Origin of the sequence: Pseudoalteromonas ostreae, from assembly GCF_018069805.1 — a bacterium.
Taxonomy (GTDB): Bacteria; Pseudomonadota; Gammaproteobacteria; order Enterobacterales; family Alteromonadaceae; genus Pseudoalteromonas; species Pseudoalteromonas ostreae.
The window spans coordinates 1-43,414 of the sequence record NZ_JAGPYN010000032.1; the positions used below are offsets into that span (position 1 = coordinate 1).

The window sequence follows — 43,414 nt, forward strand, 5'->3', positions numbered from 1 at the left end:
TAGCAAGCACCTCTCTGTTACCGCTCGACTTGCATGTGTTAGGCCTGCCGCCAGCGTTCAATCTGAGCCATGATCAAACTCTTCAATTAAAAGTTTTTTCTGTCTTCTCGACACGCTCAATGAATTCTGAATTTATTTAATATCTTTCGATATTGAATTGACTGTGCCGAAGCAACTTATAAATAAGTTACTTCTGTTGGTCACTCAGTTTCAATTGAGACTCTAAATTTTTTGCCTTGCTTAGCGAACTAAGCTCGGCTGTTAGAACTCAACCTGTACGAGTGCCCACACAGATGATTGCTTTATATTGTTAAAGAACGTTGCGGTTAAAGTTAAACTTTATCTCGCTAGGGCTGCGCATATTACGCTTTCCTATTTTTTTGTCAACACTTAATTTTAAACTTTATTAAAAATCTAAACTTAAGTTTTACTCGACTAACTGATTAACTCTTGCCTCGCTAAGCGTTGCTGTCTGCCGTCTCAGTGGGGTCGCATTATAGGGCGCGGCGAATTTTACGCAAGCGTTTTTTAAAGAAAACTATAAAAAACATGCCTTACGCTTGCTTTTTAGCCAAGATGCTTAAAAACACATCTAAAAAATAGATAATCGCTATTGTTTAATCCTTCTAAAATAGGGTTTCACATTCATATACGTTGATATTAATAACACTAGTATTGTATATATGAAATTTCATATATACACTTAATGGATATTGTCAGTCAGAATATTTAATTTACATGTCCCAAAGTAATAGTTCAAAGCAAAGTGTGCTCTTTCTGTGCACTGAGAATTCAGCCCGTTCACAAATGGCAGAAGTATTACTGAGAAATAAAGCGGGAGAGATTTTTGATGTTTATAGTGCTGGGATCGCTCCTAAAGATATTGATCCTAGAACAATTAATTGTTTGCAAAAGTTTAACTTGCCGATAACTGAGCTCAGCGCAAAACATATAGCTGAGTTTACAGATAAGACTTTTGATTATGTTATTACGCTATGTGAAAGAGCAAACAATGAATGCAGAGCTTATAAAGGCGCACTGTTGCAACTTGCGTGGGATATTGCAGATCCAAAAGTAATGGTAGGTTTAGAGCCCTTTGTCGCAACCCTCTATGAACTTGATAAACGACTGGATATGTTTATTGACGTACACGGTAATATTAATAACCTGCAATCACATCAGTATGTGCCACTATGTAATAGTACCATCTCAGATCAAGATAACGAGTTATCGATAGATCCAAGCATATTTTATAAATGCTTAACTGATCAGATCCGATTAAAAACTTTAATGTTAACCAACTACTATGGCGAGTTATGTGTTTGCGAATTAATGGTAGCACTGCAAGAGCAAAGCCAACCAAAGGTATCGCGTAACTTAGCCGTATTAAAGAAAGCCGGCATCATTACAGATAGAAAGCACGGACAATGGGTGTTTTACCAAATTAATCCAAGATTGCCACAATGGAGCAAGACGATTATTAGTACAACCACTGAAAGTAATCTCCATCTGATCATCAACAGCCTTAATCGATTAGCGACTATGCATAAACGACCTAATAAAGTGAGCTTTTGCAGTTAACGATAACTTTAATAAACACAGCACAATTTAACATTGGCTAACGTAATGAAGCGCTAGCTTTACCGCACTTACAACCCAACAATTAATCAGGATGTAATTATGACAGTAAAAGTAGGTATAAATGGTTTTGGCCGTATGGGTCGATTATCAATGCGCGCAGCATTTGATTGGCATGATATAGAAATTGTCCATATTAACGATCCAGGCGGTAATGCTGAAACATTCGCTCATTTAATGACGTTTGATTCAGTACACGGTAAATGGCATCACGAAGCAAGTCATACTGAAGATACTATTATAATTAATGGTAAAACAATTGCTTTTACGCAAAACACTAAAACAGAACAGACTGATTGGTCTAACTGTGATGTCGTTATTGAAGCGTCGGGTAAAATTAAAACCAAGGCACTACTGCAAGCTTACCTAGATCAAGGTGTAAAACGCGTTGTTGTTACAGCACCAGTAAAAGAAGAGGGTATTTTAAATGTAGTAATAGGTGTAAACGACCACCTTTATAATAAAGAGATTTACCCAATCATTACCGCTGCATCATGCACAACTAACTGCTTAGCACCAGTAGTAAAAGTTATTCATGAAAAGATTGGCATCAAGCATGGCTCAATCACCACCATTCATGACATAACCAACACCCAAACAATTATTGATGCGCCGCATAAAGACTTACGCCGTGCACGTTCATGCGGCACAAGTTTGATCCCCACTACAACTGGTTCAGCTACTGCAATAACGCATATATTTCCAGAGTTAAAAGGTAAACTAAATGGCCATGCTATTCGCGTACCGCTAACTAACGCATCAATTACTGACTGTGTATTTGAACTTGAGCGCGGTACCACCGTTGCTGAAGTAAATAAATTACTTAAGGATGCTGCTGAAAATGAACTAAAAGGCATTATGGGCTACGAAGAACGCCCACTGGTATCTATTGACTACAAAACTGATCCTCGTTCCAGCATCATTGATGCGCTATCGACCATGGTGATCAACGACACTCAAGTAAAACTTTATGTGTGGTACGACAATGAATGGGGCTACGCGAACCGAACTGCGGAATTGGTACGTAAAGTTGGTCTAGCTGACAAGGAATAAATAACAGTGGATCGATTCACAGCACTCTCCCCACAAATAAAACAATATTTGATCATTACCGGTAATTACTGGGCATTTACTTTAACTGATGGCGCACTGCGGATGCTCGTGGTGCTGTATTTTTATCAATTAGGTTACAGCCCACTTAGTATTGCTATGTTGTTTTTGTTTTATGAAATTTTTGGTGTGATCACCAATTTAGTGGGCGGATGGCTGGGAGCTCGATTCGGCCTGAATAAAACCATGAACATTGGCTTAGCATTACAAATTGTGTCTTTGGCAATGCTTATGGCACCTGTAGATACACTCACCGTAATTTATGTAATGGCTGCGCAGGCGCTTTCAGGGATCGCAAAAGATCTGAATAAAATGAGCGCCAAAAGCGCTATTAAATTACTAGTACCAAAAGACGCGCAAGGCCAGCTTTTCAAATGGGTGGCTATTTTAACGGGTTCTAAAAATGCGTTAAAAGGTGTTGGCTTCTTTTTAGGTGGTGTACTGCTAACTTTGCTAGAGTTTCATGGCGCAATGCTAATCATGATCTGCATGCTCACAGCAGTATGGCTATTTAGCTTATTCGCGTTAAAAGCAGACTTAGGCAAAGCTAAAAACAAAGCTAAATTTAGTGAGTTATTCTCAAAGAGCAAAGCCATTAATGTACTTTCTGCGGCACGACTATTTTTATTTGCCGCCAGAGATGTTTGGTTTGTTGTGGCGCTACCGGTATTTTTGGCGGCTACATTTGCTTGGGATCACTGGTGGGTTGGCGGCTTTATGGCATGCTGGATTATTGGTTATGGCATAGTGCAGTCTTTTGCGCCTTATATTACAAACATAATGAGTACAGAAAAAAAATCAGTTCAGGTGCCCTGTGGCCGTAGCGCTTTTTTATGGGCCAGTTACTTAACAGCTATACCGGCCATGATTGCCCTAGCCCTGCATTTTGACTTTTATATACAAGCATCCGTTATTATCGGTTTACTGATATTTGGGGCAGTGTTTGCGATTAACTCATCATTGCATAGCTATTTAATTGTCAGCCTTGCTGATAGTGATGGCGTGTCACTTGATGTGGGCTTTTACTATATGGCCAATGCCATGGGCAGATTATTAGGCACAGTGCTTTCGGGCTGGGTATATCAACAACAAGGGCTAGAAGCTTGCCTGTGGATCTCAAGCTGCTTTATTGCCCTAGCAGCATTGTTATCGCTCGCGTTACCAAAGAGTAATCAATAGTCATTAAAATCAATAGTTGGTAAACTCTCAAAACCTGGTTTAGCAAATAAATACCCTTGCATTAATTCTATGCCCGCTGCTTTTAGCCAAGTATATTCCTGAAGAGTCTCTATCCCTTCAGCTAGCGGAGTGATATTTAGATCACGAAACATGTTTAAGCTATGGGTCACAATTGCTTGGCGTACTTTGTCTGAATCTATATTGCGAATAAGCTCCATATCTAATTTAATAATATCAGTTTGAAAGTCGGCTAATAAATTGAGACCGGAGTAACCAGATCCAAAATCATCAGTGGCCGTTGTAAAACCTAACGACTGGTAATACTCAACCACTCGCTTTATATGAGCGCTGTCTGTAATTTTTTCAACTTCGGTAAACTCAAACATAATTCGCTGCGTTGGAAAATTATATTTTTTAGCAGCATCTAGCGTAGTACGAATGCAACGTTCTGGCTTATAAATAGCATTAGGTAAAAAGTTGATACTTAGCATAGAGTCAACTCCCAACTCAGCTGCTAAAGCAATCGCTTTTATCCGACAAAGCTGATCAAAAGTATAGCGGTTATCCTCATTAACTTTTGAAATAACCGAATAAGCTGATTCATTATTTAAGCCACGCACAAGCGCTTCATAACCAAAAATAGAGTGCGTTTTACAATTTATAATTGGTTGAAATGCCATTGTAAAATCAAAGCCAAGACTCTCTTCATCTTTACAGATGTTGCAAAATACCTTTTTACACTCTGTTAGTTCTTCATTCATAAGCACAGCTCGTTTTAATCTATTTTGTTATGGTAGTTGAGTTAAAAGTGAAAGCCAACCTTACTTTGCTTTAACTATTACATATACAATCAAGTGTTAGCATTTTATTAAATCTACGTTATAGTTAATTGCACTACTTAATTTTATTTAAAATAGCACCTATGTTCCTTACACGAATAATTTACGCCAGCACAATAACCGAGCACTTTAATCCATCGTCACTTGAAGAGATTATTGAAAAAGCCGTTTTAAATAATAAAAAAAATAACGTAACGGGTATGCTTTGCTTCAATCGTAACTATTTTTTGCAGTGCATTGAAGGCTCTCGCACTAACGTAAATAAAACTTACAACAAGATTTTAAATGATAAAAGGCACACAGAAATTATTTTACTCGACTATAGCGAAATTAATGCCCGCGAGTTTTCTAACTGGTCTATGGGTTATGTGCCAACATCACGATTAAGTGCTCAAATCAACTTGAAATTTTCAGGTTCAAGCGAGTTTAGCCCATATAAAATATCAGCAGAGAGTGCCTATATGATGATGCTGGAGCTGAAAAATTCATTACCCACTGTTTAGCTATTACCTAGATGTACGGCATTAGCAAAGACATTGCAAAGTCGTTATGAAATTACGCAATGTGCTTACTCCGCTATAGTAAAAGTAACATAGAATTGATGAAGTCGTGTTTGTTTTTAGTACTAGCGCAAACAACTGAACTGTCCACACAAATTTACATTATCTCTGCATAGCTTTTTCGCTATGTAACACTCCCGTAGCGCCTCTCTTTGAAAAATAAAACGACGTTCCAAGCCCCCAAATGTGGAACACTTAATGCATAAATTTTTAAATCAAAGAACTTGTCAACTTTTTGCCGCACGGGATGCACAATGAATCTAACAAATATACCTTCATCACTTCTTACAGATCCAAACTATTTAAAGCAAACACAAGCAGGCACACAGCAAACAAATGACAAAGAAAAACTAACTTCTTCCACTGAAGTGGAGAATAGCGATGAAAACACTGCTGAAAATAAAACTGACAACGATGAGACTGTAGCAAGTACACAGCAACAAATGATTAAAAACATTAAAGAACTACAAGAAAAAATACGCGCGCTTGAAGCTGACAGCAGCCTTACCAAAGCAGAGCAACAAACACAAAAAGCTGAATTACAAAAAGAGTTAGATCAAGAACTTGTTTCAATCCAACTTAGCGTAAAAAAGAACGTATCAACTTTGATGGGAAGTTTATTTTCGTCAGCAGGCAACACCAGCTCAGGTTTATTGTTTAATCATAGTGCTTAAAACTGTTTTTAATAGAATAACGAAACATAATAAACTAGTAATGAGTGTCACTAGCTTTAGTCACACTCATTACTAAAATAAAGCCCAGTACATCTAACGACTGATTTATTTACTTTGTTTGTCAGATACTAGTTTTTGTAACCAATAACCATCATGCTTTTCAAAAATATTAAGCCCTTCTTTGGTATTGACTAAAACATTATTTCCAACAGTAGTATAGTAAAGTGGGTTTGGATCAATCGATATTAATGCATGTACAATTCCTATCAAATCATCTGAAAGAAGATGCTGTTCTAAAACGCTAACGTCTTTGATAGCAAGAGTGATGTAGTCATATAGCTGTTTAGCCGTTATGTCAGACTTTAACTTATGCACAGAGGCATCAGCGACACCCACACAATTTGTATAAAAATCCAACCCAAGCATCGTTTGTTTGTTTTCACATAACGATAAGTCTGAAAACTGTGCAAAACATGTACTTGGGAGTAATAAAATTAATAACTTTTTCATCGGGCGATCATAATTTTATTTGACATAACATTCCCTCGCTAATAAAAATAAAAGGGTACATCAATTTTTAATTACTTTCCACGTTTGAATTATTTTGCCGACTAGAAACTGGAAATCGTTAGTCATTTTTTGCTATTTTAAAAAAGTAGTACAGGGTAATTTTTGTTAGTAGGTATTTACTTGGGAAGCTTGTAAAAGTGGTGGCCCCTCCCAGACTCGAACTGGGGACCTAACGATTATGAGTCGTGTGCTCTAACCAACTGAGCTAAGGGGCCATTTTTTATTAGCATGTGTTTTTAAAACAGAGGCTAAATTTTGAAGCGTTTAATCACCTAAGCGACTAAAGCGGGTGCAGTATAAAAAGTTTTTACTGGCTTGTCACTAGCAAAAACCTTTATTTTAACAATCAATAAGCTAACTGCTCAAATAGTAGCCGCAAAGTGGCTTTTTTTGATCGAAATAGGGTTAAGGTAAAAGGGCTTTGCTGATAAAATCGTTTGAAGTTAAGTGTTGCTAAAGCCATTGCATACTAAGCTGAAGTAGAAAATTTTGCGATTAACTCAGGTACTATGTTGAGGTAAGGGTATAAGTTCTTCTTTGAGCTGAATTGGTTAACCCCATTTTTGTCAAAATAGCTGTTTTAACAAAATTTTCGCCTCCCCTTTTTATTCCTACTAACTTCCGCACAGTAGTCACTTTTTATCTAACCATTTGTTCATTACTTGCTCGTAGGCGTCGGTTACTTTTGTTTTAGCACAACTGGTGCCCATTAAATAACTATCTGGTAGGTCACTTTTTGTCATTACACCGGCTCCAATCGATACCTTTTTAAAGCAGTTATCCCCGAGGCGATAAATAGTTAATTGCATGCTTTGCTTTTCAACTTTTAATGGGTCTATGCTAGTTTGCTGGTGCTCCTTTGGCACTGTAATACGCTGTGGTTGTGCTAAAGCTTGTGACGTTGGAGGTGTTGAGGGGAGTGTATTTTGCTGTTGCTTTAGTATGCTCTTTAAACCTAATTTAAGGTCTATTTTTTTATAGCTGTTAGAGTCTGTTTGTGCCTTGGGCGTTACAGGCTTTATTGTTTTTTTAATTTTTACAATCGTGTTTGCAGCAGGAATAATTGGTTTTTCAAGCTTTTTCAACAGCGTGGCTTGCTCGTGCTGGTTGCTCTTTTTTTCTATTGTAGGCAATGACTTAGGCAACGCCACACTAACCATGTATGCTTTAATTGGGGGAGTATCTATCGCTACAAATTTTGGGGTTTTAACACTCATTAATATTGAAAAAATTATCCCGTGGAGCAGTAATGAAATAATAAAAGGCCAGCGCCACGTTGTCACAATATTTGTTCCCTAAACAATAAGTGTTCCCTATAACACTAATTTAATATGACCACATAGGCGCTACAAAGTTCCTAATATTAACACTATGTTATTATTTTTCTTAGCATTGACCAAATATTCAAACTCTTGTTTGAAAATGGATGTAATAAGAATTATGCAACTGCTCATTATCAATAACCTTAAATCAGCTAGAGAAAATGAGCATGTTGTAGCATATCTCACTACGGGCAAACTTTATTGTCTCTACACAGCTAACAATACTGCCCTGCTGCGAAGCCGCAGCTCCACGCGTATTGAAAATTATAGCCGCCTAGCCAACCGGTTACGTCGGTTACTTCACCAATAAAGTACAGCCCTTGGGCTTTTTTCGCTTCAAAGGTTTTTGAGCTAAGTTCGTCGGTGTCTATACCGCCTAGAGTTACTTCCGCTGTGCGGTAACCTTCGGTGCCGTTGGGTTTAATTTGCCAGTTATGAATGTAATTAGCTAGCTCGTCAATTTGGCTATGGGTGAGCTGATTTACATTGCAATCTGGAATAGCTTTACTCTCATGCAGTATTTCAATAAAGCGTTTTGGCAAAATAGTCGCTAGGCTATTTTTTAATGATTTTTGTGCTTGGGTTTCTCGCCATGTTGCTAATTGCTCTGTTAAATCAAGCTCTGGTAACAGGTTTATAGTCACTGCTTGCCCTGCTCGCCAAAATGAGCTGATTTGTAATATAGCGGGGCCTGATAAACCACGGTGAGTAAATAGGATGTTTTCTTTAAAACTTGTGCCGTCTTCACTGCTGACGATACATGGCACGCTAATACCCGATAACCCTTCAAAGCGGTCCTTATCATGTTGGTGCAAGGTAAATGGTACAAGTGCTGCCATGGTCGGTAATACTTTTAAGCCAAATTGCTCAGCAATTTTATACCCTATTGGTGTTGCGCCTAGTTTTGGCATGGTTAAGCCACCAGCGGCAACAACGAGTGACTCACAGCTGTATGACTGTTGTTCTGTGATCACGAGATAGCCAGTAGCGGTTTTTTCAACGCTAAGCACTTCGTTACGCAGCGCAACATTAACACCCGCCCATTCGCACTCAGTTAGCAAAATATCAACGATATCTTGTGCGCTATTGTCGCAAAATAACTGCCCAAGGGTTTTATGGTGATATGCCAAACCGTGTCTGTCCACCAGCTCAATAAAATCATGTTGGGTATAACGGCTCAAACACGATTTTACAAAGTGTGGGTTACCACATAAATAGTTTTCAGGGCTGGCGTTTTCGTTAGTAAAGTTACAACGTCCGCCGCCGCTGATGAGAATTTTACGACCAGGCTTTTTGCCCATATCAAGCACTGCAACACTGCGGCCACGGTATCCTGCTTGTGCTGCACACATTAAACCTGCGGCGCCGGCACCGATCACTATTACATCTACTTGGGTCATTTGTTCGTCTTATGAGGAAATTTTTGCAATTGTAGCAAATTTTAAAGTACAAACTGAGCGGTATTTCACTATTTTATTATTAACAATAAAGCGTGAAAAACAAACACTCCCCCTACCGGTCTACAAATTAGTTAATACTTTATAACCACTATAAAAGCATAATAAAGGTCATAAAATTATATTTAGCCATATAAACATCCCGATATAACTAAAATAGATACACCAATAATAAAACGTTATTTTAACTAATTTAACATATAATTTACCTTCATTCCTCTTCGCGACAATTCTTCGTGAAGCTTAATAACAATCTAGGGATAATTATGACAACAAAAACAATATTTAAAAAATGCGCTGTAGCGCTTACTGTGAGCGCGGTATTTGCAGCCTCATCAAGTATGGCAAATCCTAGCGAAGCAATGACACCATCTATTGCTGACATAACAACAAAACTACAAAGCCAAGCTCCTCTCGGTACGCGCTTTATCATCAAGTATAAAAATAATAGTAATGATATGGCAACATTTTCGATTGCTGATACTAGCCCACTAATGATGAATAAAAAGGCCCAAGGCTTTGTTAAAAACTTTACCAGCAAAAAAGGTAACATTAAGGCGCAGTATGTTCGTGCAATGGCATTGAGTAACCATCATGTAATGCGTGCAAATAAAAAATTAAGCGCTAACGAAGCGCAACAATATATGCAAGAAGTGATTGCATCTGGCAATGTTGAATACATTGAAATAGATCAAATGTTAAAACCATTTGCAACGCCTAATGATCCCCGCTATGACGATCAATGGCATTACTATGAACAAGCTGGCGGATTAAACTTACCTACAGCATGGGATACTGCAACAGGTAGCGGTGTAACCGTTGCAGTACTTGATACAGGTTATCGCCCACATATTGATCTTAACGCCAATATTTTACCTGGCTACGATATGATCTCTGATACCTTTGTTGCTAATGATGGTGGCGCTCGTGATAGTGATGCACGCGATCCTGGTGATGCAGTTTCTGCCGGTGAGTGTGGTAATAATAACAGTGCACAAGGTTCAAGCTGGCACGGAACCCATGTTGCAGGTACTGTTGCGGCAGTAACAAATAATGGCGAAGGTGTTGCCGGCGTTGCTTATGATGCGAAAGTTGTTCCGGTGCGTGTGCTTGGTAAATGTGGTGGTTTAACATCAGATATTGCTGACGGCATTATTTGGGCTTCTGGCGGTTCGGTTTCTGGCGCACCAGCTAATGCTAACCCTGCAGATGTCATCAACATGAGTTTAGGTGGCAACGGCTCTTGTAGCTCAACAACACAAAACGCGATTAACCAAGCACGTAATAACGGCTCTGTAATTGTCATTGCCGCAGGTAATGATAACGACAATGCTAACAACTATAATCCAGGTAACTGTAATGGCGTAGTTAACGTTGCATCGGTTGGTCGCAATGGTGGTCGAGCTTACTACTCAAACTATGGTACATCTATTGATGTTGCTGCACCTGGTGGCGCGCAAAGCTTTGCCAATGATTCTGAAGGTGTACTTTCAACGCATAACTCAGGTTCATCAAGCCCTTCTAGTGATAGCTACCACTACTCACAAGGTACATCAATGGCTGCGCCTCATGTTGCCGGTGTTGCAGCACTTATTAAACAAGCAAAACCAAATGCAACGCCTGATGAAATTGAAAGCATATTAAAATCAAGCTCTCGCTCATTCCCAGCTACATGCAATAACTGTGGTACTGGTATTGTTGACGCAGCAGCAGCTGTTGCCGCTGCAGGTGGCACAACACCGCCACCACCAACAGTTAATGAATTACTTGATAATCAAGCACTAACAAGCCTGAGCGGCGCTGCGAGTAGTGATACTTTTTACACAATGACAGTGCCAAGTGATGCAACTAATGTGACTTTCACAATGAGTGGCGGAACGGGTGATGCTGATTTATATGTACGCTCAGGTAGTAAACCAACTACATCAACTTATGATTGTCGTCCGTATAAAGGGGGTAATAGCGAAGAGTGTTCCATTGATAACCCTACCACTGGTACATATCATGTAATGGTACGTGGTTACTCAGCTTACTCAGGTGTTAGTTTAGTAGGTAGTTTAACAACTTCAGGGGGGAGCGGTAACCCGCAAGCTGGCGGTGACACAATAGCAGATATTACGGCAAACGCTGGGCAATGGAAACATTACACTTTAGATGTTCCAGCAGGAATGGCAAGCTTTACCGTAACGACCTCTGGTGGCTCAGGTGATGCTGATTTATTTGTTAAATTTGGCAGCCAAGCGACAAGCTCTAACTATGATTGCCGCCCATATAAAAACGGTAACGCGGAGACATGTACGTTTAGCAATCCTCAAGCAGGAATTTGGCACATGAGTGTGAATGCTTATAAGACCTTTTCAGGTTTAACGCTTGACGCACAATACCAGCCATAATCAGAAAATTTACACATTAACACTATCTAGACAGCACTTTTATCTACTTGTGTTTGGAAAAAATCGGCCCCCCTAAAAGCGTGGCCGATTTTATTTTGTTCATTTAGATATTATTGCAGCTTCATGAGCAGCAATGCGTTAATACAACAAATCCTAGCAACATTATTTCTTACTATTTCGCTTGCTTCGCCTCCCTACTGAAGCTTCTTTGATGACCATCACCAATGCCATAATCACCGGTGATATTATCCCCAAAACTGCTATGAACACTTTAAAATCAAGAAAATAGCCTGACAGACAAGTTACTAAAACTAACACTACCGTAGTGGGCATCGCCCACTTCCCTATTAACATCATTACAATATCTTGAGGCGCAATACGGCTGCGATATTGTTCTAGTGGCGGTTTTTCAGACTCAGGATTAGTTTTGCCGTCAGACTCTGATGAATTCTCAAAATTTTTTTTCATCAAAATTACTCCATTGATTGCTAAATTTTTTGGGAAGGAGGAGGCTGAAACCTCCTTGAACAGTCGCTGTAATAATCGTTATTAACAGGAGAAGGAAGGGAAATATGGAAGAGAGTTATCCATACAAATGAGGTCTGTTAATGCAGCCAAACTTGAGGATTAAAAAAGAGTGGTTCAGGAGAACATTTAAGCTGGGAATGTAAATGTGTTTGATTAGTATAAATATCAAAATAAAGAGTATACAAGCGTATCCATAGAGTAAGCCTAGATTGATCTGCTCGATTAATTTGTTGCAGTGTATCCGAACACATCACGCCACTAACAGGTAGTGAAAAATACTGCTGAAATTGCACTAACAATATTTCGACATATCCTTTCACTGATGCTTTAAGTAGTAAGTTTGCAATACTTTGTTGCTGGATATATTCCCCCTGCAACTGTGACCAGATTTCTTCACAATATTGATGCTTAAATAGTTGGTATAGCTCACACGAAGAAAAGCCAACCGCCTTCATAGTTTGCCAGCAAGTTAGATCCTCAATGTCAACACTATAAATGTCTGCCGCTTTACGTTTAAACATAAAGACTTTTTCAAATGCTTGCACATAGTTTGCCATTATCACTTCCTTTGGTGGACCTTCTAGGGATAACGTGTAGGCATCAAAAATGTGAATTAAATTCGGCTCAAATTAGTCCTTTTTTGAATAAATACTAGAGATATAAAATCTTGAACTACAGATGTTAACTCCGAAAAATCAGTCGTACATTCATGCCAGCGGTTTGCGCAGCGCCTTAAATTATTACTGGCACCTTGGTCATCATCAAAAACAAATAGCGGCTGTGATTGACTGACCACCAAGTTGGTTTTATAACGGCACATTAAAAAGTGATTATTTGCTTGAGTAAAGATCACTAACTGATTGTTATTTGTGCTTTCATTAAGTGGCGTGTCGCTTTGCGAAATACCACTAAACTTAAATACCACTTGGTAAATCACCTCACTCACTGCTTGTTGTTCACTCAATTGCTCTTTTAAAATGTCAACCTCGACGGCAAAATCATGCTCTGCCAATAGCACTTTAACTTGATCCAAATGAGGTAAAACAACATGGGTAAACTGTTCATGTAAATGATGTTTCAGTTGGTATTCACTGTGCTTAGTTTGGCTATCAGTTTTAGTTTTAGCTTGGCTATACAATTGAGTTCGTTCTAGATGTTCGTGTATAAGATCTTCGGTCTCTGCGGTATCGTAATTATGCATAATTTTTCTCTTTTAAATTAAAAACCATATTTCCATTCAACGTTAATCAATAATTGCCCCAACCAAGGAAGCTGAATAATACCTAACCCCCAAGGGAGCTTAGCTATGAGTACATCTTGCGGCTGCTTTTCAACTTGAATTTGCCAGCCCTGCTGGTTAGCTTTCACTACGCCCTGTCTAGCTATAAACAAACGAGTAAACTCTTCAATAGGCATATTTTTTAACAGCGACCAGCGATTAATCACCGCATGTAGCATCTGCTCAATGAGGCTAATGGTTTTATCATCAAGCTCAACGGGGTGCTCTATTTCTTCCGCTATAGTTAGACCCAACAAAATGTTAACGGTATGACTTACTTCAATTAATGGATCTATTTTCGCAATATGACACAATATCGCGTGCGCGGTCATACGTGCGCGTTGATCAATAAATTGATTAGCAATGGGCCCTTCATCGGGATGTAATAAACCCAATTTAAAAAATAATGTCGGTAAAAAAGGCCATAGGATCACTAAACCTACATCTTGGCTAACATCTTCTACTTGCTGCGCTTGGATTTGACGTAATTGATCTACATACTGTTTTGCTTGAGCAATAATAGCCTGAAAAGCTGATGATGCTTGTTGTACCGAAAACCTTTGCTGATATTGCGTGAGGCATGCTTTAGTTTTCACTATTACTTGATGTAGTAATATTTGTTGCTCATCGTGGGCGGGGTCTTGAAAGGCCTTGCCTGCCCCACTAGCTACATTAGCTACATTAGCTACATTAGCTACATTAGCTACATTAGCTTTATCAATGCTGACTTTATCGGTTTCTAACATTGCTTTATTTGTTACAGGTGGCTCAATATACCAAAGCCCCTGTGCCAATAATTTCTGCAATCCCAGTTCAAGCTCATCAAGTTGTTCACTATCTAACAGAGCGCGAATATCAATCGGCGCTTCAGCATCAAACTTGTTCTGCAAGTATGTTTGCGTTGCTGTTTGGTTTGTTAAAATCGACTGAGTAGCTGAATTGGTATCATTAGTAGCAAAAGCTAATTCATGGTGCTGCGGTTGTGTATTTTTATTTTCAGTAACATCTTGCGTGTGCCCTAATTCAACCTGCTTAGCCATTGTCAATACAGAATTGGTCGCTATCAATTGTGTGATAGCATAATCTACCAGTGGCACTGACCATTCAGCTTGCTTATTAAGCCAACGCAATAACCATGGACTGTGCCGCTCTACCTCTACTTTTAGTGAATCTAGGTGTTTCAAGTTTTTTATAAATAGCTGCACCACAGCAGCTCTATTAACAGCAAAATTGGCGGTTAAGCTTAGAATGAGTTCAACTTCTGTCAACAACCACATTCTTTGGGCCATAATTTGCTGATATAAACGCTTTATTGATCCCCGATGAGTGCGCTGTATTTGCATACTATGCTGTAAGGCTTGCCTAATGGTAACCAACCGCTGATGAAACAATGTGTCATGCACGCTAGGGTTAAGTGTCAATTCATTTATCTTACTAGCATGATCAATACTATTATCTAGCCCTGCGATTAACTGCTCATATAGAGTAAGCAAAGCACGCTGCGTTTGCTCCTCAACTTTATAATCCCCTGAACTAGCAGACACAGATTTAATCGTTTTATTTGATGTGTTTTTACCTATTGATTCTAAAGATGAAATTAGCTGTTCCAGCAGGGTATTAATTGTATTTACATTACCGATAGTATCACCAACTACTCCATTTTTTGAGAATGCACTTACAGGTAGGTTAGTTTGCAACAACTGTATTATGTGTTTGTAATTACTGAGCATTTTCAACGATAACGCATTAGTTGCTACCGTGCTCTTATTTGCCCGTGATTGAGTGTTATTGAGCGGTATTACCTGTGACTCGTTTTCTCTAGCTACCTCTAACCAAGCACGTATTTGACGCAACGTTGCCAGTACGGGTTGTGGATCAAATATCGGCACCATTGATAAGCTAGGGTATGTGACCACTGCTCTGTAGTAACCTATACACCAACGGTCTACTTCAGCAATCCACGCTTTACACTCGACTTCATTCAGCCGCTGAGGTGGTGACCACCGACTCGGAGCTTGCAATAATTGTGCAGGCACATCAGGTAATTGCATTAATAAGACATACATTTTTATAACAGTGCCACGAGCAAATCGCTCGAAATTAGATGTGTACTTATTTGCCCTTAGATGTGCAGTATAATTTTGTAATTTATCCAATGCTTGCACTAATGCAGATTGTTCACCCTGTTCAAACGCGTTGCAATTAAGTGCATGGCCGAGTTGATTTGCGATCGTACTGGGTAATAATAACGTCTCATCATTGAGTGCGCGTAGCGCGTACCAAGTTTTTCCGTTTTGTCGTGGTAAACAATTACTACTCTGTAATCGGTGTAATAATTGTAGCAAGTAAGTCAATGTCGCAATTTGCCTTGAGATACCTGTTAACGGCGCGGTTCGAGTTACATCGTCATATGTAGCTAAATGTTTAGCTGAAAATAAGCGCGCTGTCTCGGTATCTTCATTTTGGTCATTTACAATCGCATGTAAATGGGCCAGTGCTTTGCTGTCAGCCTGTGACTTATTTATTTCACACCACATAGCTATGGGTTGAAGAAGTGTTTTGCGTTTCAAAGCAACGATACTTCTACGCAGCAAATCAGTACTAAACGCATTGCGCTTAACAAAAGCTTGATACAAAGAAAATAATACACCTAAAACGTGTTGTTGGAATTGTGTTGAACGCGCTGACTGCAACAGTATGATTTCTACGTCAACTATCAACTGCTCTAACTGCGTTGTATTTAATGCGTTACAAACTATTTTAAGCGACTCGTGCTTATAACTAGTCAATACGCTTGCTAATAAATCAATTAGTACCTGCTTATCTTGTGCATATAAATGCACTAACTTACGTCGTAAAATCGGCCACATAGGCGCTAGCATTAAACGACTCAAATTTTGCTGCTTTGTTCGTAATAACTGTGAAATTTGTCTTTTTAATTCAATACGTAAGGTTGATTTTCTATATAACACTGTAGATAGTACGTTATGTTCATCAGTAAATTTAAATAACTGTATCAGGGCCAACATACTGGCGTTTAATTTAGTGTATCGGGCATCCGATGCCGATTGTTGCGCAGGCTCAATTACACGCTGCTGTGTATCCACTTGATCAGGCATACGTTGACGTATTGCCGCTTCGAGTCGTGGAAACATATAGTGCTTAAATGCTGTAAATGGGTCACTAAGCACTACTTGCAAGTCTATGTCTTCCAGCTCAATGTCTATATCTGCAAGCTTAATGGTTATATCCGTATCCTCAGATATAAACAACGTAGACCAATCCATTTGACGCAAGCCTTGTTGAAACCATGTCGTAAAATAGGTTTCAAGTTCATATAGACTCATTGACGCGTGTGCCAATGCAGATTCAGGGGCCAACATATCGACCCCTATATGTTTAATATGTAGTTTCATTAGAAGTGATCATTACGCCAAGGCTGTGCGCTACACATAACAGGGCTACCTAGATAAAGTGCATGCCACCAATAATTTTCATGGTTGTGATCACTATGACTTGTATCACAACCAGCACTATAGATATGGTGCCCTATCTCACCTTGCGCATGGTTGTTCCGCCAATAACCTTGCGCCATTAGGTTCTGGCATTTATATGCCCCCCCCCCATACATTAGCGCATTATTAGCTTGAGCTAATACTTGGCTATTATCACAATAAGCAACCGCCCCACCATACTCAGCTCTACAGTGAGTAATACCTAGCGTTGACTCTGTAATACCACACGCCCCACCACCATGACGTGTGGCTGAGCAATTTTTGATATGATTAGCTTCCACGGCGCTCACTTCAGCTTCACCGTAAATAGCCCCACCATTGCCATCAACATGGTGGTTTTCAATAATACAATTAAGCGTAGCACCCTGTACATAGCTTAGATGAAAGGCACCTCCATTCCCCTCATGTACACCACCATTATGTAACAGACCATCAAAGGTAAAGCCGCTCATGTTTACGCCCTTAACTAATGCATCTCTTTCTCCATGCAAGATAAAGCGACAATCGGCCTTCGCCTTTACAATACGAGTATCACGCTCATTAAAACCGATAATTGACACATTAGAGCCGATACGCACTTGTTGTTGCAATTTATAGGCTCGGTTCATTTGCGGGTGACTAGAGTGTGGTAGTAATAAGATAGTCACATTACAGAGCAGCTCACGATTCATTACCTCATCAAACTCTTGCTGACTTTGTATCAATAATACCTTGTTATTCTCGGCAAAGTTCCAGCAATGCGTATCAACATAGGCTTTCACAGCTGCTTGTGTTGCTAATACGGTATCTGATGGAGCCTCTGCACCTAGTTCAATGTCGTTAGAAATACCATCAACCAAGTGTGTATCACCCAACTGTACTGACTGCGCATTCAATCCCCCCTCTACGTTGCATTCACCACGAACTATGGCGCCATTTCGCAACTCTAAACTTTGTTCGACAATAAGATTGTTGCGAATACGTGCATCACCGTTAATATCTAACTGCACCGTTGGGTTATCTGTGCCAATTCCCACATTACCAGATGGAGAAACTTGTAGCGCCGCACTTTGCGCTACATTCACTGCAAATGGTGCAAAATTAGTATCAGCATTTAAGCTTACCGAATGACCGTCCCCTTCATTGCCCACCTGCATCATAGGCGCAAATACTTTGCCCATACTTTGCAGCGAATCTAAAAATTTAGCCGCCCCATTGACTAACAAGGTATTTTTTAATTCCGTAGCAGGTTTAAAAACAACCTGTGAATCAGGTTCAATGCCTTCAACATACAGGCCGCCTTGTAAGGTTACTTGCTTACTCACTAGCAGTGAGTCACGTAAATGTGTGCGATTTTCAACAGTTAATTGATCGTTCATTTGCACCTGTGCATTGAGAGTTGTAGCACCTTGCACATCGACTTGATGATTAAAAGTTGAGCGCCCTTCAACCAACAAGGTATCTTTGAGGTACACATCATCACTAACTGTTAAATCTGAACGCAGCTCTACATCACCAAATATTTTTGCACCATCCATACACTCCAAACGGCCTGAACCTCGAAGTGTGCCGCTCAGTTCAATGTCACCGGATATCACGGCATTACCATTGATATCCAGTGCCTCTCGCGGTGATTCAGTTTGAATTCCCACACGACCCGCCTGAATAACAACGGGCTTTTCACCATGATGATAAACCGCAAAAGCTTTGGCAAAATGATTTTGATCAATGGCCACTTGAGCTATGCCTGGAGGCATGCCCGCGGGTTCATCCTCAACCACACTACTAAAAGGTAAGCCAAATCGTGCTTCGCCTGCCAGCTCAGTATTACCATGCACATTAATATTACTTCTGAAACTAGCATATTCATCAACATGCAAACTTTCATCAATTTCTAAACGGCCTTTTATTGTTACGTCTTTTCTAAATTGACTATCTTCAGCCACATCAAGTGCATAATCGGGACGTTCAACACCAACCCCAAAACGCCCATCATTAACGACTATACCCACATCGCCACTTTGTTTTTCAATATAAAGCGCATGTTTATCAGTTTGTTGTATATGCACCCGAGCTTGAGCAGGGCTAGTCGTTAAGCTCAAATCACCATCAATATCTACATGAGCATCGAATTGTGATCCCCCCTCCACATGCAAAGCACTTCCCTCAGGTGGTTGAGAAATTAATATACCTTGCCTTGCTGTGATACCACCAGATACATTCATCGTGCTATCAACAAATGCGTGCCCATCAATGATCACTTGATTTCTAAAGTGCGCTGTACCATCAGTTACGGTTAGACCATTGTGTACATCCATCATATCTGTTACTGAGAGCGTCCCGACTAAACTAGTTGCACCTTGTACATATAAAGCATCTCTAGGAACATCTGCGCTATTATTCGTTACACTAATCGATACCCCATCTTGTACCGTAGCCTTACCTGTCACATTTAGGGTGTTGTTCAATACAGTATTGCCTGTTACCTCTAATGCAGTCGCCTCCCCTTCGATACACATTTGCCCAATCACTTGCGCTTGCCCTGTAACAGCAAAGTTTACAGCTGTTGAAGGAGGCGCTTGATTAATGGCTAACTGGCCGGCACCAATGTAAGTCGCAATGCTCTGCTGTTCATTTTGAACTTGAATGGCCGCCTGTTCTGACAACTGAGTAACGACCAGCTGAGAGTCAGTGGTATTAAGTAACGCTTTACCTTCAACACTTATTTGCAACTGCCCTAAAACATGGGCATTGCCATGCACATCAAATTGGGCGGCAAAATCAGTGTGCCCCACAGCCACATTTATACCACTGACACTGAAAATTGCCTCTCCACTGTTATGAAGTACATTAATATCACTATCAAAATCTACTGAGCTTGCAAACAATGCCTCTGCACCCACATGTAATGATTTAATTGGGTTAGACTCAAAAAGGCCTAACTTATCCATTGTACTGGTTATGATTGGGAGCACAACTTGACCATTAAAATGACTTACTTCTACACCGGTGCTATTACTTTGATCGCTCAGTACCGCAAGCTTGGCACTACTATCCCACCCCTGTTGATCATTTGTAGTAGCAATATTTACTTGCCTATTTATATGCGCTTGCTGAATCTTTGCTTGGTGTGTAATGTCAAGATCCGGCGCCGTTATCTTACCTTTAACCAGTACAGGTAGTTGCGCCATATCTGAACCAAACTGCACAATTTGCTTTTTAACGCGTAGCAACTGATTGCCTTCATAATCTTTAACCAACACCGCAGACTCGTCTTCTGATGAGGTTTTAATCATCAACTTGCCATTAGCCACGGTGCTGTGCTCACCAATGCTCACTCCTTGGGTGATATGCGCACTTTGAGCATGTAACGCTGTATCTGTGCTTATGTCAGCGCTGGCTGTTATATCTATAAATTGCGCCGAGTCTTTCACCGCCATGGTAGTATTAACAACCGCCCCTATTGCGCTGTTTTGTATAGTTGCACCCGTTTGAGGCGCGCCAACCCATAAATTACTCGTCGTTGTAGTTCCTTCGATATCAGCATCATGGCGAACAGTCAGAACATCAACTGTCGTTGCACCTGCTGTCAAATCTGCTGTTACGGTTGCTGTGTTAGCGCTAAGGTTATTGTTCACTATTACATCATGTGCAGTTGTATTATTTTCAACGTGCAAGTCATTTTTAATTCGGGTGTCTTGATAGAACGTAACTTTTGACTCCCCTGCAAGCGGGGAATCACTGACTTTAATAAACGTATCGGCACTGGTTTTAACATGCAACAACTCAGAACTTGGTGCTCCCTGCACGTCTAATTTCGCCAATGCATTAGCTTTTCCGACTGCTAATGAACTTGAAACAGCCACTGAACCGTTAAATTCACTATGACCTTGTTGATTGTTAAGTTGCACATTATTCTGAGAACTCAAATCACCAAATACGGCCTCACCTACTACATGAAAATCGGCCTGGGGCTCTGCCGTTCCAACAGCCACTCGACCTTCGGAGTTAATAAAAAATGGCGTAGTATCATTATTATGATCATCAACTCTGAGCAAAGCATCCATATCACTGCTCGTTTTAGAGATGTGCAATTTAGCCTGTGTACTTTGCGCATTTATTCCTACACCGAGTGCATCTCGCGCTTCAATATGTTCGGTGAATATTGCATTTTTCCCCGTGAGTACTTCATTGAGCGTAGTTTCACCTTCAACCACCAGCGTGCTAGCACTGGCACTAGCAAGTGTCGATGAGACAGATGCTGTAATGTGTGAGGCATCAATTGTATCTGTGACCTTGAGTGATTGAGCATTAAGTGATTGATCAATGTACACATCGCCAGATACTGTTACTTTAGGATTATTGTGCTCATCAAGTTCGGCGCTTAAGATTGCTCTATTGTTATTTTTAACTAACAATGCATCAGCATTCAGTTGTAAGGTATTAACCTGCTCAATAGCATTCACCGTCTTGGCTTGTACTATACCTGCGACCTGCAACTTTTCATCGTTTTTTGACACTGATAGTAGGTTATCAAATACCTGCATACCATCATTATTTACAGTTAAGGTTTGCATGTCATCATGTGTCATGCTCAATTCACCGGCGCTTAATTTCAGTTTTTCATTTGTAGCGATATCAGATGTAACAGTCAAAGGTGCAGACACTTCTAATTCGCTTTTATTATCGACCTTAACCACATAAATAGGATCATCCACTTGATTGAAACTAGAGCGGATCAACGCTTCAAAATCATCGCCGGTGGGGGTTTTTAAATCATCAAACTTCTCAATAAGTGAATCTCTGTCTTGCTTTTCAATCACGGTTGTTACGTGTGCAGGTAATGTCGTATCTTGATCATTATGTGTAGTCATTATATATTCCTTGATTAAATTCGATTTGGCGTGCTGTTAGCAACGATAAATTGGTACTTCTCTGGTGAGAGTGGATTAATGGCCGAAATAGACACTGGGAAAAGTGGCTTTAAATAAGCTAAAGGTGTATAGCCAACAGTGAGTCGCTGATCACGAGTAGCATATTCTTGTAAACTAGGACGACAGATTTCATCAATGTAATGTTGTGCGGTTAGATAAAAAATGGTATCTACATCTACGCCCTCGGGAAAGTGCGCTGCATGGCTAATAATGTTCTCATTCACAGAGTCATGTATTTCAACAACGTTCTGCCCCGTAATAATAAAATCATTATGTGGATGCCCACTATCATAGGTGTTAAGTAACGCAACTATGATGGCTTTTACTGCACTCCAATTGCCATCCTGCTGCGCTTGATGCGTGAGTATTAAACTCGCTAACTGCCAATGTATATGACCTGTATCATCAATACTTTTTGGCACAACCAAAAAACGACCCAATAGCAAGCTAAGCTGCTCAATAATATTTAATAGCGTGCCACTTTGCTCGCTAAAACGTGTGTGCTGAGTTTGTGAAAAGTAATTCAACCAGCCATAGTAAAGTCGCTCAAATAAACTCATGGACTCTCTATCTAACCACAGGCAGTACACTGGCATATGCAAAGGGGTATATTCACGAATTTTACGTTCAGCAAATTGGCGGAACTCTATTGAGGCAAAACGTGTAGTCCAATCTGGTAATACAAAATAAAGACTGTTACTTAACAGCTCACGCTCTAAAACACTAAAGTGCTCACTTTCTAGTAAGCTCCCTTCCACTAAATAAAAGCTTTCACGGTTATGGGTGGCTAATGGCATATGGCCTGGGTGTGACATACCCAAACGGCGCATAATACCTTTAGCCATAGAACTGCAATGCTGATGCTGTAAAGTTTTAGACAAGTAATCAAAACCACGACAACGGTTTTGCCCTAATTCACCTATCTCACATAGCAAGCGACATTTATCTATGTACTGACGCAACAACACCAAGCGATCAAGCAATGACTCATCGGGATTAGGATCTCGCTCATCGGTCAAGCTTGATGCATAAAATGCAAATACTGCTTGATATTTTAATAAATTGCTATCAACAGGACGCTCAGCGAAGCGGGCGAGCAAATGGTCTGCGCTTTGGTTCAATCGCGTTAATTGCGCAATAGAAAACCCACTTTCAAGGCTGCTTTGCATACCCCGCTGCCAATAATCTAGTGTTTGAGTATCCAGCAAGTGCTCAATACCACTCACGCCTTCCAAGGCCTGACTTAGTTGTGAATGCGGCAAAGCGCAAGCATGCTGCCAAAATTCATTTACCTGCTGAGCATTTAACGACTCACTTGCCAACATGCAATCAAGTAACTTACCCAGGCATGCATACAATTGTGGCTTTGGAAGCGAAAGAATATCCGGCAAAGCATCCAACTGTTTATGTTGATCTGCTAGTATTTGGTCAAATAACTGTAAGTACCCTTTAAATTGCAGTAGCTGTGCTTTTTGCGCACTGTCTATGTCGGCATCTAAAGTTTGCTCAGTTACGGCATACACCTGCGGAAGTTCATGCTGCAATGAGCGATAGTCGCTTAACGCTAGGTGCTGTGCTTGCCCATATTTGGGTAACATCACAGAACTAGCTACCTCTGGGGGGTGATTAAGCACTTGTAGGCCTTGACGTATAGTGACTTGTTCTTGTTCAGTTAATTGATAAGGCTGCCCGTCAATAAGCAGTTTTAAATCACTAAAAAAGTTATCTTCGTCAAAGCCCAGTTGCGCAATATTAACTATCTGCGCGTTATCATCGCTACCAAATTGAATTTGCCAAAACTCATAACCATCTTGCGCGTTATAACTTTCTGCATTACCACTTTGCTCAGTCAAAAAGCGAAATGCGTTAACCCGATCTATATTTTCATGGCCATGCAACACACTTAAAATGTTCGAACTAAACAAACGCACACTATAGGCCGACTTGTGTAGGTCTTTATCTAACACAAAGCCATGCTGTAACTTAGGCCCCTGATAGATTTGTCCCACATGCATACCACGTTGTAACAACTGTTGCGCTGAATACTTGGGAATGTCAGGTGAAATTTCCCGACCAATTAAGGTGTATAGCTCAATTAATAACGCCACTAAGTTATCAACATGCTGCAATGACAAGGTCATACCTACTGTCACTTTGCTGATATCATAAAACGCAATATTCCCAAGCCTGTGATTAACACATCGCGCTTGACTAAATGCATGACTGAGCAACTGTGTGACATTGTTTTTTTTGTCATCATCGGATGCATATAACAATACATTAAAGTCTAAGATGGTGACATTTGAGTCCTCAACTTTACGCAACGTAACATGCACATTTTTAACATCTAACAAGTCTAAAATAAGACGTCGATAATCATCTTCTGTTACACAATGACTAAACAACACCTGATCTGGTTCATAAAATTTAACACTGCCCCCGCTGTGCGGTTGCGCTAATAGCTCAGGCACCGAGTAGTCTAGTTTATAACTGAGATCAGAGAGCACATACACCAACACTTCTAATACCGTCACACCTGGGTCAAAACGGTTGTGATCAGTCCAAGTTTTAGGCGCAAACTGCTGCATCCTAGCCATGCCTTGCTGACGCAGCTTCTCTAAATTTTGGCCGGTATTACTGGGCGCAACATTTGCGATCTGCAGAGCTTGATTGTCCATAACATTCCTGAATTAGTGGTATGAATAACTACAAGACGCACGCACCCAAAAGCTGTGAAAATTATTTTCAGTTATTTTTGATGCGTAGTCGTTTGGTGATAAGTTAGATTTGCAATAACGGTTTACTGAACCACAAAGTCCAGCTCAATTTCCCACTTGCCAATGCCTTCAAATACATCGCCTAAAGTATTGGCAAGCGCTATTTTGTGGTTACGTGCAGGCACCAAGATATCGTGAGGATTGTCGGCGCTAATTACGCTATATTGCTTTTCGCTGTGGCCCGCTTTAATGGCACGAATAACTTGGATCATATCCACTGCGGGGTGGGTTTCCAATACTTGCGCTATGGATGCTAAGTAGATGGTTCGCTCAAGCGGTTTATCTAACTTATTCCATGGTGTTAGTGTTTCTATAACCATATCGTTTAGCTCTATAACTGTGCTTTGAATATCGTACAAAGGGTCTATTTTTACGATCAACTCCAGCTGCACCTCAACATAATTGGGGTCATCAATTTCAATAGTTAAATTAGGCACAGATAAGGCATTCACCTGCTCTCGAATTTGTCGCTTAAGATAACGCGGTACTTTGGGCTGCAACACCGACACATCGTGATTGAGCGCTACCACCACCAGCGATAAACCAGACGAATTAATCACCGGGCGAACCGAATGTAGTTGTGGGAAGGTTTGTAACACAAAGTGCTCATAGTCCCACCCACTTAACAAACGTTGCCGATGATGTAAGCGTTCACTGACACGACGGTCAAACTGCACCGTAGTTTCTGCAACTTTGGCATCAAAGGAAGCAAACGGTTGCAATACTTTGTCAACATTAGGGTTGGGTAACAGCAATTTACTGATTGATTCACTGGCTAATGGCTGCTCAAAATGAGATGCACTATTACCTTGACTAGTTAGACTTACCTTTATACCTTGCGTAAATACGCCTTTGAGCTTGGAGTAAACCGGATAAGTAACATCAAAACTGCTCGGCACTTCAGTACGCCCATGATTTAATTTTGCACGCAGCCAAAGTTTGCCATCATGATTAAATGAACCGCTTTGGCTCAGTTCGGGCAAATAAAACACCATCAAGCCCGAATCAAGCAAATCGTAAGTACTGTCTCTGAGAATACGCCCCTCCCCTGCTTGTCCTTGCGACTCTTCGCGCTTAAAGCGATGCCAAGCATTTGTGTTAAAATACTCCCACACAAATGCTGGGTTATCACCCATGTTGTAACCATCAACAGGGTCAATCTGATAATACATACGCACTTGTCCAGGTGTACTTACCTGGCTAAGCGCCATATATAAATAACCAAACTCTTCTATCTTAGGCAATAAAGACAGCATACTTTGTTGATTTAATTGCTCAGTCGGTCGCCCCACAGGCGCAATATGCTCAACAAAAATTGGGTTGCCAATCATCAACGCGGGGGAGACTGTACTTTCACTGTGGTAATGCAACGTTAAGCTATCAAGGGTTGGAGTGTAAGGCGCATTCACTAATACAGGATTATCTGAGCCCGCATTTTTATAGGCAAAATACTCGATAACTTTACTGTAATCTTTATGAGCAAAGTCTTGTGTTGATAACTCAAACGTATACCATTTTGGCCATTTGGTTGCTTTGGGCTCGTCAAAGGGTAATAACTGAACATCACGCATTGCATTATTATCATTATGCGTAAAAGTGAGAGTGTTAATCGCGATGTTATTATGTACATCAGGTAGGTTATCGTCACCTTCGTTATAAAACAGTTCAAGACTAATTTGCGCATCACTACTTGCATCTGAACGCGAAACATTGACCATTGTGTCAGGCCAAATTAAACAATTACAGTCACTTGAAAATAATGAAAATAATGTTTCTACCGAAAATTCAATTTCATCACACGGCTTTTCAACACCACAAAAAGCATCACTATCAAAATAGCGTGCATCTAGATTATGCTGATCACTGTAGTAACAACTGTATGCGCGATAATAGTCATCAAAACTATTTGGTCTATCTAACCATGCAAACTCGACACTGGCATGAGTAATATTTTTAGTAACTAATTCGGGGTGTGTAAAGTAAACTTTAGATGCTAGGCGTGGTGCAAAACCAAATGGTTCAAACGGCTTAGACGTATCTAAGTCTACTTCACCGTTATTGGCAATCACCCCACCAAGGTCACTCACTTTCGTGGTTAAACTAATTTGGGTAATGGTAAAACTGTTAAAACGCGCAAATACACTAGAGTCATCACTGTATAATTGTTGGTAATGCTCACTTTTAAGTACCAAGGCAATAAACGGTAAGGCTTTATCTACGCCAATGGGCGTATCTTCTAATGACGTTATGTCAGGAAATAAGTTATCGAATGTTAATTGCAATTGCTGCCCAACAACACTTAAATGGGCAACATCAATGCCTATCAAACCATCGCTGGTGGAGATATAAAAATCAAACCAAGTTAACCAGTTTAGCAACTGTGCTTGCTCACCAAAATATAAGCTGACGATACGTATACCACCACTTAAAAATAAATCTTGTGAAGCAATTTTAAACCCGACTTCAACAGTTTGCGATGGCTGCTCTGCGAACCCTTGCCCAAAAGTAGGTTCACTTTGCTCAAGTAAAATGCCTTGCTCGGTATCAAGTAATATCTGATGATTTAAACTGATTTTCTCTGAGGACTTAATTTTATTCACGCTGGCAACATAATCTACCGTTGCCTTGTTAATCGTCACCACTTCATCGGTGCTGTAAACTAGTGGGATGCCTTGAGTATCTTTGCCACCATCAAACTGTGTACCTACTGGTAAGGTTAATGCGTCAACACTATTCAGTGACACCACCACATGCGCACTGTCTGCGCTCGCGGGTAATGGCTCAAAGCGCAACACATCACGATAAAAATGCGCTAAATGCCGCGCTACAAATTGATTAAACTGAGCATTACTGTGTTGTAATAGATCTATAAAAGTGAGCAACAGTGCCATATCAGGACGACTGGCTAACTGTTTAATCTGCTCATCCGCGTTACCATATTCAACCAACTGTGCAAGACCCGCGAGCTTTTCTGGTTCGGGTAGTAGATTTTCCCATGTGCCATTGGCGGATAATATATGTTCATCAATGTAGTTTACTTGTTTAGCCAGCACCGATAGGTACTTTAGCCATGCTTCTACCGTACGTGGTTCAATTTTAAAAAAGGCGCGAGATAGCGCTTTAATATGTCGCCCAAGCTGACTTCGCCCCACGTCACTTGGGTTAACAGTATTGAGCGTCGCAACACCGAGGTTGTTATTAGACTTCACAGTCATGATAGTACCTTGATAAGTGAAAGGTTAAATTAGAGCAAAACGGAAGTTAAACTTGCTCACAAAAAAGATGACAAAACATATTTGCATAGTAGCTAAACTGACTGCTCAGTTAAGTAGAATGGAAACACCATATTGCTGCGGCTATTAGTTTGGCGTATCACGTAGTTCAACTGAACTAGCAATACCCCGTCATACAATTCACTACTATCGAATTCGATGGTTTCGAGGATGATACGCGGTTCATGATTGAGCAATACGGTGGCTATTTCCTGCCGAAATTGCGCTAAACTTTGCTCATTAGCATCAGCAAATGAATAGCTAGCAAGGCCTGAACCCATTTCAGGCCACAATGGCCGCTCTCCTACTTGAGTGTTTAAGGTCAAATGAATTGCTTGTTTAAGCAAGGTTTCACCACTGTCCATCACAGGCCCACTACTGGGGTTTTGAAATCGCACGGGAAACCCCCATCCTGTGCCTAAAAATGCTTGATTTAACATTGCTGCTCCTTGTTTTGTTGACCTCAATTTGAGGTTATTTCACATCAACGCCTTTGCCTTTCAAAGTAATACTGTCAGAAGTACTGACATTAATGGCTTTCTTCGCTTTTAAAGTGATCTTATCTTCGGTTATTATTGACATTGATTTACCTGCCGCCAAAGTTGTCATATCTTTTTGGATCACCTTAAAACCATGCGTTCCATCAAAAGTAACTTTGTGATCGGCACTTGCCTGTAACTTGAATTGAGACTCTTTGATTTTATCTTTGAGGATAAATTGCAACGCGAGTAGTTTGTCTTCCCTTTTGAAAAACAAACCGCGCTGCTCATTTTCATCGTCATATTCAAATGGCGGTTTGGCTTTGGGATTATGGCAAGCACCTAAAATAACTGGATGTCGACTATCTCCACCAATAAAGCCTACCAGCACTTCAGTATTAACATCGGGGGGTAAAAATAACCCCTCTTCTGTGCCAGCAAAAGGACTGACTAAACGTGCCCAAAGCGATTTATCACCGCCAGCGTTGGGCAGCAATACAGGGATACGATGTAATTTTTGTGCATCGGCTTGAAACTTAGCTACTTTGCCAACCAAAATAGGCGTGTTTGGCGTGTTAACGTATTCAGAACACAAGCTAAAAGCCAATGGCACACCAAGGATAAAATCGCAAAACCAACCATCGTTAGATAAATGATGCTGAACTTCACCTACCACGTAATCACCGGCGTATTGCTTACCAACCCCTGACAGCGTTAATGAATCTAACAGTTTCACCTTCGTCGGTGCTTTTGTGGCAGACATGTCAACGCGCGCATATCCTTGGTACATATCCAGCATGCGGTAATATTGCTCAGCACTGGCTTTTGCGGCGAGTTCTAGCTTATCGATTGGTGCTTGCGCCAAACGCAGCGTATCAGGAATAGCCAGCGCTTTATCAGCATCAGCATGAGTTTTAAACTTAGCAGTAGGGGCTACAGGGTCGGCTTTATCATTAAGTTTTTGCTCTTTGATGTCCCAGCTACTGTATTGCAGTTTTTTCAGGTGAGAGGTCACATCACATTGCAGTTCAAAGTCAACACAACCATCCATCGCCACATTAAACTCATGTGCGGTAGGTGTGTGTTTGGCTAAATCCACCACCTGATTTTTGCCGTCATTATAAAAGGCAAAGCCATTACACAAAACTCGGCGCATAAATACCGACCACGGCCGCTCATCAACCACTAAAAACTGTTGGTGTTCAATTTGACTGGGCGCAACTGTGCCCGCTGCTGCGCCATAGGTTTTAAGTAGGTCACTTAATATGTCACTGTCTTTGGTTTTTTCGTCATAGAGCTTGCTAAAAGCGTTTTGACACAGCTTGACTGTGTCAGCTCTAGCCTCAACCCGCAGAAAGGGCTGGCGTTCGTAACCTATACCTTGCGCAGTAATGATGCCACTAAAAATCAAAGTTTGTGCACCATCGCCAAAGCCCGCTTTGAGCTCAATGGCTTTACCCATTTTAAATAATCCTTCGTCCATTTTTGCGAAGGTTTCTTTGGCCATATCCCCATCTTCAATCAACAGACAAAGTTGTGAAATTTGATTCACGCCATTTTTAACAGTAGCTTTTCTAAGCGCTATTTTGTCACTTATCAGACTACCATCAACGGTTATGGTATATCGCAAGTCCATACTAGCGCTCCAAAGGCGGGTAAAGGATATCCGCACCAACTTCTGCACTACGAATCGATGCTAAGCGATTAACCTTAGCAACCTGATGCACAAACTGTTGATCACCATATATTTTGGCACTTTGGATTAATACTGAATCGCCTGCCTGATGCTGAATAACATGGGTAAGATCGGGTGAGCTTTTACCAGATTTGAGTTTGACTTCTTTTTCAGGCAAGCACTCCACCACACAACAATGCACTTTGGCTTTAAGCCGTCGGCCTTTATTGTCAACCAGCTCAGTTTCTACCTGTGTACTACACAACATACCGCTAAAACTCATATTAGGCCCATCATTCAGTGCCATGTTTAAGGGCGTAATCGTGATATATGCAGGCTCATGGGTCTCGCTTTGTATTGCGGTTCCGTATTTCAGCAGCGTTTGAATGGTATTTTCTGTTTCAATATTACCTAACATTTTGTCCGCTAAAGAAGCGGCATCCTCGATTACCGTATCATCCAAAACAAAGGTAATCGAGAGCTTAGAAGGTGAAGACTTTTGATATCGAGTCGCGCCACTTTCAGCCCCAATCGCTAATGATTTTACAATGTCGTTTGCGTATGTAGTTTGTAATGTCTTTGTATCATACGGGAGTGTTATTTTTTCAAGCTGGTTTCCAGCACCACGCTCTATTTTGCTATAAAAGGTGACATCACACAGTGGCCCCCCTGTCGAGTTTAAGCCAATTCCTAACATATCTATGGCCTTCTTTGTTTAATAAATTGCTGAAATTGTTTATCAACATAACGCTTTAAAGATTTTTCTAATTGTTCTATTGCGTTATTGTTTGTAAATGGTCTTTGTTGCTGATCTATTCCCCTTCGCGGTTCATTTTCAGACTCCTCAGACAATTTCGCCTTAATTCTGATTGCATCACATTGAATTTCCATTTTTATTACCCCGTAATGAGAAATTAAGTAAAAGGAATCGGCACCGTTACCAAACTCTGATAACTGAAACTAATCGATTCAATCAGAACATCATTTCGAGTCGCATCTAAGCTGTCCCATTCCCAGCTTTCCATAAATGCACGCGTAACTAACCACGCTTTTGTTGGCAGGTTGTTGTCGTTTAATAAAGTGATCAAAATATCATTGCGCACCGCAAACTGGTTCCACTGCGGTAAACTAATAAAGTTCGTCAGCTCTAACGTACTTCCTGTACGTAACACACCGCGTTTGAGTACCAAGTTTCGAGTTTGCCTGTCACTTTTTATCGAAACTCGGTTGCCTTCATAATCAATTGTTCTGCTGACTTTCAGACCACTTATCTCCTTAAAAAAAATATCGATTGGATTGGGAATTGCCGCTGATGTGATCAATGCAGCAAAACGATACCCCACCATAGGTGTTGTAAGTTCTTGAATCATAATGATGTCCTAAAAGGGCACACATGTGCCCAAGACAAGAAGGGAAATTAGTGGAATTCGATCTTAATATCATCTGCCATCATTTCTAACGACTCCACACTCGCTTCGTTTGAGCCACCATTAATGCTTGGCGCTGTCAGCTTTTTAGGAAAAGCATTTATCACTTTCCAAGTTACCAATGGCTGTGAACGATCTTCGTTGGTTAATGAGATTGTGATGTCTTTTTTATCAACTAGGTTTAAGCTGATTGAAGAAATCCAATCGTAGAATTGGCTCTTTTGACGCACTAAACCACGTTTAAGGGTGATGTTCACATCGGTTGATTGCCCTGGCATATGCTTTTTGCCGTAACCATCTTTATAAGTAATAGTCTCAACCCCGATATCTAAACCTGATACTTCCGAGAACGGGATGCTCTCTTCGCCAAAATTCACCACAAATCGATAAACTGGAATGGGATATTCTGCTGCGATGTCTGCTGCTGTAGTAGCCATAAAAACTCCAAAAAATAATAATTTTTAAGACCTAAGTTGCTAGCCAACTTAGGTATATAAAAAAGATTGGCCAAGAATTGAAATGCATTAACCACTCACCTTGACCAATCCAGGTCGGGTTTGTTAGCCTTCTAAACTTTTATGCGAGAAGGTGAGTACAATAAATTCAGCTGGGCGTACCGCCGCTAAACCGATTTCAATATTCATGATGCCGTTGTTAATGTCGTCTTCTGTCATGGTTTGACCAAGGCCTACGTTGACGAAAAACGCTTGAGCCGGTGATTCACCAAAGAACGCACCTTGACGCCATAAGTTTTCAAGGTAGCTTTCAATCATGGTTTTAAGCTTTAACCAAGTAAAAGGCGTGTTTGGCTCAAATACGGCAAATTGCGTGGCTTTTTGAATCGACTCTTCAACCATATTAAATAGGCGGCGAACGGAGACATAACGCCACTCATTATCGTTACCAGCAAGTGTACGTGCGCCCCACACTAAGGTGCCCTTACCTACAAAGGTACGAATAGCATTGATTGATTTACCCGAAGTGGCATCCACGTTGAGGTTTTCTTGTTCTGTGCTGTCTATCGCAAGTACAGGTGCAAGCACCTGAGATAGAGCGATGTTTGCAGGTGCCTTCCAAACACCTCTGTCTTTGTCGGTTTTCGCAATTATGCCAGCAATGGCCGGTGAAGGAGGAAGAACAAGGTAGTTTTTAGCTAATGCTGTTTTTGCGGCGTTATATACCTGCGCAGATGAAAATGGATAATCTGGATCACCAATCAAACTTAACGGATGATCAGACACTGTAATATCTGTTATATCCAGCTTGTCAGTTTCAAAATCAGCACCGTTAGCAACTAGTATCAGTTTTTTAGTAGTCTGATCAAATGTAACCTCTTTTAAACTAGTGAGTTCATAATACTTACTCTCTGCTGTTGATTTGATATACACGTCAGATTTAGTGCAATAATGTTTTTCAGCGTTTAAATCTTCATAGAAATAACCGTCTTCAATTACTTGCCAAGTAAGCTCTTCGATTGTTTTAGCATTTTCAAAGCCACCCGTAACGACATATAGTTCATAGTCTGTCTTATTGTTAACAATTACATTGGCTGTAACACTGGTTTTAACCATAACTATTGCTTCATTGTAACTGCGTGCCATAGTCGTTGTTAAATACGGATAATAAGAGGCGCCATATTGTAAGCCTTGCGTTACTTTGGCACGCAAACGTTCAGAGTCATGAGCAATTGTTGTTTTGCCGTCAGGTGTTTCTTGCATTTGTACATCAACTAATGCAAAACGGTCCATACGTTTTTCTGCATGTTTGAGAGCTTTATTTTGCACCTCATAATGGCCGGTTTCATTTAAGCCGATGGCTTCTGGTGCTGAAATAAGTGTTACTTCATCCACTTTATTAAGCAGTTCAATGCCTGCGGTATAATTTTCTTTCTTCGCAGCCACTCCAGCTACACCGATAGAGACCACATAACACGCACCACCGCCATTGGCAAAAAAGTGGCTCACCGCTTGGTGAAGAAAGAACTTTGCTGCTTCTAACTTTGCAGGCTCAGCTTCGATGCCGCCCTTATCGCTGTCATCTGGTTGTTTCCCTTCTATAGCTGCTACATTAGTAATATCATATCCCGTTGAGCTTGGCGTTAACGTAAAGCCTTCTTTATAAGGACCACCAAAGTTTGCTTCAAATTGCACCATGCTAGTGATACGTACCGGCATGTTTAAGAAGTTGGCTGCTGCACCTGCTGCATCTGCTGCACCTGCTTCGTTCAGCTTTGTCGTGTAGCCAATAAATGCTGGAATAGCCGTAGCCACTTCAGCAACCGACGGCGGTAGAATTGACTTTTCTCTAACGTAGACGTCAGGGGTTTTATATTGAGACATAGTATTTCCTTTAGTTAATAGAACGCATTCTTAAACGCCGAAATGGCAAGAATTTTGGATTGAGCACCAAGCAAGCCTTCTATCAATGCCTACCCACCAAATAAAAATGGATAAACGGATGGCGGGCCCTGCTTAGTGCTCAAAGACTTTATGGGTTACCCCACGGCTCCGCCTTATCAGTCACAACTGATGACGAAATGATTGAAATTTACTTAGAAGAGAACCTGAGTTACCTCACTGTCCGCCTCATCAGCCACATTAATAACGATGTTATTTGTATTGTGTTCAGAAGACGCTGATTGATAAAAAATGTGAAAACTAATTGAAGAAAAAGATAAGGTTTTGCATTACAGTAATTTATAGTTAACGAGAAACACCTTTGAGTTTCTCAACGGTTCGTAAACCCGCTAATCCCAACATAGCTAACGTTAGCTCCATCATTACATCAAGTGGCAATTGTGGGGTACCAATCTCAGGCCACAACCACTGTAATGTGGGGTTAATAACAAAGGCAAATAAAAAACCAAAGCCACACACCCACATTAAAAAAGGCCGAGCACCTGCCACAAATATACTGCGATGCGCTGCCTGTACTTGGTTAATTTTGTTTTGCACCAAATTGGGTTGTTGGGCGACGCGTTGTTTGAGTATTTCTAGATTCAGCGTTTCCTCATCGCTAGTGAATAGCTCATCAAGCAAAGACCCTATTGCAACAACTGGAGCCTGCGCATTTGAAGAAAATAAAGCGGATAACCACCCCATAAACATCTCCTTTTATATGTTCTTAACATGCATTTTTGCGTGCTACATGAAATATTATTAAGTCTGGCGAATTAAGCTCTAAGCCGTAGTGAGTTTACCTGACGCAACAACCTTTAAAGTATTGCCAAATTGATCTTTGAGTTCATCTGAGTTAACCAACACCTTGTTTGCCGCTTGTAATAACTTACTTGGCTTAGCGGCTAAGGTTATTTTGGCAACCCCTGTGATAGGCTTTTTGTCTGGCGTAGTACCGTTAAACTGAAAACTGGCTTCGGCTTGATAAATAGTCTTTTTACCTCCCACGGTCACTTTTGCATGGGGTTTGACCATGACTTGACCAACTAAAGCCCAAACACCTGCATCTGCACCAGTAAATGGGGTAGTGCCAGGAATGGCTTGAACTTCGCCCTCTAAGGCTGCGGGCTTTGACATTGCATAACTCCTAATACGGTAATTAGTTCACAGAAATCGTTCTGTTAATTAGGACGCTGACAGGTCAAATCTGTGAAAAATCACATCGACCAAGCCGAGCGCAATATAGGAAAATTCACTTTCAAAGTGGAGGAAAAAGGGGTCAGAGAAAAAAGGGGTCAGTTCACTTGCTTCATAATACTTTCAAAAATAACATCTATGAAAGAAAAAAGGGGTCAGTTCACTTGCTTCATAATACTTTCAATAGAAAAAAGGGGTCAGATCACTTGCTTCATAATACTTTCCAAGAAAAAAGGGGTCAGTTCACTTGCTTCATAATACTTTCAAATAACATCTAATTGTTGAAAAGAAAAAAGGGGTCAGTTCACTTGCTTCATAATACTTTCAAAAATAACATCTAACTGTTGAAGAAAAAAGGGGTCAGTTCACTTGCTTCATAAGAAAAGAAAAAAGGGGTCAGTTCACTTGCTTCATAATACTTTCAAAAATAACATCTAACTGTTGTGAAAACAGCTTCTCTTCTCGGTATATTTTCCTGTTATGGTGAGTAATAAAACTCACAGAGCCACGATGAGCAAGTTTAAATATTCTGCAATATTACTTAACTTTTCAGCCCAAACCTCTTTGCAAAAAATACATAGCGACTTAATTGCGGCCAATACTCCTTCTTCTCAACTAATATTGTTTCGGCTAATATTGCTTTATAATGAGTACGGCGCTTTAGATGGCTATATCGCTGAATAGAACTACCACTACTATATCGTAGGATCCGCATAAGGAAATATGCATAGGTTATTTAATCAAAGTGTCTGAAAAATACTTACCTAACGTGGCTTAATAGGTTTATATTGGGACCATTACAATACAATGTAGCCGCCCCAAATATAATAACTAGCCTTCTATTTTGAGTTAATCGCTAGCTTAAGCTCCTCTTTAGCCTTAGCAGTAGTAATTTTTGCTGTTCGCTTTTCAATTTGCATCAACAGAAACGTCGTTTTGTTATCCTTGTTATCTTGAATACCCTTTTCAACGACACTGAGATTAGTAAAAGTAGACGCTAAAGAACAAGATCCTATCGCGGCTGTGCCGGCCAACAATTGCTTTTGCGACACCATTCTTGCAGCAGCAGCTGTACCTTTAGGTACTTCTAACTCTATAATAGCCTTATTCTTTTTCCATTTATTAATTTGCTTTAGCGCTGCGGGGTGAGACGCCAACTGAGTGATTGTCTGATTACTTTCAAGCTCGTCTTTATTCATCAGAACACACATCTCAATCGGTATTGTGATAGCAGCAATGACCTTGCGAATTTTATACTGCTCAAGCGCCTCAACCGTTGCTTTAACTAAGCGCCCTTCAATGGTTGAGTTTTCCACAGCGCTAAATGCCAACGCGCTTTGCTGAGCAGCCAGCTGAAATGTGTTCGTCGGAGAACCAGCAAATACCACTTCATCCTTCAATGATGGCTCATTTAAAAACAACTGAGTAATAGCTGTATCGTTAAAGCTACCAGCAGAAGCCTGTACATACACTTTCGCCCAACTAGGTGTTGATGCCAAAGTTAAACTCGCTAATAACAACATTCTCAATTTATTTCTTAAATAAGTATCTTTTTTCATAAAATTACACCCGCGCCTTTTGCGTTTAGCCTATATAAGTTTGATATTCTATGTCTAACAGGCAACAAAAGCGAAAGATATTGAATGATTATCAAATGCGATGTTATTAACTAAATTCATTCCTGTGGTAATAGAAACACAAAAAATACACAATAAAACAAAGCGTTAAATCAGCTCCTTCATAATACTTTCAAAAATAGCATCTAATTGTTTTGAAAATTGCTTATCTTTTCTGCGCTTTTTCCTTATTTGATGAGTAATAAAACTCACTGAGCCACTATGACCAAGGTTAAAATACTCTGCAATATTACTTAACTTTTCAGCCAAAACCTCTTGGCAAAAATACATAGCAACTTTACGCCCTTCAAATCCTTTGCTTGGCCCTTTAAGTACACTGGTAATTTTAGATAGCGGGCAAGCATAATAATCAGCAACCGCCATGACCACCTCATTCATTGTGATATTCGGTTTTAGTTGCTGTAAAACCTCAGGCTCGGGGCTATTTATCAACTGAGTATTTTTCAGCCAACGTTTAAAACCATCACTGCCCAAAACCGATGCAATATTACCTTTGTCGTAAAAGTCAGTGAGTTCATCACTGCCACCCCTTAATACATAAGCTTTGTACTGCTTAAACTTGTGACGATGACCCAGCATTTGATAAGTAAAGTCGCGCGTAAGCCATTCTGGTGGTTTTACTTTCCCGGTATAAGCTGGGTAGCTCGACCAAGAATAGTGCGCTAAGTCATCCACCAGCGGCATGGTCATATCAATAGGATTGCGATGAATGTAGCGGCTTAATTGCAGCAGATACTCATCTTTCTCGACCAATATCGCTTTATACCTCCCACGAAATAATGGCCCATCGGTATGCTTCAACTTATTATATCGCTGAGTATACACCCCATTAATATGGCGCATAACACGACCTAAATTCGCTTTGGGTGTTTCAATCAACAGATGATAGTGGTTCGTCATAAGGCAATACGCATGAATAACGCAATCAAAGCGCGCTTGTGCCTCACCCAATGTTGTTAAAAAGGCTTGAAAGTATAATTCGTCATGAAAGGTATTTTGCCGTCCGCGCCCACGGTTCATAACATGATAAAAAGCATGTTCGTACTCAATTCGTTGTGGCCTTGGCATTGTGAACTACCTGTTTTAATAATACTACTTTGAAGGTAGTCGACTTATGTCATGAAGCAAGTGATTTGACCCCTTTTCTTTTTAAAACCATCACTACCCAAAACCGATGCAATATTACCTTTGTCGTAAAAGTCAGTGAGTTCATCACTGCTACCTCGTAACACATAAGCTTTGTACTGCTTAAACTTGTGACGATGACCCAGCATTTGATAAGTAAAGTCGCGCGTAAGCCATTCTGGTGGCTTTACTTTCCCGATATAAGCTGGGTAGCTCGACCAAGGATAGTGCGCTAAGTCATCCACCAGCGGCATGGTCATATCAATAGGATTGCGATGGATATAGCGGCTTAATTGCAGCAGATACTCATCTTTTTCGACCAATATCGCTTTATACCTCCCACGAAATAATGGCCCATCGGTATGCTTCAACTTATTATATCGCTGAGTATACACCCCATTAATATGGCGCATAACACGGCCTAAATTCGCTTTGGGTGTTTCAATCAACAGATGATAGTGGTTCGTCATAAGGCAATATGCATGAATAACGCAATCAAAGCGCGCTTGTGCCTCACCCAATGTTGTTAAAAAGGCTTGAAAGTATAATTCGTCGTGAAAGGTATTTTGCCGTCCGCGCCCACGGTTCATAACATGATAAAAAGCATGTTCGTACTCAATTCGTTGTGGCCTTGGCATTGTGAACTACCTGTTTTAATAATACTCCTTTGAAGGTAGTCGACTTATGTCATGAAGCAAGTGATTTGACCCCTTTTTCTTACTAGTGATTTGACCCCTTTTTATGTCATGAAGCAAGTGATTTGACCCCTTTTTCTACTCCTTTATGTCATGAAGCAAGTGATTTGACCCCTTTTTCTACTCCATAACATGATAAAAAGCATGTTCGTACTCAATTCGTTGTGGCCTTGGCATTGTGAACTACCTGTTTTTAATAATACTCCTTTGAAGGTAGTCGACTTATGTCATGAAGCAAGTGATTTGACCCCTTTTTTTACAAACTCGGTTAATGTTTTCCCATTTTGCCCTAAAATAACTCCTCTTTTAGATACATCAGCCGTCACATGTTTATACTCTTTCGATCTGTGAATCAGATTATTCCCAGCTCTTTCTCTGTTGTATTTGAGTTCGCTAACAGTATAGTCTTCCTCATTAACAGAAAAATTATACATAAGTTGTTTAACACGACCATCATCTTTAATCTTATTCTGTTTATCATGAATTCCTGATATCGGCACTCTTGCAGAAACATTATGAATAGACGAGTATTTTCTCTCCCCCCAGTCCTTCCCCTTTCAAAACTAAACTCGTGAGTTCTTTTATCTCCTATACTTTTTGAGTTTATATTGTTTTTTTTATGTCCAATAGGACCGGAAACCGCCATTCTTTTACTGTCTTTCTTCTGCAATGGTTCATACATATCTCAAACCTTTTTAATTGGGCTTTAACCATTGTTATAGGCTTTCTTTATTGCCTATAACAATGAGGCTAAAAAGCGTTTTAATGATTTTTAGGTTTTGTTATGGGCTTGATTTTGAGGGTATCATGATAGTGGTATTATACGCGCGACAGACAGTTATCAAACTCAAACAACGTCAAGGCATTCGAATTCAAATTTGTAGTTACTGCTATCCTTATTTTTATGGTTTACTACTTCGGTAGTCTTATGATTTGGTAACATCAGAATATTTGATAGAATGATCGTTATGTCGTATTTTTTTTCATCACTTAAATACACATTAATTTGGTCAACCACGTCACTTAAAGTAATTGTCTTTACCCATTCTGCAGATCTAAATTGTACACTTGGCTCCCACTTCGTTATATTGCCTTCGTTAATCACAGTATTTACATGATGATGACTCCCATTTGCAGTCCCTTTTTTGATGCCGATTTTCAAATCCCCTTTGTACCAATATCCTTGTCCAAGAGCACTCACTAAATATTTTTTATCTTCAATCAGCTTTCTTGTATATTCAAAAGATACAATGGCAGTCGAAAAATCATTTTTAAGATTAACAGGTGCCCCTGTATGCAAAATATATATTTCATCGAAATTAAAAATACTCTTATAATTATCGTTCGCTATAAACAATTCAATTACATAATTAACTTCAGCCTTCTCCTTATGTTTTGACATTAAAGGTATTGCACGGGTTTCATCCCATTGTAAAATCATTGCCATTGCCTGATGCATCAAAGGTTGGCCTAGTTTGCTAAACCCCGATAGCACATGATTTGTTTTGTCATTTCCTATTTTATCAAGCAGATCAAAGTTCTCTTTACGATCAATGAAGAAGCGTAATAAATTTACTGCCTCAATTTGCTTGAACTCTTCAGCAGGTAAGTTAGTAGTCCGTAGAACTTTTTCTACATCTTTATTCGACCATAAATTAGGTTGAGATAGAAACCAAATGGCAACATTCTTTTCAGAGTCTGTTTCGATTAATTTTTTAATGTCCCTTTCATTCGGTTTTTTTAGTATTGATGCTTTTAACGTATTGATAAGACCCTCTGGGCTAAATTGCTTCATGCCTTTTTCTCTATCATCAGGATTGTATGCAACTCCATAATCTGGTGCAAAATCCATTATTTCATGCAAGGTATGATACGGTATGTTGATGTGGTCATAATCTTTTCTCCAGTAAGCCATTATGGCCCATGCTATAGCTGATATTTCTTCTGTAGTACCTCCTGCTTTTTGAGTCATAGCCATCATCCTGGCAGCAGAAAAGGAATGCCTACCATACATCGGGATCCCGTTTTTTCGGGCGTATTTATATGACGGATGATTCTCTTCATCACTTACCCTAACCCGGTCATCTTTGTTCGCAACACCATTAGGCATGAACTCGGGTTTTATGAGACCTCCACCATCTTTTTGGCCATTATGCATAATAGTACTTTCTGGTCTATCATAATCTACTCGTTTTGGTTTACCATCAAAGTCTAATACAGTTGCATGCGGATCCTTAAGATCAATCTTATCATTCTCCATAAAATAGTGCATAAGGTCGTGCAAGGTTCCAGTCTTTTCTTCGAAGGAATAGTTTTCCGGATTTTTTAGTACATCGTCATATTTATTTGGGAGATCATGCCCTGGACGAGGATTGTTCTTGAAGTAATTTTGGTAAATGTTCCATCGCTTCTTCTTAGGTCCTTTGCCCGTTTTTTGTGGATTATCAATTTCTTTCATTATATCAGCCGCTTTCCCATCAGCATCAATCCATTGCTTAATTTTAATAAGAATGGAATTCAGATGATGATCAATAGCATCACTTTTATGAATATCTTCTGCTAGTTCTTTCTCTCTATGTCTTGCTGCTTTGGCCTTTACCCATCCGTGTAAGGCAAAAGCTAACTCTTTATGCGTATTATAAGCTCTCGCCTGATATTTTCTGCCAAAATCCACATTTTTACTATCGGCTTTATCTCCGGGCTTGTCTTCTATCCATTTTTTTAATTGTCGCCTTAATTTACCCCCGTCATCAGCTCTAATATCATCAATAACTTTTTTCTCATATTCATTCGCATCGTTTAGTTTGGACAACATTTCAAGGGCAATTTGAGTTATTAATTTGTTCAAAGCCAGAACATGGTCACCACCAGGGTTACCAACAACTTCTTCCTTGTACTTTTTTGTATAGTCCGTATTGTCAACTATTAAATATCTTTGAATCAAAGGCTTACTTCCATATTGAACAGAAACAGAAGTCGGTTGTTTCGCTGCAGATGTACCACATTGCAGTGCTTTAGACCCCATAGTATCTGCCTCATACTCAAGCCCTATATCATCATTTACATTGACTTGACCTTTCAATTGCTTGGTTGGTTTAACCCTACCTTGTTTTTGTTGAACAACGTGCCACGCTTCATGAGGCAAATGTTTCTCTTGTCCTACCCCTAAATGGATCTCAGTCCCTCGCGCATAAGCATGGGCTTGTAATTGAGCAGGTTTATCAGAGTTATAATGTACCTTTACGTCATCCATTGAGTAACCAGAAAGGTTTTCAATGCCAGATTTTAACTTATCAGGCAAACCAGTATTATTAGCGCTTTGTGCCTTATAGCCGCTTTGGCCCGACACGTATCGGCCCGCACGGGTATAAGTTCTCAATTGGGTAGGTTTTGTTGGTGAATGACTGGATGTTATCGCCGGACGCTTTGTAATACCTTTATTTTCTTTTGACTTTTCCTTTTGTTCATACATATCTCAAACCTTTTAAAATTGGATTTTATTCATTGTTATAGGCTTTCTTCTGTTGCCTATAACAATTTGGCTAAAAGACGTTTTTAATGGATTTTAGGTTTTGTTATGGGCTAAGATGGAGGTGTTCTTGCGATGGGAATTTTGTAGCTTAAAGGCAGCGAAAAAAGTATTATGAAGCAACAGACTTAACCCATTCATTGGTTTGTCCTTGTTATTTAAAATAATTATCTTTATGATAGTGGTTAATTCATTGATTAAGACTCAATCACTATAAATTCCAATTGACAAATACCGACAATCAATCATTGGCCTTTTTTTTCAATTCATCTTCCATGTTCGCTTTTCCTAACTCTCCAATTGCCTTTAATCTATTTTTTAACTTTCCAGGCACATCATCTGGTTGCTTTAATTTATATTTTAGATATTTATTGTACTCTTCAAGATCAGTCAGTTCATATTTCGGTGATTCGAACCATATTTCATTTTTAAACATTTTTATATCGCTAATATGGTTTTCCCCCACTTTCCAAAGCATAATTTTTCCAGAATTTTTATTGGCTGCCTTATGCATTGCCATGCTTCGCCTTCGTACTAATGATCTAAAGTTTTCCTTGCTTTCGAGTTTTACTACATCAAGGAGAGCCTCCCTCAGTTGCCACAGCCTTTTTCCTTGCCTATTAAATTTTCCCTTATCAGCTTTCATTCGCATATAACTTTTAGTTATTTCAGCTATTTTTATAGCTATTGCCACAGGTGGTTCTGGTAACCCTTTTTCACCTACAACCACATTTTCTTGGAAGTTATAATTCCAATTAATAAATTCGATTTCTAATTCTCCTATCAGATTTTCTCCATTCTCGATAACTATGTTCAGACCTTCAGGGGTGGCTGGAACCTTATCATTTTGAAGATCACTTATATGCTGATCATACTCCATTAACCGATTGATCATTCTTAAATGTGTTGGATCACCTATTTCCTTGCCGCCCATGTCATTTCTAAGCAGCTCATTTTCCAGTCTGTAAACACCTTTATCACTGGTCTCTCTTGCCCAAATACCAAACTCTTTACTTCGGCGTTTCTCTGATTCATCATGGTCTTCCCCAACTAAATTCAGCTTACTTGGATTAATTTTTAGTTGTATGGGTTTATTCGACAATTTTTTTCTTTTAGTAATAGAGTCGTTTATGGGACTACATTTTTTGTCTTTTTTTTGTAATGCGGCATACATATCTTAAACCTTATTTAAATTGGATTTTAGAGAATATTATAGGCTTGATCTTGA

The 43,414-nt window shown here is 40.0% G+C and carries 33 protein-coding genes, 1 tRNA gene and 1 rRNA gene; 7 read left to right on the forward strand and 28 right to left on the reverse strand.

Annotation, left to right across the window (positions count from 1 at the left end; all coding sequences use genetic code 11):
* A 16S ribosomal RNA gene (locus tag J7338_RS18700) occupies nucleotides 1-89 on the reverse strand; the annotation flags it as partial.
* Nucleotides 90-738: 649 nt separating this feature from the next.
* Here J7338_RS18700 and J7338_RS18705 point away from each other — a divergent pair.
* The 3 genes from J7338_RS18705 to arsJ all read left to right on the forward strand — a co-directional run bounded on the left by J7338_RS18705 (nucleotide 739) and on the right by arsJ (nucleotide 3,927).
* Nucleotides 739-1,581, forward strand: a complete 843-nt coding sequence (locus J7338_RS18705) for a metalloregulator ArsR/SmtB family transcription factor (RefSeq protein ID WP_210798498.1) — start codon at nucleotides 739-741, stop codon at nucleotides 1,579-1,581.
* 99 nt (nucleotides 1,582-1,680) lie between these two features.
* On the forward strand, nucleotides 1,681-2,691 hold the full coding sequence (locus J7338_RS18710; RefSeq protein ID WP_145238745.1) for an ArsJ-associated glyceraldehyde-3-phosphate dehydrogenase: 1,011 nt from the start codon (nucleotides 1,681-1,683) through the stop codon (nucleotides 2,689-2,691).
* A gap of 6 nt (nucleotides 2,692-2,697) precedes the next feature.
* On the forward strand, nucleotides 2,698-3,927 hold the full coding sequence (gene arsJ, locus J7338_RS18715) for an organoarsenical effux MFS transporter ArsJ (RefSeq protein WP_210798499.1): 1,230 nt from the start codon (nucleotides 2,698-2,700) through the stop codon (nucleotides 3,925-3,927).
* Here the strand turns inward: arsJ and J7338_RS18720 are convergent.
* Nucleotides 3,921-4,688 carry an EAL domain-containing protein gene (locus J7338_RS18720; RefSeq protein ID WP_210798500.1) on the reverse strand — a complete coding sequence of 256 codons (768 nt, stop codon included), beginning with the start codon at nucleotides 4,686-4,688 and terminating at the stop codon, nucleotides 3,921-3,923. The two genes, arsJ and J7338_RS18720, sit on opposite strands and share 7 nt — an antisense overlap.
* Nucleotides 4,689-4,849: 161 nt before the next feature.
* Here J7338_RS18720 and J7338_RS18725 point away from each other — a divergent pair, with 161 nt between their 5' ends.
* Both J7338_RS18725 and J7338_RS18730 read left to right on the forward strand, forming a co-directional pair.
* Nucleotides 4,850-5,269 carry a BLUF domain-containing protein gene (locus J7338_RS18725; RefSeq protein ID WP_210798501.1) on the forward strand — a complete coding sequence of 140 codons (420 nt, stop codon included), beginning with the start codon at nucleotides 4,850-4,852 and terminating at the stop codon, nucleotides 5,267-5,269.
* Between the two features lie 311 nt (nucleotides 5,270-5,580).
* Complete coding sequence (locus tag J7338_RS18730) at nucleotides 5,581-6,000, forward strand: hypothetical protein (protein WP_210798502.1); 420 nt, start codon at nucleotides 5,581-5,583, stop codon at nucleotides 5,998-6,000.
* 105 nt (nucleotides 6,001-6,105) lie between these two features.
* Here the strand turns inward: J7338_RS18730 and J7338_RS18735 are convergent, their stop codons facing one another.
* From J7338_RS18735 to J7338_RS18750, 4 genes are all read right to left on the reverse strand, one after another.
* Nucleotides 6,106-6,510 carry a hypothetical protein gene (locus J7338_RS18735; RefSeq protein WP_210798503.1) on the reverse strand — a complete coding sequence of 135 codons (405 nt, stop codon included), beginning with the start codon at nucleotides 6,508-6,510 and terminating at the stop codon, nucleotides 6,106-6,108.
* 198 nt (nucleotides 6,511-6,708) lie between these two features.
* Nucleotides 6,709-6,785, reverse strand: a tRNA-Ile gene (locus tag J7338_RS18740).
* 417 nt (nucleotides 6,786-7,202) lie between these two features.
* Entirely contained in the window at nucleotides 7,203-7,853 is a 651-nt protein-coding gene (locus J7338_RS18745; RefSeq protein WP_210798504.1) for a hypothetical protein, read from the reverse strand.
* Nucleotides 7,854-8,107: 254 nt separating this feature from the next.
* Entirely contained in the window at nucleotides 8,108-9,292 is a 1,185-nt protein-coding gene (locus J7338_RS18750; RefSeq protein WP_210798505.1) for a BaiN/RdsA family NAD(P)/FAD-dependent oxidoreductase, read from the reverse strand.
* Between the two features lie 323 nt (nucleotides 9,293-9,615).
* Here J7338_RS18750 and J7338_RS18755 point away from each other — a divergent pair, with 323 nt between their 5' ends.
* Nucleotides 9,616-11,742 (forward strand): S8 family peptidase, encoded by a 2,127-nt coding sequence (locus J7338_RS18755; RefSeq protein ID WP_210798506.1) that lies wholly within the window; start codon nucleotides 9,616-9,618, stop codon nucleotides 11,740-11,742.
* A gap of 162 nt (nucleotides 11,743-11,904) precedes the next feature.
* Here J7338_RS18755 and J7338_RS18760 read toward each other — a convergent pair whose 3' ends face one another.
* The 16 genes from J7338_RS18760 to J7338_RS18835 form a co-directional block, all read right to left on the reverse strand.
* Nucleotides 11,905-12,210 carry a hypothetical protein gene (locus J7338_RS18760; RefSeq protein WP_210798507.1) on the reverse strand — a complete coding sequence of 102 codons (306 nt, stop codon included), beginning with the start codon at nucleotides 12,208-12,210 and terminating at the stop codon, nucleotides 11,905-11,907.
* A 137-nt stretch (nucleotides 12,211-12,347) separates the two neighbouring features.
* Nucleotides 12,348-12,827, reverse strand: coding sequence for a hypothetical protein (locus tag J7338_RS18765; RefSeq protein ID WP_210798508.1), 480 nt, complete (start codon nucleotides 12,825-12,827; stop codon nucleotides 12,348-12,350).
* 56 nt (nucleotides 12,828-12,883) lie between these two features.
* A complete protein-coding gene (locus J7338_RS18770) occupies nucleotides 12,884-13,471 on the reverse strand; it encodes a hypothetical protein (protein WP_210798509.1) in 588 nt (195 codons plus the stop codon).
* Nucleotides 13,472-13,488: 17 nt separating this feature from the next.
* Nucleotides 13,489-16,965: a contractile injection system tape measure protein gene (locus J7338_RS18775; RefSeq protein ID WP_210798510.1), complete on the reverse strand. Its 3,477-nt coding sequence runs from the start codon at nucleotides 16,963-16,965 to the stop codon at nucleotides 13,489-13,491.
* A complete protein-coding gene (locus J7338_RS18780) occupies nucleotides 16,965-21,917 on the reverse strand; it encodes a hypothetical protein (RefSeq protein WP_210798511.1) in 4,953 nt (1,650 codons plus the stop codon). The genes J7338_RS18775 and J7338_RS18780 overlap by 1 nt, the downstream gene beginning before the upstream one ends.
* Before the next feature lie 14 nt (nucleotides 21,918-21,931).
* On the reverse strand, nucleotides 21,932-24,655 hold the full coding sequence (locus tag J7338_RS18785; RefSeq protein WP_210798512.1) for a hypothetical protein: 2,724 nt from the start codon (nucleotides 24,653-24,655) through the stop codon (nucleotides 21,932-21,934).
* A 122-nt stretch (nucleotides 24,656-24,777) separates the two neighbouring features.
* Nucleotides 24,778-27,969 carry a hypothetical protein gene (locus J7338_RS18790; protein WP_210798513.1) on the reverse strand — a complete coding sequence of 1,064 codons (3,192 nt, stop codon included), beginning with the start codon at nucleotides 27,967-27,969 and terminating at the stop codon, nucleotides 24,778-24,780.
* 92 nt (nucleotides 27,970-28,061) lie between these two features.
* The gene (locus J7338_RS18795) at nucleotides 28,062-28,466 is read right to left on the reverse strand and encodes a GPW/gp25 family protein (protein ID WP_210798514.1); all 405 of its coding nucleotides are present in this window, start codon (nucleotides 28,464-28,466) and stop codon (nucleotides 28,062-28,064) included.
* Between the two features lie 34 nt (nucleotides 28,467-28,500).
* On the reverse strand, nucleotides 28,501-30,141 hold the full coding sequence (locus tag J7338_RS18800) for a phage baseplate assembly protein V (RefSeq protein WP_210798515.1): 1,641 nt from the start codon (nucleotides 30,139-30,141) through the stop codon (nucleotides 28,501-28,503).
* A 1-nt stretch (nucleotide 30,142) separates the two neighbouring features.
* Nucleotides 30,143-30,877: a CIS tube protein gene (locus J7338_RS18805; protein ID WP_210798516.1), complete on the reverse strand. Its 735-nt coding sequence runs from the start codon at nucleotides 30,875-30,877 to the stop codon at nucleotides 30,143-30,145.
* A gap of 2 nt (nucleotides 30,878-30,879) precedes the next feature.
* Nucleotides 30,880-31,071 carry a hypothetical protein gene (locus J7338_RS18810; RefSeq protein WP_210798517.1) on the reverse strand — a complete coding sequence of 64 codons (192 nt, stop codon included), beginning with the start codon at nucleotides 31,069-31,071 and terminating at the stop codon, nucleotides 30,880-30,882.
* A 23-nt stretch (nucleotides 31,072-31,094) separates the two neighbouring features.
* On the reverse strand, nucleotides 31,095-31,550 hold the full coding sequence (locus J7338_RS18815) for a phage tail protein (protein WP_210798518.1): 456 nt from the start codon (nucleotides 31,548-31,550) through the stop codon (nucleotides 31,095-31,097).
* A 47-nt stretch (nucleotides 31,551-31,597) separates the two neighbouring features.
* Nucleotides 31,598-32,044, reverse strand: a complete 447-nt coding sequence (locus tag J7338_RS18820; protein WP_210798519.1) for a phage tail protein — start codon at nucleotides 32,042-32,044, stop codon at nucleotides 31,598-31,600.
* 123 nt (nucleotides 32,045-32,167) lie between these two features.
* Nucleotides 32,168-33,946: a phage tail sheath family protein gene (locus tag J7338_RS18825; protein ID WP_210798520.1), complete on the reverse strand. Its 1,779-nt coding sequence runs from the start codon at nucleotides 33,944-33,946 to the stop codon at nucleotides 32,168-32,170.
* 363 nt (nucleotides 33,947-34,309) lie between these two features.
* Nucleotides 34,310-34,708 (reverse strand): 3TM-type holin, encoded by a 399-nt coding sequence (locus tag J7338_RS18830; RefSeq protein ID WP_210798521.1) that lies wholly within the window; start codon nucleotides 34,706-34,708, stop codon nucleotides 34,310-34,312.
* A 78-nt stretch (nucleotides 34,709-34,786) separates the two neighbouring features.
* Nucleotides 34,787-35,140, reverse strand: a complete 354-nt coding sequence (locus J7338_RS18835) for a hypothetical protein (RefSeq protein ID WP_210798522.1) — start codon at nucleotides 35,138-35,140, stop codon at nucleotides 34,787-34,789.
* Nucleotides 35,141-35,710: 570 nt separating this feature from the next.
* Between J7338_RS18835 and J7338_RS18840 the strand changes: the two genes are divergently transcribed.
* Entirely contained in the window at nucleotides 35,711-35,884 is a 174-nt protein-coding gene (locus tag J7338_RS18840; protein ID WP_210798523.1) for a hypothetical protein, read from the forward strand.
* A gap of 155 nt (nucleotides 35,885-36,039) precedes the next feature.
* On the opposite strand, the gene J7338_RS18845 is transcribed toward J7338_RS18840, so the two are convergent.
* The 6 genes from J7338_RS18845 to J7338_RS18870 all read right to left on the reverse strand — a co-directional run bounded on the left by J7338_RS18845 (nucleotide 36,040) and on the right by J7338_RS18870 (nucleotide 43,360).
* Complete coding sequence (locus tag J7338_RS18845) at nucleotides 36,040-36,759, reverse strand: prephenate dehydratase domain-containing protein (protein WP_210798524.1); 720 nt, start codon at nucleotides 36,757-36,759, stop codon at nucleotides 36,040-36,042.
* Between the two features lie 165 nt (nucleotides 36,760-36,924).
* Nucleotides 36,925-37,905: a transposase gene (locus tag J7338_RS18850; RefSeq protein WP_210798525.1), complete on the reverse strand. Its 981-nt coding sequence runs from the start codon at nucleotides 37,903-37,905 to the stop codon at nucleotides 36,925-36,927.
* Nucleotides 37,906-37,949: 44 nt separating this feature from the next.
* Nucleotides 37,950-38,600 carry a transposase gene (locus tag J7338_RS18855; protein WP_210798526.1) on the reverse strand — a complete coding sequence of 217 codons (651 nt, stop codon included), beginning with the start codon at nucleotides 38,598-38,600 and terminating at the stop codon, nucleotides 37,950-37,952.
* A gap of 284 nt (nucleotides 38,601-38,884) precedes the next feature.
* Nucleotides 38,885-39,157, reverse strand: coding sequence for a hypothetical protein (locus tag J7338_RS18860; protein ID WP_210798527.1), 273 nt, complete (start codon nucleotides 39,155-39,157; stop codon nucleotides 38,885-38,887).
* A 347-nt stretch (nucleotides 39,158-39,504) separates the two neighbouring features.
* Complete coding sequence (locus tag J7338_RS18865) at nucleotides 39,505-42,129, reverse strand: eCIS core domain-containing protein (protein WP_210798528.1); 2,625 nt, start codon at nucleotides 42,127-42,129, stop codon at nucleotides 39,505-39,507.
* Between the two features lie 298 nt (nucleotides 42,130-42,427).
* Nucleotides 42,428-43,360, reverse strand: coding sequence for a hypothetical protein (locus J7338_RS18870; RefSeq protein WP_210798529.1), 933 nt, complete (start codon nucleotides 43,358-43,360; stop codon nucleotides 42,428-42,430).
* Nucleotides 43,361-43,414 lie beyond the last annotated feature (54 nt).

What these genes read in the sequence shown, in the direction of transcription:
- J7338_RS18705 (WP_210798498.1), top strand. Translation starts at nt 739, where the DNA reads ATGTCCCAAAGTAATAGTTCAAAGCAAAGTGTGCTCTTTCTGTGCACT.
- J7338_RS18710 (WP_145238745.1), top strand. Translation starts at nt 1,681, where the DNA reads ATGACAGTAAAAGTAGGTATAAATGGTTTTGGCCGTATGGGTCGATTA.
- J7338_RS18720 (WP_210798500.1), bottom strand. Translation starts at nt 4,688, where the DNA reads ATGAATGAAGAACTAACAGAGTGTAAAAAGGTATTTTGCAACATCTGT.
- J7338_RS18725 (WP_210798501.1), top strand. Translation starts at nt 4,850, where the DNA reads ATGTTCCTTACACGAATAATTTACGCCAGCACAATAACCGAGCACTTT.
- J7338_RS18730 (WP_210798502.1), top strand. Translation starts at nt 5,581, where the DNA reads ATGAATCTAACAAATATACCTTCATCACTTCTTACAGATCCAAACTAT.
- J7338_RS18735 (WP_210798503.1), bottom strand. Translation starts at nt 6,510, where the DNA reads ATGAAAAAGTTATTAATTTTATTACTCCCAAGTACATGTTTTGCACAG.
- J7338_RS18750 (WP_210798505.1), bottom strand. Translation starts at nt 9,292, where the DNA reads ATGACCCAAGTAGATGTAATAGTGATCGGTGCCGGCGCCGCAGGTTTA.
- J7338_RS18755 (WP_210798506.1), top strand. Translation starts at nt 9,616, where the DNA reads ATGACAACAAAAACAATATTTAAAAAATGCGCTGTAGCGCTTACTGTG.
- J7338_RS18760 (WP_210798507.1), bottom strand. Translation starts at nt 12,210, where the DNA reads ATGAAAAAAAATTTTGAGAATTCATCAGAGTCTGACGGCAAAACTAAT.
- J7338_RS18765 (WP_210798508.1), bottom strand. Translation starts at nt 12,827, where the DNA reads ATGGCAAACTATGTGCAAGCATTTGAAAAAGTCTTTATGTTTAAACGT.
- J7338_RS18770 (WP_210798509.1), bottom strand. Translation starts at nt 13,471, where the DNA reads ATGCATAATTACGATACCGCAGAGACCGAAGATCTTATACACGAACAT.
- J7338_RS18775 (WP_210798510.1), bottom strand. Translation starts at nt 16,965, where the DNA reads ATGAAACTACATATTAAACATATAGGGGTCGATATGTTGGCCCCTGAA.
- J7338_RS18780 (WP_210798511.1), bottom strand. Translation starts at nt 21,917, where the DNA reads ATGACTACACATAATGATCAAGATACGACATTACCTGCACACGTAACA.
- J7338_RS18785 (WP_210798512.1), bottom strand. Translation starts at nt 24,655, where the DNA reads ATGGACAATCAAGCTCTGCAGATCGCAAATGTTGCGCCCAGTAATACC.
- J7338_RS18790 (WP_210798513.1), bottom strand. Translation starts at nt 27,969, where the DNA reads ATGACTGTGAAGTCTAATAACAACCTCGGTGTTGCGACGCTCAATACT.
- J7338_RS18795 (WP_210798514.1), bottom strand. Translation starts at nt 28,466, where the DNA reads ATGTTAAATCAAGCATTTTTAGGCACAGGATGGGGGTTTCCCGTGCGA.
- J7338_RS18800 (WP_210798515.1), bottom strand. Translation starts at nt 30,141, where the DNA reads ATGGACTTGCGATATACCATAACCGTTGATGGTAGTCTGATAAGTGAC.
- J7338_RS18805 (WP_210798516.1), bottom strand. Translation starts at nt 30,877, where the DNA reads ATGTTAGGAATTGGCTTAAACTCGACAGGGGGGCCACTGTGTGATGTC.
- J7338_RS18810 (WP_210798517.1), bottom strand. Translation starts at nt 31,071, where the DNA reads ATGGAAATTCAATGTGATGCAATCAGAATTAAGGCGAAATTGTCTGAG.
- J7338_RS18815 (WP_210798518.1), bottom strand. Translation starts at nt 31,550, where the DNA reads ATGATTCAAGAACTTACAACACCTATGGTGGGGTATCGTTTTGCTGCA.
- J7338_RS18820 (WP_210798519.1), bottom strand. Translation starts at nt 32,044, where the DNA reads ATGGCTACTACAGCAGCAGACATCGCAGCAGAATATCCCATTCCAGTT.
- J7338_RS18825 (WP_210798520.1), bottom strand. Translation starts at nt 33,946, where the DNA reads ATGTCTCAATATAAAACCCCTGACGTCTACGTTAGAGAAAAGTCAATT.
- J7338_RS18830 (WP_210798521.1), bottom strand. Translation starts at nt 34,708, where the DNA reads ATGGGGTGGTTATCCGCTTTATTTTCTTCAAATGCGCAGGCTCCAGTT.
- J7338_RS18835 (WP_210798522.1), bottom strand. Translation starts at nt 35,140, where the DNA reads ATGTCAAAGCCCGCAGCCTTAGAGGGCGAAGTTCAAGCCATTCCTGGC.
- J7338_RS18840 (WP_210798523.1), top strand. Translation starts at nt 35,711, where the DNA reads ATGAGCAAGTTTAAATATTCTGCAATATTACTTAACTTTTCAGCCCAA.
- J7338_RS18845 (WP_210798524.1), bottom strand. Translation starts at nt 36,759, where the DNA reads ATGAAAAAAGATACTTATTTAAGAAATAAATTGAGAATGTTGTTATTA.
- J7338_RS18850 (WP_210798525.1), bottom strand. Translation starts at nt 37,905, where the DNA reads ATGCCAAGGCCACAACGAATTGAGTACGAACATGCTTTTTATCATGTT.
- J7338_RS18855 (WP_210798526.1), bottom strand. Translation starts at nt 38,600, where the DNA reads ATGCCAAGGCCACAACGAATTGAGTACGAACATGCTTTTTATCATGTT.
- J7338_RS18865 (WP_210798528.1), bottom strand. Translation starts at nt 42,129, where the DNA reads ATGTATGAACAAAAGGAAAAGTCAAAAGAAAATAAAGGTATTACAAAG.
- J7338_RS18870 (WP_210798529.1), bottom strand. Translation starts at nt 43,360, where the DNA reads ATGTATGCCGCATTACAAAAAAAAGACAAAAAATGTAGTCCCATAAAC.